Below are 57,671 nucleotides of genomic sequence, written 5' to 3' on the forward strand. Positions count from 1 at the left end.
TCTCCAGGCCTCTGTTGAGACAGGCTCTTCGTGTACCCTAACCAACAGGGTCAGACAGATAATCGGAAGCTCGGGGGGAGACGGGGACGACCCTGACGACGACCCCAGACGCTCACGGAAAAGACCGCGCCGGGGGAGATAATCATATGCTTTCAAATTTTCATAATATCATTTAGAAAAGGGAGCTGTAATATTGCGAGGGTCTGAATTAAAGCCCGCCGGTATTACAAAGAAACCTACGACGAATAAAACAGAGTCCGGCAGATCTGTCCCGACTAATTATTCCAATATGCATTGAGGAAAATATATCTAAACCCGGAATCCGCTATTTGTCCAGAGAGACGTAAATCTTGCCTCCGGAGTCGCTGAACTCCTTTGACTTTTGCTCCATGCCCTTTTTTACGGCCTCGGTATCGGAAAGGCCGTGCTCCCGGGCGTAATCCCTTACTTCCTGAGTGATTTTCATAGAGCAGAACTTGGGGCCGCACATCGAGCAGAAATGGGCAACCTTAGCCCCTTCCGCGGGCAGAGTCTCATCGTGGAATTCCTTAGCCGTATCGGGGTCGAGCGAGAGGTTGAACTGGTCGTTCCACCTGAACTCGAACCTCGCCTTGCTAAGGGCGTTGTCCCTTATCTGAGCGGCAGGGTGTCCCTTGGCAAGATCCGCCGCGTGGGCCGCGATCTTATATGAGATAACACCCTCCTTGACGTCCGTTTTGTTGGGTAGCCCAAGATGCTCCTTGGGCGTCACGTAACAAAGCATGGCGGTGCCGTACCATCCGATCATCGCGGCTCCTATAGCGGAGGTTATATGGTCGTAGCCGGGAGCTATGTCGGTGGTGAGGGGTCCGAGGGTATAGAAGGGGGCCTCTCTGCAGTACTCGAGCTGCTTGTCCATGTTTTCCTTTATCATATGCATGGGCACGTGTCCCGGCCCTTCTATCATTACCTGTACGTCATGCTTCCACGCCACGTCCGTAAGCTCGCCTATAGTTTTTAACTCCGCGAACTGGGGCTCGTCATTGGCATCCGCAATCGATCCGGGCCTGAGACCGTCACCGAGAGAGAACGCGACGTCGTATGCCTTCATTATCTCGCAGATCTCTTCGAAATTCGTATATAGGAAGCTCTCCCTGTGGTGCGCCAGACACCATTTGGCCATGATGGAGCCTCCCCTGGATACTATGCCGGTAAGCCTTCTTGCCGTAAGGGGTATATATCCGAGAAGCACCCCCGCGTGTATGGTGAAATAATCCACGCCCTGCTCGGCCTGCTCGACGAGCGTATCCCTGAATATATCCCACGTAAGCTCTTCAGCCTTCCCCTCGACCTTTTCCAGGGCCTGATAGATAGGCACGGTTCCAACGGGCACGGGGGAATTCCTTATTACCCATTCCCTCGTCTCGTGTATATTCTTTCCCGTCGAGAGGTCCATAATCGTGTCGGCCCCCCACCTGCAGGCCCACACGGCCTTTTCGACCTCCTCCTCTATACTGGAGGTCACGGCTGAATTCCCTATATTGGCGTTTATCTTGACAAGAAAATTTCTGCCTATCGCCATAGGCTCCGTTTCCGGATGGTTAATATTGCACGGTATAATCGCCCTTCCTTCGGCGACCTCTTTTCTTACGAACTCGGGCGTGATATGGGACCCGGGGATGTTCGCTCCGAAGCTCTCCCCCCTGTGATATACGGCCAGGTCGCCAAGGCTTTCCCTGAGCTCATCTATGCGCTGATTCTCCCTTATGGCTATGTATTCCATCTCCGGCGTTATGACGCCTTTCCTTGCGTAGTGCATCTGCGATACGTTTGAGCCCGGCTTTGCCCTGAGCGGTTTTCTCGTGTTGGTGAATTTGATGCTCCTGATTCTGGAATTACTTTCCTCGCCCCTCGCGAACCGGGAGGTGAAATCCCCAAGCTGCTCGACATCGCCGCGGGCCTGAATCCATTCATCTCTAAGCGGACGCAAACCTTTCAAAACATCTATTTCGGTATCCGGATCGGTATAGGGACCGCTGGTATCGTAAACTGTTACGGACAGGTTTTTCACCGACTCTCCCGCACCGCCGAACATGGGTGCCGAATCCTCGACCTCTATCTCCCTCATCGCGACTTCTATATCGTGAATCTTCCCCTTAAGGTAAATTTTTCTGGAATTGGGAAAAGGCTCGCGCGTAATGACTGCCGTGCCGGGAATTCTTTCCCGCTTGGTGGTTATTCCCATAGAATAGAAACTCCCTTTTAAAGATTAATCCGGCGTCTTTAATTCGACCCTAACAGATATTATAAAAGTAACGGACGGAAAGCGCAATGAAAGTCCTGATTTGTGAACGCCCTCTGGTGCTGTAAAATACTGTGCATGCGGGATTTAGTGCTGGGAATAGAGACATCTTGCGACGAAACGGCGGCGGCGGTTATAGAGGGAGGGAAAAAAGCCCTATCCAACGTGGTTGCTTCCCAGATCGACATTCACAAAGAATACGGGGGAGTCGTACCGGAAATCGCCTCGAGAAAACATGTGGAGCTGATTCTGCCCGTAATAAAAAAAGCCATTACCGAGGCGGGTATAGACGCCGGGGAGCTTGACGGCATCGCCGTTACGAACGGCCCCGGGCTAATCGGCTCCCTGATGGTCGGATTATCAACGGCCAAGGCAATGGCGTACGGGACGGGAAAGCCGCTCATCGGAGTGAACCACCTGGAGGCTCACCTTTCGGCCGTGCACCTGGAGAATGAAGTTGAGTTCCCCTATGTCGGGCTCGTTGTTTCGGGAGGGCATACCAGCCTTTACCTCGTAGAGGGCTATACGGATTTCAAGCTCCTCGGAAAGACGAGGGACGACGCCGCGGGGGAGGCTTTCGATAAGGCGGCGAAGCTCCTGGGGCTTGAGTACCCCGGAGGGGTGGCTATCGACAGACTCGCGAAGGACGGGGACAGGGAGGCGGTATCATTCCCGAGGCCGTTTAAAAACTCCTCCTCGTCTGACTTCAGCTTCAGCGGAGTAAAAACCTCTCTCGTCTATTACCTGAAAAAGCATCCCGAGCCGGATGAGCGGCAGATGAAAGACATATGCGCCGGTTATCAGGAAGCCATAGTGGAAACGCTAGTTGACAAGACTCTCTTAGCCGCTATGGAGTACGGCGTGAAAGCCGCGGTCCTCTCAGGGGGCGTCGCCTGCAATTCGAGGCTGAGGACATTGGCAAAGGAAAGGTTTCAGGAGGAGGGCATTTCACTATTTATACCGTCGCCCGTGTACTGTACGGATAACGCGGCAATGATAGGGTCGCTCGGCGGCTTTATGCTGAGGGAGGGGGAAACATCCACACTGGATTTGAACCCCTTCTCCACAAGCCGCCCGAAATATATAAGGGGCAAGGGAATGGTTCAGGATTCTCAAAAGTCGGGTTAATTAAATCTCGTAATCCACGACGGCCCTTTCGGAACGTATCTCGCCGACAAAATCGACTATCTTCATATGCTCGGGATGTTTTTGATATGCTTCGAGGCCTTCCCTGCTCTCGAACTCGGAATAAAGGACGACATCGAAAGCCGCCGGAGACGGGTTTAGATTGAGTCCCACCTCAATTGCCTTTACCTCTTCGATAACACCTTCGAGCGCTTCAAGCGACTCCTTCAGTTTCTTCGTGTTCTCCTCCCTGTCGGCTCCTCGGGCAAAATCCTTGAGCTTCCACATCACTATATGCTTAATCATCGCGTTCTCCCTTTGATCGATTGAGTCATGACAACCCTGTAATACGTTGCAGCCTCAGCAAAACTTTGATTTTCTACAACGAGTCAATAGAATTATACTACTGGACATAAATTTCATTACAACGTGAATTCCGGGGTAGATTTTATTAGTTATCAAAATAGAATAACCGTTCAACAGTTTCCGGCCGTAAGCAGAGCAACATCAACTGTATTCAGGGAGAATTTACAGTGGCTTTAATGGACAGCGAGGAATCCAGAAAGGGAAAGAAAACTTATGATCTCAAGATCATAAAATGGCTTTACAGCTTTACCGGCCCCTACCGCTTTTTTATGGCCCTCGCGCTGTTGTTTATGGTGCTCACGGCCCTGCTCGAGCTTTCGGTGCCCTATATCGCTAAAATCGCTGTCGATAAATACATATATCCCTCCTGGAGAATAGCCCGCTTCGAAGACAACGATACGGATATAAAGTTCGAACAAAACCTCAAAGAGAACTATGCGTCCCTGATCGTACCTCTCGGCGAAGATTCATACCTTGTCGATATGTCCGAACTGGACTCGACGGACAGACATAATCTAGAGAAGCTCGGCATGGTGACCGAGGAGAGATATCTGGTCATCGATCCGGACGAATTCGAAGGGGCGAAGTCCGGCAGGGTGACGGGAATAATTAACGCAAGCCCGGACGTATTTAAAAAGACCGGCAGCGTCTATTACGCAAGCTACGATTCCCTCGATCAGTTGAGCCGGAAAGACCTCCTGTTAATCAGGGGAGACGAGATAAGCGAAGTAATTAAACTTGCGGCGGTTTTATTCCTGTGTCTCGTCGGAATATTTATCTTCAGCTCCCTTTTCACCTACCTTCTTAACTATTCCGGCCACAAGATTATGCATAGGATGAGGACAGACGTATTTTCGCACATACTCAGCCTTCCCCAGAGCTTTTTCGATAAGAACCCCGTGGGACGACTGACAACAAGAGTTACGAACGACGTAAACGCCATAAACGAAATGTACACATCTGTAACGGTACAGTTCTTCAAGGATGTGCTCGTGGTTTTAGGCGTTTTTATAGTCATGTTTTATATGAATAAAAGTCTCACGTTATTCGTCGCTCTCTTCACGGTGCTCATGTTTCTCTTTGCCGTCATGTTCAGAATGAAGCTCAAGACGGTTTACAGGGACGTTAGGCGTTCCATCGCCAAGCTGAACGCTTTCGTTCAGGAAAGCGTAAGAGGGATTGTGCTCATAAAACTCTACAACAGAGAGATGGAGAACTTCGAGAAGTTCAAGGAAACGAACAGCGAGAACTTCAGGGCCAATATGGACCAGCTATGGGTATACGCTACATTCAGACCGTTTATAGAATTCACGAGCGTATTTACCGTAGCTTTTATTCTCTGGTACGGCGGGCTTAAAGTCATGAGGCTTGATCTTACGCTCGGAGCCCTCATCGCGTACCTATACTATGTGAGGATGCTGTTCAGGCCCATTATGGAGCTCGCTGAGAGATATAACATATTTCAGTCCGCCTCAGTGGCATCGGAAAACCTTTACGACCTTGTGACCGTTGTGCCGGAGCAGCGGGAGGGTATAAAAGAGTCTGATGTGCGGGGAAGACTCGAATTTAAAAACGTATGGTTTTCATACAACGACAAGGAATGGGTATTGAAGGACGTGTCGTTTAAGATCGAGCCGGGAGAGACCGTTGCGCTCGTGGGACTTACGGGATCCGGTAAAACGACAATAGTCAATCTGATTCTGAGGTTCTATGACGCTCAGAGGGGGCGAATACTTTTCGACGGGGTGGACATTAAGGACTTAAGCCCCGAATTTTTAAGGAGGAATATATCGGCGGTATTCCAGGACCTCTTCTTGTTCGCAAAGAATGTATCGGACTCCGATTCCGGCGGGCCCTCACGCGGTGTAAATATAGATGAGCTCACCGGTAACGGCAGTAACAAATCATCGGGGGAAAAGCAGCTTGTATCTCTCGGGCAGGCGTTTTCCAAAGACGCGAATTTCCTTATACTGGACGAGGCGACCTCCAACATAGACGCGAGGATCGAGAGGGAGGTTCAAAACGCGCTCAGAAACGAAACACACGAGAGGACTACGTTAATAATCGCTCACAGGCTTTCGAACGTAAGACACGCCGACAGGATAATGGTTATACATAAAGGGGGGATTTCGGAAATCGGCACACACGCGGGCCTGCTTAAGAAAAAAGGCATTTACTATAATCTCTACCAGCTGCAAAACGAGATACACCGCTTTTCTCTATTGGCGGATTAGCTCGCACAGGCCCGGAGAAAAATTCATAATGGATTTCATCTCCTTACCCGAACATGTAGATCGAATAACCGCCTATTTAAAAAGACGGGAAACTTTTAGCAAGTCCGACCTCAAAATCGCGGTCTCTCCCTACAGGATCTCTCCTCTCGGCGCGCACGTGGATCATCAGGGAGGCCCTGTGCTGGGCATGACTATAAACGCGCGCACCATTCTGGCGTTTATTCCGAATAGAGAGAAAAAGATACGACTCTACAGCATGAACTATCCGGGAGTAGTCGAATTTGGCATAGAAAATATAAAGACTCCGCGGAAAGACGATTGGGGAAGGTACGCCATGGGCGCGGCGAAGGTTCCGGGCGAATCTATGGATATCGAACGTGGATTTACAGGGGCTTTGAGCGGCGCACTGCCCGCGTGCGGGCTCAGCTCTTCGGCGTCGGTCGGACTCGCGTACCTGAGAGCGCTCGCAGAGGTTAACGGCCTGTCACTCTCCCGTGAAGAATACGTTGAGCTTGACCGGAGAATAGAGAACGACTACCTGAGACTTGAAAACGGAATACTCGATCAAGCCTCGATCGTTTACGGCAAAAAGGACAATCTTCTTCATATAGACACGCGTACAGGAGAAACGACGGCGCATCCGAAGCCGGAGGATTGCGGGGACTTTAAGATACTCATCGTTTATTCAGGTGTGCCCCGAGAGCTTACGTCCTCCGGCTTTAACACGCGCGTCGAGGAATGCAGAAAAGCAGCCGGGTTTCTGGGTATTATGGCCGGATTGAGGGCAGCCGGGATTCTATCCGATGTGCCCGAGAGAGTATTCGTTGAAAAATCCGGCAAACTTCCCGAGGATTTGAGAAAAAGGGCAGCGCACTATTTTACCGAAGCCGGGCGCGTGAAAAAGGGGATTGAGGCGTGGGACGGCGGGGATATAGAGGCATTCGGAAAATTGATGGACGAATCATGCGAAAGCTCGTTTATAAACTACGAAACCGGGAGTCCCGAGCTTGAAACTCTTCAGGAGATATTAAATTCGGCGGGGGGCGTTTACGGAAGCAGGCTGAACGGCGGGGGCTATGGAGGCTCGCTCACGGCTTTTGTAAGGAGGGATTTTTCGGAAGCTTCCGCCGAGAGCATTCTTGAACGATACAAAAGCAAATATCCCGAAAGCGGGGAAAGCGCCGCCGTATATTTTGCGGAAACTGACGACGGGCTAAGGCTGTTATGATCGCAATATTGCTCTGCGCGGGTTTTGCCACAAGGATGTATCCGCTTACGAAGAATTTTCCCAAGCCCCTGCTCGACGTAGGAGGCCGGCCGGCCCTGGATTATCTAATAGACCGGATTGCGGGTCTGAGAGATCTCGATTCAATATACGTTGTTACCAATAAACGTTTCTTCCATGACTTTTTATCCTGGGGAGAAAAAAAGGACGCCGAGATAACGGAGCGGGGAATAAGCCTCCACGTATATAATGACGGGGTCGAGAACCCGGAGGACCGCCTGGGGGCTGTGGGCGACCTGGGCTTCTTATTAGACAGAATTCGTGACAAGACGGGGGCCCTTGTTGCGGCGGGCGATAACATTTTCCGCTTCTCTCTTGAGCCCTACTGGGAGAAATTTCTCGACGACCGCAGAAGCTACGTATTCGCCGTACCGACGGATGACAGGGAGAGGATTAAAAGAACCGGCGTTCTTGAAATGGGCCCAGATAAACGAGTTTCGGCATTTCATGAAAAGCCGGCAAAGCCTCCCTCGAACCTGGCCTGTCCGGCGATTTATTTTCTCGCGCCCGAAGCGCTTGAGCTTACAGCCGGGTACCTCATCCGGCCTGACGCCGGGGATGAAATCGGTCTCTTCATCTCGTATCTGGTGCAGAGGGAAAAGGTGTACGCATTTTACAACCCCGGAGAAGCAGTCGATATAGGGACGATTGAATCCTATCAACATGCTAAGGAAATATTCGGCAAAGAGACCGCCGATAAAAGATCCGAGTAACAGAATATTTGTACCCCGAAAGTCGTGACCAGCCCGATTCGTCCCCCGCGAGTGTGAAATTTACAAATATTTAGGTAACCTAAATACAGGGTAAATAGATGTCAATTTTTGATCCTGTGTACAGACAAAACAATATCGGCGGGCAGATAACAAGGACATTGTTCCATATCGGTCAGGCCGTAAGGAATATTTTCTGGGATAAAAGCAGGCTCGAACACCTCACTCCCGCCCAGGTTAAGTCTCTATTATTCATAAATTATACGAGAAGCGATGCTATCACTATCGGCAACATCGCAAAGTATCTGACCTGCACACCCGCAACCACAAGCGGCGTAATAGATTCACTCGAGAAGAAAAATCTGATATTGAGAACCAGGGACCCCGAAGATAGAAGGAAGGTTCATATATCTTTGACTCCGGATGGCACGAGAGTGGTTGGCATGGTCGAAGATATAGGTAACGAAATTGAGGAGATAATAAGTGAATTCAAACCCAAAGAGCAAAAGGTTCTGGAAGAACTGCTGCTCAGAATCTCGGAAAAGCTTGTCGAAAGAGGGCTCATATTCACAGGGGATATCTGCACTGACTGCTGTTTCTTCCAAAGAGACAGGAACGTCGGAGAAATGAAACCTCATTATTGCGAAAATCTTCATATAGTGCTCGGCGAAGAGGATATTTGCAAGGAATGTCCGCATTATAAAAAACACTAATTGAAAAGTTAAAATTTTTTGTTATAATTACTTAGGAGTCCTAAATATTAGGGGCGCTAAATATTAGTAGCTGCTTGAGGGTATTTATAAATGAAGCTTAAACAATTAATCTATAGAGAAGAAAGTGATCATTTAAGCCCGGGTTTAAATTCATTTAATGAACCGGAGGAGGAATTTGATTCCGGGCCGGACAGAGACGAGTTCGCCGCTGATGAACCCACCGCTAAGTCAGGCAAGAAAAACGGCAGGAAAAATAAAGAGAATCCCGATCCTCATTACAGATTATTATTTGCATACTTTAAAGACCTGAATGAGGAGAAGCTTCTCACAAGACGTGACGAAGTTGTGCTCGCTGCAAAAATTAAGCTCTGTGAGCATAAGGCGGAGAGCATAGCCCGAATAACGAATTCAAAGTCCCGGAAAAGAGAGCCACTTTCCGGAAGAGACAGGGACATGCTGGACGCGCTTTTACGCTCGTTTAACGCGAAATCGCAAAAATATCAGGACAAGTTTATTAAATCCAATCTGAGACTTGTTATCGAACTGGCGAATAGATACACCGGAAGGGGTTTACCCCTGGGCGATCTGATTCAGGAGGGGAATATCGGACTGATGAAAGCGGTTATGAAATTCGATCATACAAAGGGCTTTAAATTCTCCACCTACGCTTCATGGTGGATCCACCAGTCGCTGTCAAGAGCGGTAATGGAGCAAACGCAGGTTATACACATACCGGTATATCTGCAGGAGCTGTCGGCAAAGATATATAGAGCCAAGGCTAAACTCGAGCTTAACAGCGACAAACCGGTTTATCCCCGGGAAATAGCGGAAGAAGCGGATCTTCCCTTGGACGCCGTAACCACCATACTGAAGGGAGGGGACATGACCGTACCGCTTGAACTCTCATCGGGAGGGGAAGACTCCAAGACGTACCTCGATATTACCTCGGACCCGAATGCCAAACGCGCCGAATACTATCTGGCAATGAAATCTATTACGGAAGGGGTCAGAGACTCTCTCGACGTTTTATCAGAGAGGGAGAGGGATATTGTGAAAATGAGATTCGGCATCGACTACGACGATGACCACAAGCTGGAGCAGATCGCGAACAAATACGGTCTGAGCAGGGAACGGATAAGGCAGATTGAAAAAGAAGCCCTGAATAAACTGGCGGATTCGGATAAGGGCAGGGTTTTAAGAGAGTTTTTGAATTAATATCATTCCAAGGGCACTACTCCTGACTTTCAAATATTTCTGTTTAAAATAAACGTACTCTAATCCACGACAGGGAGAAGGTGCAAGTGAGCGAAAATATCAAACGGATTTTAGACGCTAACGAGGAGTACTCCAAAGAGTACAATAAGAAAGCTATACCCGGTATCAAGCCCGCGAGGAGACTGGCAATACTTACTTGTATGGACACACGTATCGACCCCTTGAGATTCGCAGGCTTAAAAAAGGGCGACGCCCATATAATCAGAAACGCCGGAGGGAGGGCAAGCGATGACGCCATACGCTCTCTCGTTCTCTCCAGCAGGTTGCTTGGGACAAATGAGTGGCTTGTCGTACATCACACCGATTGCGGCCAGGAGAACTTCAGCAATGAAGAAGTGTGCAAACTCATGAGGGACACTTCCGACAGCGGGGAGGGAGATTTTATAAACTGGCTTACAATCTCTGATAGAACCCAAAGCGTTAAAGACGACGTGCGGCGTATCAGAAATCACCCTCTGGTTCCAGGGGATGTAACGATTTACGGATTTCTTTTTGAGGTCGAAACAGGGAGGCTCAAAGAAATCATAAGCGAATAAATTTTTGCCGAACATCTTGCCTAAAAGATTGGACCAGGAAAACACAATACAGAAATCAGAGTTATTACAGACCGTCTTTTACCGACCGGGGTCTGCATGAGTATTGACGGCATTGATTCGACAGGATTACCGAAAAAAGATGTCACTGCTCGATCGAAGCGCTTTTAAATTGTATGGAATCGGGAAACGGGAACCTTGTATTCTCTTCCTTGCCGTCGAGCTCCTGAACGTCTTCGGCCCCGAAGTCCCTGAGGCGCGAAATTACCTCAAGCACTACTGTTTCGGGAGTGGAGGCGCCTGAGCTGAGACCGACGACCATGTTTTCAGAGAACATATCCCTGTCCAGATCCCGGGCACCTTCGATCAAGTAAGCTTTTTTCACACCGCTCGCCTTCGCTACCTCGACCAATCGATTGGAATTCGAGCTTTCGGGCGAGCCCATTATAAATATTATATCCGCAAGCCTGGCAAGCGCCTTGACGGCGTCCTGCCTGTTCTGAGTAGCATAGCAAATGTCGAGCTTGGACGGACTTACTATATTCGGGAACCTCCGCTTGAGTACTTGAAGAATATCTCTTGTATCATTCACACTCAAAGTCGTCTGCGTGACGTACGCCACTTTGTCCGGGTCTGCAAGCGTGATACGTTCGGCTTCTTCAACCGATTCGACGACAACTACTTTTTCGGGAGCCTCGCCGCTCGTGCCTATGACTTCGACATGGTTTCTGTGACCGATTAAAATAATCGTGTACCCAATATCGGCGTAATGCTTGACCTCGTTATGCACCTTTGTAACGAGCGGGCACACTGCGTCGACTACCTCCAGACCGTCCCTCTGTGCTTCACTCCAGACCGCCGGACTCACGCCGTGGGCGCTGAATATAACCTTTGCCCCTTTGTCCTTTATCTCGCTCAGCTCCTCGACGAACTTAACTCCCTTCGCCTTGAGCGACTCGACAACACGCTTGTTGTGAACAATGGCGTGACGCACATAGATCGGGGGACCGTACATCTCAAGGGCGCGCTCCACAATATCGATTGCGCGGTCAACACCGGCACAAAATCCCCTCGGCTTGGCTACAATTACTCGCATATAAATACCTTTTTAAATAATAACTGTTTCCTCAGCATCTTCATAATATGGGCGGAAGACTACAGAGCATCAATGCTGGAAGCACGAGCGGCGATATTTAAGACCAATTAAATATGAAGGCCTTTCAATTTCCTTATCGAATTTTTCAAGTAATTCCGACACCTTATTCGCCCCTTTTATTCCCACGAACATAAAGTGATTGCCCTAAAGCTTGTTTCAAAAATGGTTCTGATTCACATCCCCAGCGCTTATTTAATATTAATCAATCTTGGTTTAAAATGAGTGAAGCGCGTAGAGTCGGATTAATTATCATAAACCCGCGAAGAGACCGATTCTACATTTCACAAGCGGAGGTTATCTATGAGACTGAAAGACAAAGTGGCTATTATTACAGGGGGGTCTTCGGGAATAGGGCGCGCGATAACCCTCGGATACGTAAAGGAGGGAGCCAAGGTAGCCATAGCCGCACTACACGAGGAACCGTGCAGGGAGGTCGTTAAGGAAATAGAGGACATGGGCGGCGAGGGCATATATTATACGCTCGACGTCTCGGACCTGGAAAAGCATGGGGAACTCATTGACAAAACTTTGGAAGCGTTCGGCAGGGTGGACATTCTTGTAAACGACGCCGGGTACGCGAGACGCGAGACTGTCTTCGACGTAACACCCGAGAACTGGGACAAAATGATGGATATTAACCTGAAAAGCGCTTTTTTTCTGTCTCAGAGCTTCGCCAATCAGCTCATCAAGCAGGGGTCTCCCGGAAGGATAATAAATATCGGCTCCGTGGCGGGGGCAATGGATATGCACCCGGTTTCAATCGCTTACCACGCCGCCAAGGGAGCGCTAATCAACGTGACAAGAGTAATGGCTGTAGATCTGGCCCATTACGGAATTACCGTAAACTGTATCGGTCCGGGCTCGACTATAACTCCGCTGTCCGCATCAGCAAATCCAGAGTACGACGAATACATGACGACGGGAATCCCCGAAGGAAGAAGGGGGAAACCGGAGGATATTGTACCGCCCGCCGTCATGTTCGCCACCGATGAGGCGGAATACATAACGGGACAGACCATTTTCGTCGAAGGCGGTGCGATGTCCGTTTATCTGGGGAAGGAAGAGCCGGATTTTAAGGCCTAGGGTTTCAATCGGGGTCGAGAATCAGGTCTGCTCTTTTTTTGTGTTGTTCGAGATAGGGTAAATAGCCGTCAAAATATATCTTCTTTTTCTCGAGCCATCCCCTGTGGTTTAAGTGTCTAGCCGCATGGTCCCTCGCTTCGGCCCTCTTGAGCGCAACCTCCCACGGGACATTAATGAACACTATTAAGTCGACAAATCCGGCTAATTCGTCATCGCAGGAAAATAACCCTTCGAGGATAAAATATTTGCAATTGCGGGCATCAATTTCGATCTCTGAGTCGATGCCGCCGGTGGAAAGATTATATAGGCCGGAAAGTCTAAATTGCCTCCCCTCTTTTACCGACCTAAGGGTTTCGTTGACCTTTTCAAGATCATACCATGCACGCAAATCTATTTTCCCATGCTCGATCCGTTCGTCCCACTCGGCTCTTTTCACGCAAACGAATAAATCCATAGTCATCAACATCGAATCACGGCCAAGGGCTTCATGCAGTTTCTCGGCTTCGTAGCTCTTGCCGCTACCTATTGTGCCGTCTAACGCGATCACGAGGGGGGACTCCGTTTCGGTATTACGTATGGCTTCGACTATCTCGGGAAATCTCATTGCCGGCTCCGGATTCATCAAATTTCATTTGTTGTAATTATAAATACAGTTTATGAAGATAACTCAATATTCGGCAAAAATTAAATTGAACAAATATATCTACAAAAATTTAACAATAAATGATAGGGTACGAATGTATATACAACATAATTAACTAGCCGGCTTCTATTAAAGGAGGACACCGTGGGTAAAAACGGCGCTTCCGAAAGCGGGATGAGGAATGTTATTGCTGGTTGTGTGGGCAATGTGCTTGAATGGTACGATTTTGCCCTCTACGGCTTTTTTGCGCCGATCATCGCCAAGCTGTTCTTCCCTTCGGATGACCAGATAAGCTCTCTTTTAGCTACATTCGGAGTATTTGCCGTCGGATTCTTCATGCGCCCTGTAGGCTCGGTTATTTTCGGCATATTGGGGGACAGGCTGGGGAGAAAAAGGGCGCTTGAAATCTCGGTCATCATGATGGCGGTACCCACAACCCTAATCGGGGTCCTTCCGACCCATGCGGAAGTAGGTATACTGGCACCGATTCTTATGACGCTTATAAGGCTGATACAGGGCGTATCAGTGGGCGGTGAATTCACGGGCTCTATATCCTTTGTTGTCGAACATGCTCCTTACCCGCCCGGACGGAGAGGCTTTTACAGCAGCTGGACCGTGTTCAGTCTCTTGGGCGGAATTCTCCTCGGCTCAGCCATAGCTTCCCTGGTCACGAATATACTCACGCAGGAGGAGGTTCACAGCTTCGGTTGGCGGCTTCCATTTTTCCTCGGAATCGTAATAGGTTTAATAGGGCTTTATTTGAGAAGCGGACTCGACGAATCACCCACATTCAAGCGTCTCAAAGAATCCGGACAGCTTTCGGAGAGGCCGATAAGGGACGCGGTACATAATCACTGGAAGGAGATACTGACTGTAGTCGGAGCGACTTGTGTTGGGTCGATCAATTTTTATCTGATTTTTGTTTACATGACTACGTTCCTTTCTACAGAGACCCACGTGCTTCTATCTTCCGCTCTCGATATTAACACGATAAGCATGGTTGCCTTGATGGTACTCACCCCTTTTATGGGGCTTTTATCGGACAAGATCGGGAGAAAGCCGCTTTTAATCGGCGGGTGTTTAATAATCGCAATATTTGCAATCCCCCTTTTCATAGTGCTAACCAAAGGCCACATAATATACGACATGCTCTCACAGCTTGTTTTCGCCCTCGGACTTTCAATGGTGTTCGGGCCTTTCGGGGCTATGATGGTCGAGCTTTTTCCCACGAAAGTTCGCATGAGCGCGGTCTCCATAGGATACAACGTAGGTTTTGCGGTGTTCGGAGGGACGGCTCCTTTTGTTGCTACATATCTTATAGAAGCGACCGGGAGCAAAATTTCCCCGAGCTATTATCTGGTTGCCGCGGCGCTTATTTCCATATTCGTATTCATAAGAATACGCGAATCTTTCCGTGACGAAGAGGTTTAAGATAGAAAGTACGTATTCGAGGAGATAATATGATTATCTGTCGTCTGAGCACATAAAAGCTGAGGATGTTGACACCGAAATTTTTAACGATGATCAGTATGGAGTGACAAATTTAATATACTTCTTCAGACCAACAATAATGGGTTTAATTGTTATTCAACTTTTAGAAGATACTTTCCCGTTGTTTCCTGACCATTCATATCCGATATCCTAAAGCCTATCTTATATTTACCGTGAGGGATATGAACGGACTCGGCATGCAATTCAGCGCCCTCTTTATTTTTCTTTATATATTGTTTTACTCTGCTGGTTACATTTATTTTTAAAAAATACTTCTCAGCCCAGACATCGAGTGAATTTAAATCCAATGTTGAATTATTCCCTTTGAAAAGCACAAATATATCTGCCGGGTCTATTGCAATAATTGTCGGTCCTTTATCTGTCTTAATGACATCCGGTTCTTCTATTATGATGCTCGGACCGGAAGATAAAGCCCGATGATCATTTCGTATATTTTCCTTTTCCCATTCCGAGTCCGCGAATCTAAGATTTTTAGCTTCATCATCCGTAAGCAGTACCAACGGTTTTTGACCGTAAGAGACTGTAGCGTTTAGACATATAAAGCCAATTATATTGAATACCGTTAGTATTAATAATGATTTGGAAATTGATCTGAAGATTACAATGCTCCCTCAAATTGTTTAAAGCGGGCTATCTTTAGATTCTACAATATATTTCTGATCTGTAACTGTCAAGCTTCTGAAATTATGACAAGACGAATATCATTTACTGAAAACATACATCAATCGGGTGATAGTTTCGTCAAGCCAGCCACAAGCATCTTTTTGGATTCCGGATATTTTAAAACAGCCCCAGCAGCTTTAGAGAAATAATAAAGATGGCCACGACCAGAACATAACGTATGATTTTCTCGCCTCCCCTGACCGAGAGGCGGGCGGCCCACCAGGCGCCCAGCGCGTTTCCGGCCGCGAGAACAAGCCCCAGAACCCAGCTCACGTTATCGGTCAATATGAATATCAGGAGCGCCGGGACGGTAAATATCATCGTGATGAATACCTTGTGCATATTTACGAAGACGAGATTCATCCTGAGCAAATGGTAGAGCGCGGCCATTATTAAAAACCCGACACCTACCTGTATAAACCCGCCGTAGAAACCTACAGCGAACATCACGGGGTAAACAAGCCAGGTCTTTCTCCCTTCCTCTGTAGTAATGTCATATTTAGTATGGGGAATAAACATCGATACGATCACCCCTATCATTACGATTCCGAGAATACGCTCGAACCACAGGTCTTCGATGCGTACAGCAACGAGCGCGCCCAGGACAGCCCCGGGAAGCGTCAGTGCGGCGAGCCTCAACCCGAGCCTGGTCCCTGAGATATTTTCTTTCCGGAAGGACAGGGTAGCGGAAACGCTTTGAATCAATATACCTATCCGGTTGGTCCCGTTTGCGGCTGCGCTGTCGAGCCCGATGAAGATGAGAGCGGGAAGTGTAAGGCTCGAACCTCCGCCCGCCATCACGTTAATCACTCCGGCAACAATACCGACACCGAAAAGAATCAGAAAATCCAGATATTCAGGCATGATCCCCTTACGTAAGCTCCCGACTCTCGTTCCGAATTATAATGCCGTGCAAATTCGGACTAATTATACTTCGTATTCGTGATTGACAATATACTCGCAAGCGTGTGATAATGACAAGTTGAATTTATCCGACTATGCTCGAAAGATTATTCAATCTAAAAGAACTAGGGACAAGCGCAGGGCGGGAAACGGTAGCGGGAATAACGACATTCATGACGATGTCGTACATTATATTCGTTCAGCCCGCGGTGCTCGGGGCGGCTGGGATGGACCCGGGCGCGGTAATGGTGGCGACCTGTGTGTCGAGTGCACTCGGAACTGTTCTGATGGCGCTTCTGGCAAATTACCCTATAGCCCAGGCCCCGGCGATGGGGCACAACTTCTATTTCTCGTACATAGTGGTTTTGACGCTGGGATATTCGTGGCAGCACGCGCTCGGCGCGGTTTTTATAGCGGGGCTGGTATTTATACTGCTTTCCACAGTCGGCCTGAGGGAAACCCTGATGAACGTGCTTCCCGGGTGCCTCAAAAACGGAATACCGGTCGGTATAGGGCTGCTAATCGCGCTTGTGGGATTTGAATGGTCGGGAATAGTAGTCGGGCACCCCGTGACATACGTAACCCTTGGCGACCTCAAATCCACTCCGACCCTGATATCCATACTCGGGATTGTAGTAATGGCCGTGTTATTTGCGCTCAGGATGAGAGGAGCGATATTGATCGGAATTGTGGCGGCGGCCGCGGCGGGGCTTCTGACAGGAATAATCGAATTTCAAGGGGTGCTGTCCGCCCCTCCTTCGATCGCTCCCACTTTTTTAAAGCTCAGCATCCCTAATATATTTAAAGACCCGCACCTGATAACTGTTATTTTCGTTTTTCTCTTTTTAGACCTGTTCGACAGCGTGGGCACCCTCATAGGCGTAAGCCAGCAGGGAGGCCTGATGAAAGAAGGTAAGCTGCCCAAGGCGAGACAGGCTCTATTGTCGGACGCGATCGCCACGAGCGGAGGAGCGCTCCTCGGCACATCCACCGTCACAAGCTACATAGAGAGCGCTTCGGGGATTTCGGCGGGCGGAAGGACGGGGCTTACGGGAATCGTGGTCGCCGTACTGTTCCTGCTCGCAATATTTTTCAGTCCGCTCGTACGGATGATAGGCGCCGGTTACGAGGCGGGCGGAGGCTTGACGCTTTATCCGGTCATAGCCCCTGCCTTGATTATCGTGGGAAGCATGATGTTCAAAAATATCGTCAATATCGAGTGGGACGATTATACGGAGGGAATCCCGGCGTTTCTCACCCTCGTAATCATGCCGCTTGCGTTCAGCATAACCGAAGGCATCTCTTTCGGAGTAATCTCGTACGTACTCTTAAAAGTAGTGAGCGGAAAGGGTAAAAGGGTGCACTGGCTCCTGTACCTTTTCGCGGTTCTCTTTATAGCTAGGTATATATGGCTTGAGTGAATCCCCGGCGCGGTAATTCCGGAGCCGGCGACGGACGGAATCAGGGGCACCGCTTAAATGCGCCGCCGTGATCAGGGGTTCTTATTGCCAATATTTCAAGCAACTTGTAAACTATTCACACCAGAACATGAATTCCAATAATTCCATTACTATCGCGCTCGTTCAAACCAAAGTTTCCGAAGACATTCGGTCAAACGTGGCGAAAACCGTTAAGATGATAGAGCGGGCGGCCAGGAAAGGCGCCCGGATTGTCGCCCTGCAGGAGCTGTTCCAGACCCCCTATTTCCCTCAGTGGGAAAACAAGAATAAGGACGACTACGCGGAAAGCCAGAGGGGCTTCACCGTGAGCGAAATGAGAAAAGCGGCTAAAAAATACGGCGTGGCAATAGTGGTTCCGTTCTACGAGAAAAGGAACGGCAAATATTTCAACACGGCGGCGGTTATCGACAAGAACGGAAAGCTCCTGGGCCGGTACAATAAAGTCCATATCCCTCACGACCCGGGCTTTTATGAAAAGGAGTATTTTGAGGAGGGACAATCGGGTTACAAGGTTTTTCAGGTGGATAACGTGAAGTTCGCCGTGCTCATCTGCTTCGATCAGTGGTTTCCCGAAGCCGCCCGCATGGCCCGCCTGAAAGGGGCCCGGATAATCTTTTATCCGACCGCCATAGGCAATATCGTCGACTACGAAGAAAAAGGGGACTGGCATGACGCCTGGGAAACCGTACAAAGGGGCCACGCGATCGCGAACAGCGTGTACGTGGCCGCAATAAACCGCGTCGGCCGGGAAGGCGGGATAGAATTCTGGGGACAGTCGTTTATCTCCGATCCGTTCGGTAAGGTCATAAAGCGCGCTTCAGCCACCGGAGAAGAAACGGTAATCATGAAACTCGATCTGGAACTAAACGACTTTTATTCCGAAGGGTGGGGCTTTTTACGCAACAGGAGGCCCGATACCTACGATACGATCATTTCAGACAAACCGACTGAAAAATCCGGAAAGCTCCGTAACGTCACCCATTACGGGGACATGAAAAAGGCTTTGAATAAAAAATAATCCGCCCGTCATGAATAATCAGAAGAATCCGCCTTACAGGATGCCCGCCGAGTGGGAGCCTCACTCTGCTGTATGGCTTGCCTGGCCTTACGATGAAGATACCTTTCCGGACAGGATTGGAAAAGCCGAATCCGCGTTCGTGGAAATCATAAGCACCGTCCATAGGAGCGAGCCCGTTGAACTACTCGTGCTGAATCAGAAAATGAGGAGGAAATGCGAAGGAATGCTCAATAGTGCCGGCGTGGATATGACAAAGGTGAGCTTCCATATAACGGATTACGCCGATGTCTGGCTCAGGGATACGGGACCCGTTTTTGTTAAAGATCACACAGGCAAACTCATAATTACTAAATGGGAATTCAACGCCTGGGGAAATAAATTCCCCGAATTGCTCATAGACGGCGCTCTGCCGGAGAAAATCGGCGAATGGAAAAGCTTGCCCGTAGAAAAGCCCGACGCCGTGTTCGAGGGAGGCGCGGTTGACGTCAACGGCGAGGGGATGTGTCTGACCACGGAGCAGTGCCTGTTAAATGAAAACCGTAACCCCGGAAAAACAAAACCGGACATAGAAAGATATTTGAAGGAATACCTGGGAGTCCGGAAAACGATCTGGCTCAAGGAGGGGCTCGTTAACGACCACACGGACGGTCACATTGACGAGCTTGCCCGCTTTTGTGCGCCTAATAAAATCGTTTGCGGTTATGAAGACGATGAAGACGACGAAAATTACGGAATTCTTCAGGCCAACTATAAAACCCTGTCGGAGGCGGCTGATATGAACGGCAAGCCATTTGAAATCGTAAGGCTCCCGATGCCTCACGTGCGATACGACGAGGGGAGAAAGGCGCCCGCTTCCTATACGAATTTCTACATAAGCAACACCGTCGTCCTCGTGCCTGTTTTTAATGACATAAATGACGAGGAGGCATTAAGAATTCTCGGCGACTGCTTCCCCGGACGGAAGGTGGTGGGCATTGACTGCGGCGATATTATTTACGGTGGCGGGGCGATTCATTGCGTAACCCAGCAGCAGCCGAAATAATTTTTGACTTCATTCCAAACAGCTATAAAATATTTTCGTTTTCCAACCGCTAGAACTTGAGACAAAGGAATTCGCGGAATACAAATTAATCCCATACCGGCTCCGATACGGGATGGGAGGGGAGGATTCCTTAAATGGCAAAACCGACAAAAAAACAACTGCTCAGGGAAGCCGTCAAGCACATCGATATTAAGAAGATCGACGGCAAGCAGATTATCGACGCCTACCGGGGGATGTCTTTCTCTTCAAGAGACACCGCAAGGGCGGCAGACATATTCAATATGAACATCAGGGACAGGAACGCATCCGTATGGCTGACACTGGCCGGGTCCACTTCCGCGGGCGGCTGTATGCAGGTCTACGTGGATATGGTAGAGAATAATATGGTTGACGTTATTGTGGCCACGGGAGCTTCTATTGTGGATATGGACTTTTTCGAGGCACTCGGATTCAGGCATTACGCAGGCACGCCGTTTATCGACGACGGAATGCTGAGGTCACTCTACATCGACCGCATATATGACACGTTCATCGATGAGGATCAGCTACAGGTCTGCGACGGAACTATCGCGAAAATCGCCGATTCTCTTGAACCCAGGCCGTATTCCTCCCGCGAATTCATCCGTGAGATGGGCAGGTGGCTCACCAAAAACGTGAAAAAGAAGAACTCCCTGGTCCAGGCCGCTTACGAAAACGACGTGCCTGTTTTCTGCCCCGCATTTACCGACTCATCGGCGGGCTTCGGCCTGGTTTACCATCAATGGCACAATCCCGACTCGCACGTTTCTATAGACAGCGCAAAGGATTTTCTGGAGCTGACCAGGATCAAAATCGCGTCCAAAGAAAGCGGCCTATTTATGGTCGGCGGGGGAGTGCCGAAGAACTTCGCCCAGGATACAGTGGTCGCGGCGGAGATTCTGGGGAAAGACGTGCCGGTCCATAAATACGCCGTGCAAATCACCGTGGCGGATGTCCGCGACGGCGCATGCAGCTCATCCACCCTGAAGGAAGCGTCCTCCTGGGGCAAGGTAAGCACCGTCTATGAACAGATGGTTTATGCCGAGGCCACTACGGTCGTGCCTTTAATCGTCGCTAACGCCTACCAGACCGGGCACTGGAAAAAGAGAAAGAAGAGAAATTTTGCCAGGATTTTCCAGGACGGCCAGTAGACGTATGTATGAGTGGGCGGATTTTTCCAGCCGAGAGCGCAAAAAATACTTTAAAGAAATAGGAGCGGAATTTTTACGTGCGTAATAAAATCCCGGGGGCGTTAACCCAGAAGCCAAGGAGCAGCCGCCCTGTCAACATACCATTCGAGCACCCCTTTATCGGGATGAACCATTGAAGCTGGATATGGAATGGGCTCAGAACCCCTCTCCAATATATCTCTGAGTACAGGCTCTTTCCCGGCGCCGGCTACGAGAAAGGACACCCTTTCTGCGTTGTTTATGACGGGGAAAGTAATGCTTATCCTCTTTTGTCCCGTCTCGGGATGGGTCGCCACGACACAAACTCTGTCCTTTTCCAGGAGAGCAGGCGCACCGGGGAATAAGGAAGCGGTGTGCCCGTCTTCGCCCATTCCGAGAAATATCCAGTCGAAGCTGGGAAAACCGTTTCCATTCGACGGAATATATTTCTCTATCTCTTCTTCGTAGCGTTCTGCCTCTTCCTCCGGCGGATTTTCACCCAAAACCCGGTGGATATTTGACCCGGGTATCTCTATATGAGAGAGGAGAGCGTCGTTCGTCATTTTAAAGTTACTCTGACTGTCGTCAGGAGGGACGCAGCGCTCGTCGCCCCAGAAGAAAACGACCTTGTCCCATGGTAGTTCATTACCGTACGGCGGTCGGGCGAGAACCTCAAAAAAGGCCTTGGGCGTATGACCGCCCGACAGTGCTACGGTTAGTGACTCGCCGGAGGCGGCTTTTTTCTCAAGAGCGCTTTTAAAATCCGCGGCCAGCCGCCCCGCTAATTCGGATATGTCATTGAACAGGTAAATTTCCTTCTTCATGTCGACTCCCTCGAGACAGAAAAAATCTGCGCGGTATTCACCTTGTTACAGCTCGCAAAATTCCCCTTCCGTAGCCAGGTTTTTGCAAGGATATCTCCAGTCCTCATCGGGAGAATTAAACAGGCTCCCGGCTTCGTTCGGACCCCACGTGCCCGCGGGGTAGCCGTACATTTTTATGTCCCGGTTGTTTTCCCACTCTTTTATTATCGGATCGACAAATTTCCAGCACGCCTCTACAGCGTCCGCGCGGGCATAGTGCGTCGCGTCGCCGAGAATACAGTCGAGTATCAGGCGCTCATAGGCTTCGGGAATGTAGTTATCGGCAAGACTCGAGTAATGAAAATCCATCCCGACTTCCTTGATGTCGAACCCCGTGCCCGGTTTCTTCATTCCGAATCTGAGAAGTACTCCCTCATCGGGCTGAATTCTAATAATCAGCCGATTGGGAGCGGCCTCGCACAGCTCCTCTTTGGTGAAAAGATGGTGGGGGGTTCTCTTGAAGTCGATGACTACTTCGCTCACGCGAGTAGGGAGACATTTCCCCGTACGGAGGTAAAACGGCACATCACCCCACCGCCAGTTATCTATATATAATTTCAAAGCTACGAAAGTTTCGGTCATGGAATCGGGGGCGACATCCTTTTCCTGCCTGTATCCCAGAACCTTCCTGCCCTTGATTTTTGATTCGGTGTATTGTCCCCTCACAGCGTACTTTTCCACATCCCCGGGCTCGACGGGACGAAGGGACTGAAAGATTTTGACGGTTTCGTTCCTGACATGGGTCGCGTCGAAAAACGCCGGGGGCTCTATGGTAATCGTTCCAAGAACCTGGAGCAGGTGATTCTGTATCATGTCCCTCATCGCTCCGTAGTGGTCGTAGTAACCTCCACGCTCCTCGACCCCGATCGATTCGGCGGCTGTAATCTCGACGCGGTTTATATAATTCCTGTTCCATAGAGGCTCGAATATGCCGTTTGCGAACCTGAGGGCGAATATGTCCTGCACAGTCTCCTTGCCGAGATAATGGTCTATCCTGTAGATTTGATTCTCATCGAATATCTTTTGAAGGTCGTTATTCAGAGCCTTTGCCGAAGCGAGGTCGCGGCCGAACGGCTTTTCTATTATTATCCTCTTCCATCCGGAGTCCTTTCCCTCCTTTTGCAGCCCTTTTTTCCCGAGGTTTTTGGCAATCGAGGTATAAAGGCTCGGGGAGGTGGAGAGATAATAGATGTAATTACCCCCCGTTTTTACCGACTTGTCGATTTTCGCCAGCCTCTCCTTGAGGTCGTCATAATGGCTTGCATCCGTAGCGTCCATCGCCTGGTAGTAAAGATGTTTTGAGAAGGGCTCGAGATCTTTTTGGTCGGACTTCTTAATGCCGGCGTACTCTATGATGTCCTCTACAATCTTCTTGCGAAACGCGCTGTCCGAATAAGGGGACCTGCTCGTGCCCAGCACCGCGAATTTATCCGGGAGCAGGCCCTGCCGGAACAGAGCGTAAAGCGCCGGCATAAGTTTTCTCTTAGTCAAATCCCCGGACGCTCCGAAAATAACAATTACACAATTGTTTTCGTTTGCCATTATTTATTCCTCTTATTCAAAAATCTATTTTAATCACAGCCCGGCATAATAAGTAATTCCCGGCTTCAGGGGAAACATTTAATACAGTACAGCCTCCTGCTAGTCTTTCTTTTTAACGGCGTGCCCGCCGAACTGATTGCGGAGCGCGGCTATCGTCTTCATGGAGAAAGAGTCCGAATCCCTCGACTGCAATCTCGCTATCAGAGAGGCGGTTATTATGGGCGCGGGCACGTTCTGGTTGATCGCCGCCTCGACGGTCCAGCGACCCTCGCCGCTGTCCCAAACATAGGGATCGAGGTCTTCGAGAGTGGGATCCGCCTTGAATACCCGCTCCGCGAGCTCGAGCAGCCAGGAGCGTATAACGCTTCCGTACTGCCATACCTTGCTTATGGCTCTCAGATCCAGATCGAACTGTGAGCTTTCAAGAACCGCAAAACCTTCGGCGTATGCCTGAAGCATGCCGTATTCAATTCCGTTGTGAACCATCTTTACATAATGCCCCGAACCCTCGGAGCCGCAGTAAAGGTATCCGTTTTTAGGAGCGAGCGTCTTGAATATAGGCTCTGCGTATTCACATATCTTTTTATCCCCTCCGTACATGAGACAATACCCTTCTTTCAGGCCCCACACGCCTCCGCTGACTCCGCAATCCACAAAATGGATGCCGCTTGGCTTGAGCGACTTGGCCCGCTTCATAGAGTCCTGCCATTCCGAGTTTCCGCCGTCTATTATTACGTCGCCTTTCTTGAGGAGCTTTTTCAGGTCGCGAATATTCTGGTCGACCGGCTTGCCGGCGGGAACCATGAGCCAGATCACTTTGGGCTTGGGTAATTTCTTGACCATGTCGGCAAGAGAGGCTGCGGGAATCGCGCCCTTCTTTGCGGCCTCGTCTATAGGCCCCTGAGTTATGTTCCATACAACTACTTCATGGCCGTCCCGAAGAAGACGCTCCGTCATGTTGCCGCCCATCTTCCCCAATCCTATCATTCCTATTTTCATTTCGTCCTCCTGAAAAATTTATTTTATAGTTCTGTGCATTCGGTTGCTAATTTCTAATCCTATCATCAATAGATTTCACTGTACACTGGCGAGTAATGCTTTTACGTTCTCTTTTACAGTGCCTCCGGAGTTATAAACGCTCGAGCCCGCGACGAGTACCGTGGCCCCGGCCCTTACAATCTCGGGCGCCGTCCCGGTATCCACCCCCCCGTCTATACCGATCGGAACATCGAGCCCTCTTTCGTCGAGCATTTCACGGAGGGTGCGGATTTTATCCAGCTGGCTGCGTATGAACTTCTGCCCCCCGAAGCCCGGATTTACGCCCATGACCTGAACAAAATCGGCAAGCTCCAGCACATCCTCAAGGGTGCAGGCAGGGGTCGCCGGGTTTAAAGTAACCCCCGATTCGATTCCAAGCTCTCTTATGGACTCGAGAACACGGTGCAGGTGAAAGCATACTTCCTGATGCACGATTATACGGTCGGCTCCCGACTCGGCGAATGTACTTATATACTTTTCAGGCTCGACGATCATAAGGTGGACATCCAGTTTTAATTTAGAAATATTCCTTATAGCGCTCACCACGCCGGGCCCGAAATTGATGTTCGGGACAAACCTCCCGTCCATCACGTCTATTTGAATCCAGGATACGCCAGCGTCCTCAGCCTGCTTTACGGCATCGCCCAGCTTTGTAAAATCCGCGGATAAAATTGAAGGTTCAACTGTTACCATGGTCTTTCACTCACCTTTGGCTCCGGTTTTTAGAGAATTCTACGAGTCATTTCGTTTCTGATAACGGATACCGTGAGGCGTAGCCACGATAACCTCGCTTGCGGTTCCTATAAATATTCCGTATTCGACTATTCCCGCTTTCTGTCCCAGCTTGAGGGTTAAGTCGTCCAGATTAGAGATCGGCCCGAAATGGGCGTCGATTATATAGTTATTCTGATCCGTCGTATAGGGGGCGCCTTTATCCTCCATACGAAGCTGAGGCTCGGCCCCGAGCGATTTGAGGAAACTGGCGACCGGCTTCCACGCGAACGGAATCACCTCTACCGGAACCGGCCAATGTGTTCCGAGCCTAGGCGAGAGCTTGCTCTCATCCACGATCATGATATTCCGCCTGCTCGACTGAGCAAGCACCTTTTCCCTGAGCAGCGCCCCCCCGCCTCCCTTGATAAGGTTGAGCTGGGGGTCCACCTCGTCCGCGCCGTCCAGGGTGAGATCGAGCTCCTGACGCTCATCGAACGTCGTAACCGGGATGCCGTATTCCCTTGCCCTTTTCTCCGTTTCAATCGAGCTCGGTATCCCTACTATATTTTTTAACCGGCCGTCGCTTATCCTCCGACCGATTTCCTCAAGGGCGAACTTTGTAGTGCTGCCGGTTCCGAGCCCGAGCACCATCCCGCTCTCGACAAAATCCACGGCGCTTATTCCCGCTTCCTTTTTAAGCCTGTCCTGAAGCTTTATCTGGTCTTTACCGGGGGTTTCGCTCAACCTGTTTTCTCCTCCGATGAATTTAGTTCATGTATAAATGCTTTTGCCGTTCCGAGAAGCTCGGGAGGCGAGTCCACTATTCTCAATCTGGCGTTTGGGGGGATCTGATGCACCGACTCCCTCGTGAAGTCCGTCGTAACGGCAATACAGTTCATAGAGGCGGCCATGGCGGCCTTGACCCCGGAAGACGAGTCCTCTATCACGAGACTGCCGGAATGAGGCACACCGAGCTCATCGGCAAGGAGATTATAGATTTCGGGATCGGGCTTCGTATGCTCTACGTCCTGAGTAGTCGCTATAAAATCGAATTCGGACCTTATACCGAGCACGTCGAGAACCCTGTACGCCTCACGCCTGTGGGACATCGTCCCCAAACCGGTCGGATAACCTTCTCCGCGAGCCCACTTGAGAAGTCCCAAATTATAAGGACACTGGTGCTCCTTTAAAATCCGAGGGTCTGAAATCATGGCGTAATAACTATCCATCCTGATATCGACGAAAGCCTGCCACGGACTATCTACATTAAATTCTTCCATTCTTTTGCTCGCGGGCTCTTCGAGATTAAACCTTTTCAAAAGCCCGAGGGCAACCTCCTTCCGCGAGAGACCGACAAAGTCTTTAAACGCTTCCACGACCTCATCTTCGGTCAATGAATTGTCAAGCTCAACCGCGGCCTTCGCGTAGGATTTTGCTTTTAGAGCCTCGGTTTGCACGAGTGTGCCGTCAAGATCGAATATAATGGCTTTTATCACTTTTATTCCGGTTATAAGATTTCAGTCAATCTATTTATTCCGCCTATTACATCCTCGCCCAGATGAAAAGTTATGACCTTCCGTTTTCTGTCGAGGAGCGCCTGGCGGTCCCCAAGCGCGGCGGCGTCCTTAAGCACGCCGAAGCTTATCGAGGAGGCTTTCTTGCCGGGCTCATCAGGTATGGGCGCGTCCTTGGGCATATCGGAGGTAAACTGAATGAATAAGCCGTGCCCGGCGTCGCCCTTGTGAAGCTGTCCTGTGGAATGCAGAAACCTGGGTCCGAACCCTACCGTTGTCGCCATCCGGTACTGCCTCTGGATCCTGGTGCGCAGCTTCTGAAGCGCGTCGTATGTTTCGTCAGAAGGCTTCACATAAGCCTGGAAGGTAACGTAGCTCCTTCCCTTGGACTCGTTCCTGCCTTTCTTCGCAAACGACAGGAACTTTTTAAGGGCGTCCTCAAGGCTCCCGGTCTTGAAATCGGAATAGACAGTGATGCCGTCCTCCTCCAGGGTCGGCTTTATTCGGGGGAGCTTACCCTTCTTTTGATATTCGGCTATCATCTTTCGGGCCAGCACCTTCGCGGCCTCGACGTTGGGCTGGTTAAACGGATGTATTCCTATTATCATTCCGGCAACGGCAATCGCCATCTCCCACCTGAAGAATTCCCCGCCGATATCGTATATGTCCTTCAGGTTAATACGAACCACTGGGTGTCCCGCCTCTTCAAGGGCCTTTACCTCCGCATCGTAGGTGTTGTCATGAGCAAGCCTCATATACACGAACAGTCTGTCGTTCGCGTAATATTCGGGCGGCGCGAGGGGCTCCCGGTCAACGGGAAGAATCCCCTTTCCGTTCTTGCCGGTGCTTTCTGCGATAAGCTGTTCCACCCATGAGCCGAAGCTGTCTATGGGAGGGGAGGCGACAAGGGTTACCTTATCGCGGCCCGCCTTGGTCAGCTCGCCGAGGATCGCGCCGAGCCAGGCGCCCGAGTGATCGCCCTCGACAGGGCAGTTGCAGCTTTCGTTGTTATGAAGCATCCTGATAGCGCGGCCGAGGAGTGTCTCCAGATCGACTCCCTGAAATGCCGCAGGCGGAATGCCGACAAACGAAAGCGCGGAATAGCGGCCTCCTATATTGGGGTCATTGAGGAACGTCTTTCTGAATTTAAGCTCCTTCGCGATCTTCTCAAGGTTGCTGCCGGGATCAGTTATGGCTACGAAATGACGTCCGACCTCTTTTTTGCCGACTTCCTTCAACACCTCGTTATAGAAATATTTCATAAAAGACAGCGTCTCGGCTGTACCCCCGGATTTGGTTGAAATTATGAAGAGGGTTTTTGACAAATCGAGGCGATTTTTCTGCTCTAAAACGGCGCCCGGATCCGTGCTGTCAAGGACCGCCACGTCGAGATAGCCGTCTTTTACGCCGTAGGTCTCGCGTATGACCTCGGGGGCAAGACTGGAGCCGCCCATGCCGCACAGGAGCGCATCCGTATAACCGTCGGCCCTGACTTCGTCTACCACCGAGTTTATACCCGGAAGGGCGTCCATCATTACTTCAGGTATATGAAGCCAGCCCAGACGGTTGCTTATTTCCGTAGGATTGTCTTCCCAGACGAGATAATCGAAATTCCATATCTTCTGTATGATTTTTTTATCGCGTATCTTTTGAATCGTCTTGTCCACGGCGGGCTGAAACTCCCCGAGTGAAGCGGAATAAGGCTGCTTCTCCGATCGGATATCTTCCCTTTTTTCCTTAATGCTTTCCATCAAGTCCTCAAAGCTCTCGGCGAATTTCCTAACGCCTTCCTTCAGGAGAGTGTCCGTAATTTCTTTCAAATCGACTCCCTGTCTGCCGAGCTTTTTGACATCGTCTTTGGCTTTTTTCAACCCTTTTGTCAATGTGACCGCAACCTTGCCGTGGTCCTTGAAGTTCTTATAGGTCGCCGGAGGGACAGTGTTTACGGTGTCCGGCCCTATCAGCTCATCTACATACATCGTGTCCGGATAGGCGGGGTTTTTGGTGCTCGTGCTCGCCCAGAGAACCCTCTGAGGCCTGGCTCCCAGGTCGGCGAGCTTCTTCCAGCGGGGGCCTTTGAATGTTTTTCTGAATTCTTCGTATGCAAGCTTAGCGTTGGCAATGGCTATCCTGCCCTGAAGCCCGGTTTTTCCTACTTTTTCCAGTTCCGCATCAACCGCGGTATCCACCCTGCTTACGAAAAAGGAGGCGACTGAAGCGACCCTGTTGACCATATGCCCTTTGAATACCGAAGGCCCTTCGGAGGCAAGTCTTTCAAGCCCCTTTATATACGCCTCTGCGACCGCCATGTACTGCTCCAGGCTGAACATAAGAGTTACGTTCACATTGATGCCGGAGCCGATAAGCTCGGTTATAGCCGGGATACCCGCTGATGTAGCGGGGACCTTGATCATGACGTTCGGTCGTCCCAGAGTCACGAAATACCTCTTCGCATCCTTAATGGTATTCCTGGTATCGTTCGCAAGTGTGGGGCTTACCTCGAGACTTATATAACCGTCTCCGCCGCTCGTTTTGTCGTAAAGAGGCCTGAATTCATCCGCGGCCATGGCGATATCCTTTAACGCCAGGGCTTCGTAAATTTCATTCACCGATTTATTTTGCTCCACCAGGGCTTTTATATCCTCGTCGTAGTCGGAACTGCCCGCAATCGCTTTTTCGAGTATGGAGGGGTTTGAGGTTTCACCTCTCAGCCCTTCATCGATCAGAGCCTTGAGCTCCCCTGAGGTAAGAAAGGACCTTCTGATGTAGTCATACCAGATAGACTGGCCGAGCTTGGTCAAATCTTTGATTCTGGACATCTTGCTCTCCTTTATAAAAGTATTATCGGACTTACGTCAATCAGGATCATATTTTATGATTTTCTTGGGCCCTTCTTTTTGATCCGGTCCATAACGAGCCTGGCCTCTTTGACCACGCAATCCACGGTTAACCCGAATTCGGGCAGCAAATCAGAGATAGGAGCGGATTCACCGAAGGTACGCATTCCCACAACGCCTCCCTCAACGTGTCTGATACCGACATAGCGCCCCCAGCCGTGAGTAGAGCCAGCTTCAACCGCTACACGCGCCCTGACCGAGCTCGGAAGCACTTTCTCCTGATATTTCACATCCTGAAGCTCGAAAAGCTTCCAGCAGGGCATACTGACGACCCTGGCCTTGATCTTCCGCCGGGTGAGTTTCTCGTACGCCCCTAGACAAAGATGAACTTCAGAGCCCGTCCCTATGAGAATAACATCCGGCTTTCCCTTGCAGTCCGCCAATATGTAGGCGCCTTTCAGCGCCCCCTCGGCCGGGGCGTATTTCTTTCGGTCGATAGTAGGAATATTCTGCCTGGTAAGAATCAAGGCAACGGGCCGGTTTTTCACTTCCATCACGTACCTCCATAGCATACTGAGCTCGTTGGCGTCGGCAGGTCTTATGACGTCGAGATTCGGTATCGCTCTCAGTGAAGCGAGGTGTTCTATAGGCTGATGGGTCGGCCCGTCTTCCCCGAGACCTATGCTGTCGTGGGTAAATATAAAAATAACGGGGTTCTGCATAAGACAGGCGAGCCTGAGAGGAGCTCTCATATAGTCGGAGAAGACGAAATAGCAGGCAGTATAGGGTCTCAGCTTACTGAGAGCCATGCCGTTTGCCACGGCCGCCATAGCGTTCTCTCTAATCCCGAAATGGAAATTCCTGCCGTCATACATTCCCTTTTCGAAGCTGCCGGCTCCGTCAATGTAGGTTTTGGTTGAAGATCCCACGTCGGCGGCGCCTCCGATAAGCCAGGGGTATTCCGGAACGATAGAATTCAATATCTTGTGGTTTGCCGTGCGCGTGGCGGGACCTTTGGGGTCCGTGGGGAACACCGGGAGGCACTTTTCCCACCCCTCGGGCATTTCGCGATTTTCCATATGACGAAACTGCTTCGCAAGCTCTGGGTATTCCTTTTCGTATGCCAGGAATTTCTTGTTCCACTCGTCTTCCAAAACCTCCCCCTTCCTCAGAACGCGCTTACGGTACTCCTTGACCTCTTCGGGCACATAGAATTTCTTGTCGGGATCCCACCCGTAGTTAATTTTGGTTTTACGAATCTCGTCTTCACCGAGCGGCTCCCCGTGAGCGGCCGATGTATCCTGTTTGTTCGGACTGCCGTAACCGATATGGCTGTCAACGATGATGAGAGAAGGCTGTTCAGTCTCCTTTAAAGCTCTATCTATGGCTTCTTCGAGAAGCTCCAAATCGTTTGCGTCACCGACCCGCTGAACGTGCCAGTTGTAACCCATAAATCGGGCGGCGACGTCTTCACTGAAGGCAAGAGCCGTGTGCCCTTCTATAGTTATGTGATTGTTATCATAAAACCATATAAGATTGCTAAGACCCAGATGGCCCGCGAGTGAGGCGGCTTCGCCTGATATACCCTCCATCATACAACCATCGCCGGCGATCGCGAAAACGCTGTAGTCTATAATCTCATGGCCGGGTTTATTGAAGTAAGAAGCGATCCACCTTTCGGCTACCGCCATTCCCACCGATGTGGCGACCCCCTGCCCGAGCGGACCCGTGGTCGTCTCAATACCCGGAGCCAGTCCGTATTCGGGATGTCCGGCGCATTTACTGTGCAGCTGACGGAATGTTTTGATGTCGTTCAGTGAAAGATCATAGCCCGTTATATGGAGGAGGCTGTAGAGCAGCATGGAAGCATGTCCGTTGGAAAGCACAAAACGGTCACGATTGGGCCAGTCGGGATTTTTAGGATTGAGCTTCATGAATCTGTCCCAAATTGTGAAAGCGACCGGGGCCAGGGACATCGGGGTCCCCGGATGTCCGGAATTGGCTTTTTGCACCGCATCCATGGACAGAGTCCTTATAGTGTTAATAATCAATTGCTCAAGTTCCGGCTTTTTCTTTTTCGGTATTGCTTCCATTATGCTTCTCCTTAAAATTATTTTCGAGGCGATATGTTAATTCAGTATTAAGACGGCGAAAATTCTAAAAAGTTACGTCCTGTATTATTATTTTTTTTGATAACCTGCACCGGATATTCGACATGAGTATCGGTTTTTCATGCAGATTGAATACCCTCTCCGGATAGAATATCTATTTACATCCGCAGACAGCTTAAACGCCCCTTGTCCCATACATCTGCTTTAAACAGTCACCACTGATGAGTTTGTAATTATGCTCTCTTTGCTCAGGAAGCATACTGAATACGTCCTCGCCGCCGCTGTAGTTATAGAGAGTATCAAGGTCGTCTTTTAGCTTACATTTAACCAAGTGTCGGAGTGCTTCCATATGGAACAAATTTCAACCTCGATTAACTGGAATTTAAATCACCGGATTATCAATTATATCCCCAATGCCATTATCACATAAGGATAGTTTTTTTTCAAGAATAAGCCCGCCTTTAAAGCTCGGAGGCGAGCGCCGCGCCGACAATACCAGCGTCATTATGCATTTCAGCGGGAACGATTTCGGCTTTAATCTTAATGTACTTAAAAAACTTATCCGACTTTTTACTGACTCCCCCGCCGACTATAACGAGATCGGGCGAAATCAGCATTTCCATATGCTTCAAGTACTTATTGACCCTTTTCCCCCATTTCTTCCAGCTAAGGTCTTCCTTTTCTCTGTGTATCGCCGCTGCGCGTTTTTCAGCGTCTCCGCCGTCAATCTCTACATGGCCGAACTCGGTATTTCGAACCAGATGTCCGTCTACGAACAAAGCGGAGCCTATACCGGTCCCGAGCGTTACCATAAGCACGACACCGCCGCCCGGCTTGTTGTAATCCCTCCCGGCCCCGAACTTCATCTCGGCAAGCCCCGCTGAATCGGCATCGTTAATCACATGAACTTTACATTGAGAAATTTTTTCAATCTCTTCCTTTATATTCACTCCTATCCATTTCTTGGAAAGATTCGCCGCGGTATATACGCCGCCGTTTTTAATCACGCCGGGAAAGCCGCACCCAACCTCCCCTTCCCATTTCCAGTGCTTAATCATATCGTGCATAGCTCCGAGCATATTTTCGGGATTTGACGGTTGCGGAGTATCGACCCGGTATCTCTCCTCAATCAATTCACCTTTACCGATATCCACCGGGGCCGATTTAATTCCAGTCCCTCCGATATCGATTCCCAGTACCGGGGGCCTAGCCTTCCTTCGCCTTGTAGCCATATTGTATTCCTCTGTCCATATAGAGTTTTTTTTCTAATTCTACACCAATTCAGCGGTAGAAATAAAATTTTCGAATCCTAGCCGACGGCGGGCTTAGGTAGTAATCAAGCTCTATGCTATACTCACTTTTATAAAAAATCACATACGAACAAGCACATACGGAGATTCTTAGTCTATAAGCATGAGCAAAGCAGCTTTAATTACTGGTGGAGGGGTAAGGATCGGAAAAGCGATTTCTCTGGCGCTGGCCGATATGGGATACGACATCGCGCTGCACTTCAACAGCTCGGACACAGAAGCGAAAGAAACTGCCGGAGAGATAGAATCGCGGGGCGTGAGATGCGAATTATTTCAAGCCGACCTGTCCGTCGTTAAAAACGCGAGGACTTTAATTCCGAGTGTATTTGAAGTTTTCCCGAAATGCTCGATTCTTGTAAACAACGCAGCTATTTTTGAAAATATGCTTTTTTTCGATGTTACCGAAGAAGAGTTTGACAGGGAATTCAATATAAATTTTAAATCGCCGTTCTTCCTCGCGCAGGACTTCAGCGGGCAGGCCGCGGCAGAATTGATCGTGAATATGCTTGATATGCGTGTTTCACAAATCGAGACCGAGCATTTCGTTTATAACCTGAGCAAAAAAACGCTCCGGGATTTCACGCTCATGGCCGCAAAAGCGCTTGGACCGAAAATACGCGTAAACGGAATCTGTCCCGGACCTACCCTGCCGCCTCCGGAGGAAGACGAGGAGTACCTGACGCGAATTTCAAAAGGGACGCCGCTCGGGAAACCGGGAAATCCCGATTACGTAATCTCCGCGTTAAAATATATTCTGGATAACCCGTACGTAACCGGGGAATGTCTCTTTGTTGACGGAGGGCAGCATTTAGTTTAGCGGAGCGTCGCCATGATAATTAGAATAGAGAATCTCAGATTGAGGACAGTCGTGGGGATATTCGACTGGGAGAAGGAAGTTAAGCAGGACGTTGTTATAAATGTCGAGATAGAGTTCGACGGCGCTGAGGCGATGAAGAAGGACGATATCCAGCACACAATCGATTACAAATCAACTACAAAAAGAATCATTTCCGAGGTTGAGGGAAAAGATTACAATCTCATAGAAAAGATTGCGGGCGACGTTATGGAAATTATTATGCAAGACAAGAAGGTTCAGAAGGCGACAGTCAAAATCGACAAGCCGGGAGCGCTGAGGTTCGCAGACTCGGTTTCAGTCACACACACGGAGTCCAGGTGACCCGCACCGGATTTTAAGGATGAAATTCAATCGAGCGGTTATAGGAGTGGGATCGAATATCGACCCTGAGGAAAACATTAAGAAGGCCAAAGAAGCGATTGCTTCGGAATTCAAGCTGATCGGCGCGTCTTCATTCATCAGGACCGAACCGGTCGAATTTAAGAACCAGCCGATGTTCGTAAACGGGGCCGTGCTTATAGAGACCGTCATCGATTACGCAGAATTAAAGGCCAGGCTCATCGACCTCGAAATTAAGTTAGGAAGAGTTAGAACCGGTAACAAAAACGGCCCGAGGATTATAGACCTCGATATTCTGGTATGGAATGGAGATATTGTTGACAGGGATGTTTACGAAAGGGAGTTTCTCGCGGAATCCGTCAAGGAATTACTGCCGGAACTGGATTTACGTTAAGCTTACAGGGCTGAAGTCTATTTAATCACAAAAATAGAGTCCGGATTTAATAGACAGTCTTAAGAGTTAAGCCGGAGCGTGAGATTGTTTACCCGTACACACCGCCCGCAGTGTATTATTTAAAGTAAACGCAGTAGTGAAGCAAACGGCCATCAAAGAAATTCTTTTCCAGTTTGTATTCACGGCCGAGCGACTCAAGCTCATCGAAGTTAAAATTTTTCGGGAGCCTGAATACAACGGAATCTGTCAATGAGAAGGCCATCGCCAGGAGGCCTTTACCGTCAGGCTCGAAATCCGACAACGAGAACGATTTCTTCCTGTTATAATCGGTCCCGCCCCATGGAGGGTCGAGAAATACCGTATCGGGTTTTAATGTGGGAAGTATATTCATGCAGTCTCCGTAAATGAATTCTATCCTCTCCCGTACCCCGAAAACGCCGGCATTGTATTCCGCCATGCGGAGTTTTTCCCGGTCTTTCTCAACAGCAATAACGTCCTTACCAACCCTTGCGAATCCGATTGCGCTTCCGCCTACGCCGCAGAAGACGTCCGCAACCAAATTCCCCGGCGTCCTCTCCGCTATACCGAGCGCAATTGACTCAAGCGCAAGGGAAAAGAGCCCTTCCTCGTCGAACCGCATGCTTCTCTCCCGCTCCGTGAGCCTGTCCCAATAGCGCTGGAGTCGGGGGCCGAGGGGGCAAATAGCTCGGTCCCCGTTATTCATTCCGTTGCCCCTCACGGAACCAGGCTGAAATTTTTGTTTCAGCTTTTTTACTGTAGGGCGTAAATCCTTTCTCAATATTGTCCTTTTCTTCGCTGTCCATGTCGGTGAAGTATTTCCATACGAATACACCCGCAAGATAAGGCTTGTCCCTGAACACAACCGACGTTGCCTCGAATGCCAGAGCCTGCTCCTCCTGACTGGCAACACCGTCATCGCTCCACTCCCAGGGTTTTATGGCAGTGCCCTCGACCGATTTATATCCTATCTCGGTAAAGATGATCTTCTTACCGTACTTCTCCGATAGCTCTTTTATCTCGGGCTCGTGTCTTTTCCAGCCCCTGACAAGCTCGCTAAGAGCCGGGGCCGCTTTACCCGTCAAAGGGAAATAGGCGTCTATTCCTATGTAATCCAGAGAATCCCAGAACTCTATATTTTTCGCATTCATTCCCTCGGCCGCGTATGTGAGCCTTCCGCCGTAAACTTTTCTGACTTCTTCGATAAGCTTCCTCCACTCTCCCGTATATTTCGATACCTCCACAAGCTCCGTTCCGACAACCAGTATCTCTACACCGGTTTTTTCCGCAAGCATGGCCTGACCGATTATAAACTTTCTGTAGTTAAAGAACCATTCTTCTCTCTTATCCGAATCCGTGAAATCTATTTTGCTCCTCCAGTTGTCAGCGTCAAAATTCCAGCCTCCGATCCAGATATGCGGCTTTAACATCACTTTGAACCCGCTCCCATGGAGATTCCGTATTTCATCGATCAGATAGCGGTCCGCCATCGTGGGGTCGCCGTCTACTATTAACCCGGTCTCGGCGCGGTCTCTCATATACGCAAATGTGTTTAACTGCACGGTGTCGTAGCCGATGCCTTTAAGATGTGAGTGTATATTGCGTGAACTCCCGGAGCCGTAGCCGCTGCCGATTCTGTGTATATGGGCAAGAACAGCGCCTTTATATTCGAGGGAAGCTCGCTCCGATCCACCCGTTTTATCCCCTACCCTGGAGCTAAGGGAAACAAATAGAAAGGATGCCGATATCAATATTACTATGAGACCCACAGTGAGGATTTTATATTTATTCCTTTCCATTGTCAGTCCGAATAATAGTAACTCAAGAACAGGCTTATGAATTCCTTAAATTTTCCAATACCGAATTCATATGATCGTAATGCGATCCCTTCCAATATATCTTCCTGCAATCGGAGCACCTGAAAAATTCGTCATAATAAAGAATTGTCCCGGGCTCGAGCCGCTCCAGAATATCCTGCTTAGGGACAGGCTCTATTACACCGTTACAGTCCAGGCACCTGTTAAAGGGAGCTACGTCAGACCAGAGGTCAAACCTTCCCAGCACCTCGATTAACTGTTTCCCCGGGTCTGGAGACCTTACCCAATAACCGTGGGCTATAATTCTGTGCCGGAGCAGACGACGGTCGCGGGTCAGCACAATGCGGTTTTCCCCACACCCCAGCCGCGCCACCTCATGATCGTCGTAGTCGTTCCTGAAAACGGTATCAAATCCCGCCATGCGCAGCAGTCTCGCGAGCTTTCCCAGATTAACATCCGCGATAAATACCGGCGCCGGTTTATCCCTGAGCTTAACGCGGGGTGAGATCTTCACATGACTTGAAACCGGATAAACGAATACTTCGTCCCCGTCCTTCAAATGGTAGCCGAAGCCCACGGATTTTCCGTTCACCGTTACCAGATCGACCTCGGTATGGGGGACCCCGATCGCCTCTATGGAGTCTTTAATCGAGGGCCTGCCGTCAAACTCGTAGTGAACCGTGGCGCCCTTAACAGAGGCGGGCAAGAAATCCTGTAACTCGTCATGTAACTTGAAAAGCGCCTCGTACTCACTCATGAACCATTCGCGGAATAAAAAAATAATTTTCCCTACATGAATAATATATCAAAGTTATGCGAATAAAGTTATACGAATATGGTCGCGAGGTATTCCGTGAGGTCGCTTTCGCTCGCGGGCTGATTTCTGAAAGCGATGTAGCCGTCGGGGCGTATAAGATAGAGGCAGGCGTTTACGGCGCCGAAGTCGCGGTGCATAACCAAATCCTTGTCCCCCCATACCGAAGAAAGCTCTCTGAAATCGGGCGGAACCCCTTTTGAGCCCAAAATTAAATGCGTCTCGATAAGGCCTTTGAATCCGGCATCAACGGTGCTGTGTATTTTCCTCAGCTCGTCAAACTCCATATCCTCGGGATCGGCGCCGGTGAAAAGCAATAGCTCGTGCTCGGCGCCCCTGAGCAGGTCGTAAAGCCGGACGCTCTCTTTTTGATCCAGGCTAAGGAGGGGGTAATCCTTCACGCGCTCTCCCGCGGTAAGGTCGTGGCGGTAATCATGGAATCCCTCAATCGCGTCCGGCTGATACCACCTCTCAGCGACTATAGGGCTGCCTTTGTAATGAACCTCGATTTGGGAGAGGGTGTTGAGGACTTTTTTCTGAACAGCGTCAAGCCCCGATAAAACACCTATCATCTTATTTCGGATCGTAGATAAAACCGGGTTATGGATACCGACCATTCGTGTCGCCATGTCCGTAAGCCCCACAACCCCCTCCCCCACACGGCGCCTCTCAATATTGTAGCTCTCAGTGAGGCTCTCCGGCGATTTGCCCTTTAGCACGAGCGCGAGCTTCCAGGCCAGATTACAGGCGTCCTGGATACCGGTATTCATTCCCTGACCGCCAAGCGGGCTGTGAATATGGGCCGCGTCCCCGGAGAGGAAAATCCGGCCTTCGGCGTACTTGTCCACCATACGGTGATGGAGCCTAAAATACGCAAGCCAGTTGGGGTCAGTTACGCTTTTGTAGTCTATCCCCCTTTCGTTCATGAGTCTCCTCACGTCCTCTATGGTCGGCTCTGGCATGTCCTCTTCTATAGGGGAGTCCGGAAGCTCGAACATCAGTCTCCCCCTGTCACTGTAGAGCGGGAAATACGCGGTAACCCCGGCAGGATGTATGAATATCGACAGATGGTGGAGAGGATACGTCCAGTCAAGATTACAGTCCGCAAGGAGCCAGTAGTTCGGATAAGGGGCGCCCTTGAAATCGAAATTAAGAATATGTCTAGTTGAGCTGTGCGCCCCGTCGCACCCCGATACGTAAGCGCACTCAATAATTTCCTCAGAACCGTCTTTTAATCTGATACGCGCGGCAGGTTTGTCGTCTGCGCTCTCTATGGATACGAGCTCTTTCTCGCGCTCTATCTCTATTCCGTATGAGCGCAGGCGTCCGGTCAGTATCCTCTCCGTATCGCTTTGCGCGAGAATGAGGAAAAACGGGTATTTACTCTCGAGCGTATCGAATACAACGCTGGCAAGGGGTTTGCCTTGATCGTACATATCGAAGCCATTAGATATATTCCCCTGCCCGAGCACCGCATCCGCAATACCCATATTATCGAACAGCTCGAGCGTGCGGGCGTGTATCCCGAAAGCCTTTGATTTATCCGAAGGGACCGGAGCTTTGTCAATTATTCTCGGTGTAATTCCGTGCCTTGCGAGCTCACAAGCCATGGTCAACCCCGTAGGTCCCGCACCCACAACCAGAACATCAGTACTCGATTTTACGGAATCCGCCATTCGTATCTCCTTTATAAACTGAAAGTGTGTTTATGCCGACAGGTTATTAAATTATCACGTCGCGTACAAATACCGCGCCCTCTCAATAAGTTTTCCGGACCTGGGGAACATCCAGAAACTTAAAACAAGCGAAATGACCGCGAAGGGCAGTATATTAGCGGGATCGCCGCTCAGGAAAGCAAGCACGAAACCGATAATAACCATGATTTCGTTTAGAAACAGACTTATAAACGTGATCTTCTGAAGCTCGTACATTAAAGAGAAGACCTTGAGCTCGAATTCCGTTAGGGATTCGAGCTGGCCGAGCTTCACCGAATCAATGGATTTCGTTCTCGCGTTTTGGGCAAGGCGCGCCGGGTCGATATTGCGGCTCAGGATTTTCGTGATGCTTTTGTCCGACATAGAGTATCGGCGATAAAAAATCGAACATATCGCAACCGCAAGCGCCGCTACGTAAAGAGCCGTTCCCAACCCCCGGCTCCGGGAGATATCATCGGTCCCTCCGCTACCTACGAGTATGTACGCTATCACGGCGTAAAATACGATCGAGCCCGTTATGGCGAACCATATAACCTGTTGAACGATTATAAGGGGCCTAATCAGTTTTTTTAATTCGGTTGATATCATAGGAGCGGGCTTTATATTGAACTTGTCCAATTATACATCTAAATGCCGCCGGGTGAGAAATCATACGCCCGGATTTCTACGGTGAAAATCAGGGGGCCGCTGAATCCGGCTCGCTTTGGGCCTGCCCGACGAACTGCTTCAAAGGGCCGCGGGGGTCTATTAACCCCTCAAGCTCACTAAACGGTACATTAACAAAATAGGGTCCTTCGGCATAGGAGCCCACTGTATAAGGGGCGAAGGCAAACACCAAACCCGCCGGGGATAGCGCGAAAACCCCCAGTTCTTCCTCCTTGAAACTCCTAACCTCGCCACCTATGACCCAGCCCGCTTTCTGTTTTCTGAGGTCATTAATACACAACCCGGATAAGGTATCAATGAATTTTGAGTTGGGCAGGAAGAGGTCGGATAATTTCAACTGAACGGCCCTGCCGTCCTTGATCCAGTAATTCTTCGACGCAAAATAGGTGTTTCCGTGCGCCCCTCCGGAATATGAGAAGACCTCTCCAGACAGACTTAGCAGATCAGCGGAATAGTACTCGATTCTGTAATCATAACTCTGCTGCCAGCCCGCAGCCGAGCTTTGGGTCATGAAGGATTCCTGCGCCTCCCCGACAAATTTATTCTGCGCGGAAAGCATGTCCTTCCGGAGGCCGTCGGATATATCGCGAAAAGCCTGAGAAGGGGACAAAAAGTATGGCACAGAAAAAGATGCCTCGATCAACGTCCCCTGACGGAGGGTCGAGAAAATGAAATCCGCAACCTTCTTGAGCTTAAAACCGAGAGAAGTCAGTCCGTTGGCCTTTGTCCATTCCCCCGAAAGGGTACCGAAGCCCGCGCCGTCAGAGGCGAGTTTTCCATCGAATGTTCCCGTTTTTTCGCCCTTTTCATCCTGCTCGACAATCGTAAAAGTCATGTTGTCTCTATTGAGTTTTCCATTCAGGGAAATAGGAATGCCGTTTTTATCGTAAATATATAGTCCCGTGATATCCTCCGATTCCACTATTAACTCCATCTGTATAGCGAGATTGTCCCCTATTGTGCCGACATAGTAATACCGCGCTTCCGAATCGCTCGGATCCTCTGCCGAGACAGTCGGAGATAAAAGGTAAAAAAACGGAGCAGCCAGGACGAGAGCCGCCGATAATTTAACAATCGAGATTATTTTCACTTAACTATAATCCTTCGTTTCCGATAATGAAGCCGAATTTCTTTTCAACTAAATATTATCACAAATTATTGCGGAATTTCAGAAACTGTCACACCGTAAAGTGACAATAAACCGCAAATCATGACTATATTTGTCATAATATTCAGTTAATAAGACCGCTAATCAATTCACAAAATCCTCGTATTTTGAATTATATCAACGGGTTATGTCGATGACGAACAATTGGCACGCATGTTGCTAAAATGTTGAATGACAGGTTATAAAAAGTCAGGTGAATCGGATTTGTGACGAGAACATCAAAAAATATAGATTATTGCAATAAAGCCATAACATATTCCCCATCCTCTAGGGGGTGAATCCTTGAAGAAATTCAGGGGTTCACCCTCGTATTTTAAAACACCCCTGTGTATGTCAAAGAGCCGGAGCTTTAAACCGGCCCCCGGATACGAGAGATAAAACATCAATCATTTCGCCGTGTATTCTTCCGTTTGAAGATAGGATCTCTTTTACATAGATACTGAATTTGCCGCCCGTAAAATCGGTGATTTTACCACCGGCCTCCTCTACAATCAAAACGCCGGCTGCAGTGTCCCAGGGATTAAGCCCAAGCTCCCAAAAGCCGTCGAACCTGCCGCACGCTACATAACAAAGATCAAGCGCGGCAGAACCGTCTCTCCTGACCGCCCTCGCCCTTCTTATAAAATTGGCAAAATGCTTAAGATTATCCTCAACCATCTTGTTATTCTCATGCACAAAACCCGTAGCCAGGTGACTGTGCCCTAGGTCTTGAGAATCGGAGACCCTGATACCGTCCCTGTTTAACCGGGCGCCGCCGCCTCGCTCCGCCGTGAACAGCTCATCCTTAACAGGATCGTATACCAGTCCGGCCTCTACCATACCCCCGACCTCTAGCGCAATGGAGATTGAGAAAAACGGATACGCGTGCGCGTAATTTGTAGTCCCGTCGAGAGGGTCGATAATCCAGACATGATCGGAGTTCCTGGAATGCCGGCCCGATTCCTCGGCGAAAATGTCGTGCGAGGGGAAGCTGCGCTTAATGCGGTCTATAATGGTTCTCTCGGATAATTTATCTACTTCGGTGACGAGGTTATTTTTGCCTTTAAACTCTATTTCACCAATTTTTCCAAGCTTTTCTATGAGTATCTCGCCCGCTTCTCTGGCCGCCGCCTCTGCAATATCTAAATAGCTCACCTGTAACCCCTTAAACGCATTCTGCAACCGGATTTGTCCCGGATTCAGTCAATTTTACAATTGAAGCCTGTTTATTATGGATATTAACGCCTGATTCGCCTCCGTCCGGGTCACGCTTATTTACGGCTCAATACATCCGCCGACTTGCAGCAATTTCTTTTACACCGGGGAAAACTCCCTACTCCTGCGACGCTTCGGGAATTATAATCCATCCCAGAACGTAAACGAGAATCGCAGTGCCCGCCGTAAAGAGCGCAATTAAAGCGAATATGAGTCTTATAAGAGTAGAATCGATAGAAAACATCTCCCCGAGGCCGCCGCATATGCCGGCTATCATTCTATCGGTTCTCGAACGGTAAAGTTTTTTCACATCTTCAGCCATTATTCACCCCCGTATTCAGATATAAAGCAGTATACCAGCTATCCGCCCGATATAATTATCTCTCAACGCTTTATTAAAAAGTCAGTCCAGTGTCCGGATTGCCTTAAGCCCTTCATAGTAGGATGCCGAAAGTTCCGGTCCGGCTGCAAGCAGGTGTCTCATGTATTCTCTTGTAGGACTCAATCCATCATATACCCGGTCAGGACGAGCCATATAGGTTACAATTAACTCCTCTCCTTCCATGCCCCGGTCAACTTTCAGATACTTCCTTTCGTATTCGTTCGGATATCCCTCAAAGATGTCGAGTTTGTAAATCCCGCGCCATGTTATTTTATATAATATCCCTTCTACAGATCCCTTTTCATCCGGGACAATATTCGCGGCGCCCGCTCCCGGCTTTCCTGAAGATATTTTATTAAAGGCCAATGTAAAACCTCTAAGCACAAGGGGTTCTCTTGATCTGAAGTCAGCGCCCCTCTTTTTCATCCTCTCGGGATTCATGTTGGAGCCGTAAGCGAAATAATTAACGAGACCGTTTATATCACGATTTTTCATACTAACTTGTTTTAACATCCCCCGAATTCTTTTTTCAACAAATGGACGGATATAAAATACTACAGTTCAACAGGAAGACCAAGCAGTACAAAAAACAATTAAAAATAGAGCGGCAAAACGATTTAGGGTATTATTCACTTTGAATTTTTACTTCACTGAAGAACAGCCATAAAAATGATAACGGGAGAAATAATATGCACGAATCATTGAAACCGGGCTTGACTTTCGAGTTTGACTTTGAGGTTCCTGAATCCAAAACCGTACCCTACATATACCCCGAGTCCGCGGAATTTCAAATTATGCCGAAGGTGTTTTCGACAGGATTTATGGTGGGTCTCATTGAGTGGGCATGCGTAAGGTTCGTCAACGACCACATAGACTGGCCGAAGGAACAAACCGTAGGGGTAGATGTAAAGCTGAATCATACAGCCGCGACTCCGCCCGGATTGACTGTTAATGTAAAAGGAGAGCTGGTCGAAGTGGACGGACGTAAGTTGACCTTCTCGATAGTAGCTCACGACGGGATAGATGTCATATCCGAAGGAACTCATCAAAGATTTATTGTAGATGCGGAAAGATTCGCAGCCGGGGTGGAGAAAAAAGCGAAATCGCAGTAAGCAGGCAATTTAGCCCCTGATACCGGATTGAGTAATAGATACGGGCAAGAACGTGAATAAAAGAAACGAATTATCTTCCATTAAGGCACTTACATTCGATGTATTCGGTACTGTGGTGGATTGGCGGTCAACGATTATCCGGGAGTGTAAGCTCCTCGGCAATTCGAAGGGGATTGAAGCGGACTGGGACCGGTTCGCAGACGCCTGGCGTGCAGGTTACGCCCCCGCCATGAACCTTGTGCGCACCGGGGAGCTCCGCTGGACGACGATCGACTCACTTCACCGTATGGTGCTCGAGCGCCTGCTTGAGGAATTCAATATTCGGGGACTGAGCGAATCCGAGAAAGATCACTTAAACCGGGCGTGGCATAGACTCGAACCGTGGGAGGACTCGATTGCCGGGCTCAATAAACTGCGGAAGCTCTACATAGTGGCGACGCTGTCCAACGGAAATATGTCTCTACTGGTTAATATGGCAAAGCACGCTGACCTGCCCTGGGATTGTATCTTGTCCTCGGAGCTGGCAGGGCGCTACAAACCGGACAGGGAAGTGTATCTGAAGGCCGCGGAGCTGCTTGGGCTAAGGCTGGAACAAGTAATGATGGTGGCCGCGCACAGGGACGACCTCAAGGCTGCAAAGGCCCTGGGCTTTAAAACCGCCTACGTTTCAAGGCCTCTTGAATTCGGCCCCGGGGGAAAGACGGATGAAACAACAGACATGCCGTTTGACATAACCGCGCGGGACTTTAACGAGCTTGCCCTAAAGATGGGTGCGTAGCGTAGTACCCGTATCAGCTCTCTATCTAATTTACAAAAAAGTTCGTAGCAAAAAATTCTGTATATTGTGTTACACGAGACTAAATAGTTAAAGCAGCGTCTAATCTATTCAAAGGTTTGAATCCTGTAAAGTCCCGCGTATATGCCGTCTTTGGCTATCAGCTCTTCGTGGCTTCCGTACTCGACGAGCCTTCCTCTCTCGAATACCGCTATAGAATCGAATCCGCTTATAGACGGGACTCTACTCGAAATCGCAAGCAGCGTCCTCCCCTTCATCTCCCTTCTCAGGTTTCTCAACACCAGACTCTCGGTTCTCAAATCAAGCGATGAAAACACGTCGTCAAGTATAAGCACGCTTGGATTTAATAGTATCGCTCTTGCGAGAGCAAGCCTCTGCCTCTGTCCGCCGGAAAGGCTGAGCCCCCTCTCCCCCACCCTTGCGTCGAAACCGCCCGGAAAGTCGAGTATCTCGTCATATATCTCGGCTACCCTGGCCGCGTTTTCGACATCGGAATCCGTAATTTCGGGATTCATAAAGGATATGTTGTCCCTCACGGTTCCGCTGAAAACGGTGGTCTCCTGAGGGACGTATATGACCCCCTCCCTGAGGCTCTCTTTTTTGATATCCCTCACGTCCACACCGTCTATAAACATGGTGTTTTCGGGCGGCTCCTCAACCCTGGTAAGAAGCTGGAAGAGAGTGGTTTTCCCCGAGCCCGTAGCACCCGTAACTCCTATGGCTTTACCCGAAGGAATGCTCAGAGACACATCCTTTAACGCCCTTTTCCCGTTGTACGAGTAGCTTAGATTCCTTAATTCGATACTGCCACTTATATCGAGCTCTACCGTGCCTGACTCGTGTACGGACTGGGGCATTACCTGAAGGATGTTATTTATCCTGTTCAAAGAGGCGTTTCCTCTCTTTATTATGTCGACCGCCCACCCCATTGCCATCATGGGCCATGTGAGCATGGTCAGATATACGAGTATGGCGGCAAAGTCGCCCAGAGTGATATCGAGCGTAATAGTTTTTATGCCGCCAAACCAGAGAAAAATCGCGGTTGCGGTACCTGCCAGAAAAGTTATTACCGGCTGATACACCCCCCAAATTTTAATAAGATGAAGGTTCTTGTCGAGGTAATCCGAGCTCGATTTACGAAAGTCATTCGTTTCCGCGTCTTCTCTTACGAAGGCCTTTACTACCTTTATGCCCGATATGGATGCCCGAGCGCTTTCAGTGAGCGTCGAGAACGAGTCCTGGACCTTCTGGAACCTCTTTTCGATCATTTTGCCGAATTTATATATGATTAAGCCGAGTATCGGGAATGGGATAAAGGCATACAGAGTGAGCTCCGGAGAAATATATAACATCGCGGCGAAGATGAATATCAGGAGAAAAATGCCGTCATAGGCAACAAGAACCCCCAGACCGCACGCGAATTTAAGGGTCTCGATGTCATTTACGGTATGAGCCATAAGGTCTCCTACCTTTCTCTGTGAAAAGAAATCGAAATGAAGGCTCTGAAGGTGGGAAAAGAACTCGTTCCTGAGAGACTGTTCAATCTTCCGTGCAGCGCCCATAATGAAATACCGCCAGAAGAATCTGAATACGGACATGGCTACCGCAATGACGAGCATGTAGAGCCCGTACTTCGAGAGGGCCCTGAAATCAGCGCCCTCAAGCGTGAGTGTATCAATAACCCTTTCTATGATTAGAGGAATCGAGAGCTGGCAAACATCCACCAGAGAAAGCGCCAGCAATCCCGCGAGAAAGGAATATTTAAACTTTCGCAACAACGAAAATAGCGTTTTCTTCTTATTCATGGGAATAAAATTGTTGGGACCAACATTATTAAGTCACAGGATTATTGAATGGAATAGTATACCTGAACGCAGGGTGAGGCCTTTTTCCGAAACCTCGATTTTGAGGTTATTCGGGCACAGGTAGAGAACCGATTAACTCAAGAATCGGACGCTTGAATTTTAAACCGCTTCATGCGAGCAAACCCACTGCCTGATACAACCCGTATGGCCAGGGAATATTCATTCATTACATTACAGGTCTAGCAGAAAATCAGACCAGGTGCGTTAAGGCGCGGATTTAACCCCTTTGCCCATTTTGTTTGTATATAAAACCTCGCCGTCAGGAGAGTACTGAGCCGTAAACCACCTTATATCGTCGGGCTCATCCCCTCCGAAGTTTATTCTGGCTATTATGGACGTTAACTGATTCTGATCGTCATATTTGTCTTTTACGATTATCGATCCCGGCGGCAGCGGTTTTACTTTGTCTTCGAGCGCCTTGTAAGCCTTATCGTTCAGATACGTTTTATAGTAACTGCCGGATTTAGCACCATTTTTCGATACCTCGGGTCCCGCGAACTCCTTCCAGTGCATCCGGTAATTCTCGGTCTGAATCAGCTTCCAGAGCTCGGCCGCAATCTCGGGCGGAGCTTTTTCACCCCACTCCCTCAACTGCTCTTCATGCATTTCCTCGGTCTTATCAACCACATCTTCTACCGCCTCGTCCACTTCCCCGGCTCCCCGGGAAATATCTTCTTTTACCTCCTCCGTAGTTGATGCCTTATTTTCAGTTCCTGAATTTTGTTCGGAATTGTTACAGCCCGCGTAGATGAAACAAGTCCCTATGAGCAAAACCGCAAGTAAATATGAAGTTCTCATTTTCTCCTCCAATCTCATTTTGAGTGATTATTCTATCATCACGACAGATGATAATGCAAGAACGGTTACATCAATTATGCAGACGTATTAGCTCGAATTACCCGAGATTCGGCTGAATAAACGCAGTTATTTCCATAAAACATTCATTATCAATCGCGGGGTGAAAAAATATCCTAATTTGCAAGTTTTCAGAAAAATAACTTGACAAAGTTTTTGATATCTACTAATATGTCATGACTGACTAGTCAGTTCAATGCAACGGTGATGGGTCGAAAAATGGCTAAGCCACATAAATCAATTAACAAACAGGTATCAGCGGGCAAAAGGCAGCTGAGAAAGACAGGGCGCACGGAAGAAATTATAAAGGCTGCGGCCAGTCTCTTTTCCAACAAAAGCTATCACGATGTAACGATGGACCAGATAGCCGCCGAAGTAGGCGTCGCGAAAGGCACAATTTATCTGTATTTTGACTCGAAAGAAAATCTTTATCTGGAGATTCTGGAGGATACCTACGAAGAGATCGAATCCATTCTGGAGAAAGAGATAGCCAAGAGCGACTCCGCACCGCAAAAGCTTAAAAAGATACTCATGCTGATTTTCAAGTTCTATCTACAGAACATGGACGTGCTGCGCATCTTAAGCAGGGATGAAACCCACCTCATACGCGAGCACTACGAATTTACAGAGCACTGGAGACTGAGAAGAATAAAGCTCTATCAAAAAATTTTGGAAAAAGGTATAAAGGAAGGATCGTTCCGGGCCGCCAACACAGAGCTTACCGCTCTAATAATTTTCGGTTTGGTCAGGTCCGTAATGTTTTTCTACCATACCGAAAAAAGTGCAGGGGAGATAGCAGAAGAGGTATTCTCGATGATTTCCCAGGGAATCCTGGTCCCTGGTGCGGAGAATGCCTGAGGGGAGAGGTTTTATGAGTATAGATTTACAAATCATTCATCAATTAAGGAGGTATTTCAAATGGCAGTTTCATATCCATTCAGTACAAAGATAAGCCATTTCGTTCCACCTAAGCAATGGGCCAGCATGCGAGTCGCCCGGGAGCTGGAGAAAAAGACCGGGCAGAGGGTTATCCATTTCGAAAAAGGGGATTATCAAGGTCCTGATTTCGATACACCGGAGCACATACTTGAGGCTACAGAGGACGCGCTCAGAGCGGGATATGTCAGATACGACCCGGGTCCGGGCCTCTCGGAGCTCAGGGAAGCCATAGCCGAAGAAGTAACGAGCAGGGGCAGAAAAACAAAACCCGAAGAGGTAATAGTAACTGCAGGAGCAAAACACGCGCTCACTATGACACTGCTGACATTCCTAGAAGAAGGGGATGAAGTGATATTCCCTAATCCCGGCTATCCGCCCGACGAAGTATGGGCAAAATATGTCAGAGCAAACATAAAACACACCCCGCTTACAAAGCCCGATTGGCAGTTCGATATAGAGAAGCTGGAAGGCATGATCACACCCAAAACAAAACTGCTGATCATTAACACTCCTCAAAGACCGAACGGACACCTCGTGGAAAATCCCGAGGAGATTGCGGAGCTTTGTTTTAAATATCCTAACCTGATGGTTATATCGGACGAGATATTTTCCCATGTAACTTTCGACAAACCGCACAAGACGATATCCGCGGTTCCGGGAATGGAGGATAAAACGATTGTAATCGACACGTTCTCCAAGACATACGCCATGACCGGGTGGAGAATCGGCTGGGCTGTGGCCCCCGTGCCGGTTATAGACAAGCTGTCTATTTTCCTTCAGGACTCTATCACAAACGTTGCGGCCTTTATTCAGAAAGCGGCCTACGCCGCTATATCCGGGCCTCAGGACTGGACCGTTCAAAAAACACAGCTCCTTAAAGAAAAGCGCAACAGAATGGTAGAAGGGCTTAATTCGGTACCCGGTATAAAATGCGATTATCCCGACGGAGCCTTTTATGCCTTTGCCGATATTACGGGAACCGGTCTTACATCCCAGGAATTCACGGACCAGCTCGTAGAGAAGGTCGGTGTGGCAGTGGTCGCGGGCACCGCGTTCGGCAGCCAGGGAGAAGGTTTCGTAAGGGTTACATACGCGTGCGCCGACGAAGATATAGACGAAGGAATAAGAAGGATGAAAGACGCCGATCTCAAAAAATCGGCCTAGCTTTGGGAAACCGGAGACAAGCTTTTATCCTCTGCCGTTATGAAAAAAAGGCCGGAGGATAAAAGCTTGAATCCGTCTCTGTATATAAAATAAAATTCCAGTATCCATAAAATTTTTATTGCAAATTGCGTCTGAATTGATAAAACTAAGTTATTAGTGATGCTAAAGAATATCGTAAAAAAACGAAATCTATTATTAAGGCCGCTCCTGGCACTCTTGATTTTTGCTCTGTCGGGCTCGCTTGTTTTTTCATGCTACAAGGCCCCGGTCACCGGGAGGTCCCAGTTCATACTTCTTTCTCAGTCAGAAGAGAATCAGCTGGGTCTTGCGGCATTTCAGGAAGTGCTCAAAGAAGAGGAAGTATCGAATAACCCGAAATATAACAACGCAGTAACAAGAGTTGGCCAAAGAATTGCGCGAGTATCCGATACGCCCGCGTATAATTGGGATTTCAAGGTGCTGGATGACGACGAGCAGATAAACGCATTCGCGCTTCCGGGCGGTAAGGTAGGAGTATATACGGGCATACTGCCGGTCGCCCAGACGGACGCGGGGCTGGCAACGGTCATGGCCCATGAAGTAGCCCACGTCGCCGCTCGCCACGGCGGAGAGAGGGTATCCGCCGACGTGCTGGCTCAAATAGGTGCAGTCGGCCTGAGCGCGGCTCTCGGAGGGAGCGACCCCTGGGTCTCAACCGCAATCATGCAGGCCTACGGCGTAGGCGTAAATGTGGGCGGTATGCTGCCCTTCAGCAGATCCCAGGAGGCCGAGGCGGACCGTATCGGCCTTGTATATATGGCGAAGGCCGGATACGACCCGAGGGAGGCCATAGCTTTCTGGCAGAGAATGGACGCGGCTGTCAAAGGGAAACCCCGGCCCCCTGAATTTCTTTCCACCCATCCGGGCTACGGAACGAGGATAGGCAATCTGCAAAGGTCGCTTCCTGAAGCGCTGCCCTACTATGAGAGTTCCGACAAGGCCCCGAACAATAAAATCACGAATTGAGTAAGGGTCGTGAGTAACGGACAGTCAAAACCGGGAATTCATATTCCTGCCGCCGGAGAGCCGGGCTTCGCCGAGTAATAAATTAAATGACAAAATCCGAACGTATTAATAAGCTCTACGATGCGTTATATAAAAGCTACGGCCCTCAGGGCTGGTGGCCCGGAGAAAGCAAGCTTGAGTACGTGCTCGGAGCCATACTCACTCAGAGTGCGTCCTGGAAAAACGTTGAGAAGGCGTTAGATAATCTAAAAATGGCGAATCTTATATCCGTCGAGAAACTAAACATGATTACGGCGGATGAGCTTGCTCCCCTCATCAGGCCTTCGGGGTACTATAATCAGAAGGCATTAAAAATAAAGAACTTTATCAATTTCCTTATTCGGCATTACTCGGGCAGTCTCGATCGAATGCTCAGGGAAGAGAGATCCGTTCTCAGAGACAAGCTGCTCGGAATAAAGGGCATAGGGCCCGAAACCGCCGACAGCATAATGCTGTACGCTGGAGACATTCCGGTATTCGTGATAGACGCATACACCTACAGGGTAATGTCGAGGCACGGACTCGTGCCCGAGGAAACTAACTACGGTGAAATGCAGGATATAATAATGGGTTCACTGACCGAGGACGCGGGCATTTTTAACGAATACCATGCCCTGCTGGTAAAAGTGGGGAAAGAACACTGCAAAAAGCGCGCCCCTCAATGTAAGGGATGCCCGCTCGAGTACGACCCTCATGCGGTTTGAAAAATACAGCGGCGCATTACCGCGTTAGACCGCACGGACTTTTAAACGAGATTTTATGGATTTAATCTGCAAATGAGCGCGGCAGTTAATTGAGCCCTGTTTTGGCGACATCGACTACGGCTTTGAAGCTTTCCGGCTCCCTTATCGCCATTTCCGACAGGGTTTTTCTGTCGAGCTCGACACCGGCTTTCTTCAACGATCCCATAAACTTGCTGTAAGAAAGACCGTGAGGTCTCACAGCCGCGTTTATTCTCGCAATCCAGAGACGTCTGAAATCCCTTTTCCTCTGTCTTCTGTCCCTGTAAGCGAAAGCAAGGGCGCGGATTACGGTTTCCTTTGCCCTTCTGATATTATTCTTTCTTCTGCCCCAGTAACCCTTAGCCTGCTTCAGCAGTCTCTTTCTTCTCTTCCGGGACGCTACCCCTCTTTTTATTCTCATTTCAAACTCCCTTCGATCATAGGATCGTCAAATTCAATCTTTATGCGAACTAACTTACCTTATTAAGAATTATTTATACGGAACGTATGTTTTAATTCTCTTCGCTGCGGCGCCTTCGAGAAAATCAGGTGATTTTAGTCTTCTGACTCGCTTCCTGTTCTTCTTTATGTTTAAGTGGCTTCCGCCTCCGCGGTTCCTTTTCACTTTTCCGCCGGCTGTTACCCTGAATCTCTTCGCGGCGCTTCTGTTTGTTTTAACTTTCAGTTTTGGCACTTTCTTTCCCACCTCCTGAGCTTTTCTTAGGCGACAGAACCATTATCAGGTTTTTACCCTCGAGCCTGGGAGCCATATCGACGCCGCCTACATCCGCCACTCTTTCAACTATCTTGTTTGCGAGCATCCTGCCTATCTCCGGGTGAACTATTTCCCTTCCTCTGAAGAATATCCTTATTTTCGCCTTGTTTTCGTCCTCGAGAAATTCCCTGATGCGGTTTATCTTAACGTCGAGATCGTGCTCGCCGATATTCGGGCGGAACTTAACTTCTTTCACAGTCTGTGTCTTCTGCTTTTTGGCATTGGCCTGTTTCTTTAACTCATACTTATATTTGCCGTAATCCATCAACCTGCAAACAGGGGGATTGGCATTCGGGGCAACCTCTACAAGATCGACTCCCCTTTCTTCAGATATATTAAGCGCCTCACGAATCGGAACCACCCCGAGCTGTTCACCGCCCACGTCGACAAGCCTGACTTCCCGCGCTCTGATCCTCTGGTTTATCCGAACTTCCGGTTCTCTGCTTCTGGACCCTTTAGACTTTCTTATCTCTGTTCTACCTCCCTCCAAGTTTGAGGATCAAGTTCATTTTCTATATGGCTTACAAACTCCTCGACCTTCATCGGAGAAATATTCTCGCCTCCCAGCTTTCTCGGAGCCACAGTTCCCGACTCCATCTCCTTTTTGCCTACAACAAGGAGGTAGGGAATCTTCTCAAGCTGCGCTTCTCTGACCTTTAATCCGAGCTTCTCGTTTCTTATGTCTTTTTCTGCTCTTATATCTCTACCTCTCAAGACTTTATATATCTCTTCCGCATACGGCGCTTGCTCGTCCCCTATGGTAGCAATACGCACCTGAACGGGACTCAGCCATACCGGAAAGGCCCCGCCGTAATGCTCTATGAGTACGCCGAAAAACCTCTCCATAGACCCGAATATGGCCCGGTGAATCATTATAGTTCTATGGCGGCTGTTATCCTCACCGATAAAACTCATATCGAACCTATCGGGAAGGTTAAAATCTACCTGAACTGTCGAGCACTGCCAAGCTCTGCCTAAAACATCTTTTATCTTGATATCGATTTTTGGACCGTAGAAGGCGCCGCCGCCCTCATCAATCTCGTAATCAATTCCCTTGGCCTCAAGAGCGTTCTTTAACGCGGCCGTCGCCCTGTCCCAGCCTTCCTCGGTACCGACAAATTTCTCGGGCATGGTAGAGAGATAGATCTCGTAATCGTCAAAACCGAATGTTTTCAGGAATAGAACGGTCAGATCAAGAACTCCGATCACCTCTTCTTCAATCTGATCGGGCCTGCAGAATATATGCGCGTCGTCCTGTGAGAATCCCCTTACCCTTAGAAGGCCGTGCAGCACCCCCGAGCGCTCGTAACGGTAAACCGTTCCTATCTCCGCCCACCTGAGCGGCAGGTCCCTGTAGCTTCTTATCGCCGTCTTGTAGATCATTATATGAAAGGGGCAATTCATGGGTTTTATCTGATATTCGGTATTGTCGACTTCCATGCGGGGGTACATGTTCTCATTGTAGAAATCGAGGTGTCCGCTGGTTTTCCACAGGTCTATTTTTGCTATGTGAGGGGTGTAGAGCAGCTCGTAACCGTAACGCTCGTGCTGTTCGCGCCAGAAATCCTCGATCACACGCCTTATTCTCGAGCCTTTGGGGTGCCAGAGAACAAGCCCGGCGCCCGTCTCGTCCTGAATAGAGAAGAGATCGAGCTCCCTGCCCAGTTTGCGATGGTCCCGTTTTTTAGCCTCCTCAAGCTTGTTAAGATACTGTTTTAATTCCTTATTATTCCAGAAAGCGGTGCCGTATATACGCTGGAGCATGGGGTTCCTTTCGTCCCCTCTCCAGTAAGCGCCCGCAGTGCTGAGGAGCTTAAAGGCCTTGACATGAGCCGTGGACGGCGCGTGAGGGCCCCTGCAGAGGTCATGCCACTCTCCCTGCTCGTAGATGGTAATCTCCTCACCTGACGGAAGGTCCTTTATTATCTCGACTTTGTAGTTTTCCCCCTCATTCTCAAATACACCGATCGCGCTTTCTCTGGAGACCTTTTTCCTGACGAGCGGTTTTTTCTCCCCGACTATCTCTTTCATCCTCATTTCTATTTTTTCCAGATCTTCAGGGGTAAAACCGCGGGAATATTCAAAGTCGTAATAAAATCCGTTCTCTATAACAGGTCCTATTGTTACCTTGGCTTCGGGGAACAGGGACTGAACGGCTTCGGCCATTATATGGGCCGCTGTATGCCTTATGAGCGCGAGACCCTCTTCGGAACCCGTTTTAACTGGATATACAGAGGAATCAGTCTTGATCTCAAACCAGAAATCTACAAGCTCCCCGTTTACCTTCGCGCCAACGGTACTGTTCTCCATACCTAAAGAATTTATGATTTCCCCGACGGCGGTGCCTTTGGGAAAGGTTTTCTCCGCTCCGTCGGGAAGGCTGATCTGTACTTCTTCCATGTTATCCAATATCGCGTGGTGAGCACGGCAGGATTTGAACCTGCGACCTCTTGCGTGTCAAGCAAGCGCTCTCCCCCTGAGCTACGCGCTCAAAAATTTCCCAGAACCCTTAATTTTCTTATATAAAACAGGAGCTGTCAAGACTCGCGTTGCTTTGATTTTGTTGCTCTGGATTTAAATTGTTGGTAAGATAACGCTGTACTCAGCTGGGGCGTCGTCTAATTGGCAGGACTCAGGCCTTTGGAGCCTGCTGTGGAGGTTCGAGTCCTCCCGCCCCAGCCACATTATTCAGCGCAGATTATTTCGGAGCAGCACACCAAGCAGAAATCGTCAAGTGAATTCAGCCTTTTCTTCTCACCGACGGACCATCATCGTAATTGCCGATGGTTATGTGCCCGGGGTATTATATATCAGGATCTTTGTGCGTTTAATCGTTTATTTCGTAAAAACTTTTTCCTTATTCATATATTTATCAAGGTGCTCTAATGTCATCCGGAAGTCAGGATAAACTCAACCCCTCTCAGTCAGAGGCCGTTAAACATGCGGGCGGCCCACTGCTCGTTCTCGCGGGCGCGGGTTCGGGAAAAACAAAAATTATCACCGAAAGAATCGCCTATCTGATCAATAATCAACAAGTAAGCCCCTCCAATATACTGACCGTAACATTTACTAATAAAGCTGCGAACGAGATGAAGCAAAGGGTGAGCCGGCTGATCGATAACCGGTCCGTAAACTTGTGGATAGGAACCTTTCACAGCATATGCGTCAAAATTTTAAAGAGAGAAATAGAGAATCTCGATGGTTTCAAAAATAATTTCATAATCTACGACGAGAGCGATCAAATAAAGCTGATAAAGGAATGCATGGCCAGGCTGAATATCGGTGAGCGCGCATTCGAACCGAGGTCGGTAAGGTCAAAGATAGACGGCGCGAAGAACAGGGGAGTGAGCCCGGGAGAGCTTGGCGCGAATATATACGACGACAGAATCTCGAAGATATACGACCTCTACGAACAGGAATTAAGAAAGCTGAACGCTCTTGACTTCGGAGACCTGCTTTATGTTACGGTAAACCTGTTCGAGAAAAAGCCGGAAGTTCTGAGCAAATATCAGGGGCTTTTCAAGCATGTCCTGGTCGACGAATACCAGGACACGAACCATATGCAGTACAAATTGGTGGAGCTGCTTTCGAGGAGGCATAAAAATATTTTTGTCGTCGGGGACGACAATCAGTCGATATACGGCTGGAGGGGCGCCGACATAACGAACATATTAAACTTCGAGAGAGATTATCCGGACGCCAGAATAGTAAAACTCGAAAAGAACTACAGGTCTACAAAAACCATCCTACAGGCCGCAAATCAGCTGATTCTAAAGAATAGACGCAGACACGACAAGAACCTTTGGACAGAGAACCCGGAGGGAGAACAGCTGGTTTATTACGAAGCGAGGGACGAGCGGGATGAGGCAAAATACGTGGTCTCACAGATAGTGTCCGAAATTTCAAAGTCGGGATATTCATACAAGGACATAGCCGTATTTTTCAGGACGAACAACCAGTCGAGACTCTTAGAGGAAGAGTTCCTCCGGCGGAACGTCCCCTATACGATAGTAGGCGGAATCGGCTTTTACCAGAGAGCCGAAATTAAAGACGTGATGGCGTTTCTCAAGGTGATCGCGAACCCGCTTGACAATATAAGCCTTAGGAGGATTATAAACGTCCCGCCCCGGGGTATCGGAAAGGGGACAGTCGATAAATTAGAGGAAATTTCCAGAGAAGAAGGCGTCTCGTTATTCGACTCCATGCGGACAGCTCTCAGAAACGAAGCTCTGCCTAAAAGAGCGTCCGCAAACCTCGAAAGATTCCTGAAACTAATGGATGAGCTGATTGGATTCGGCGAGAAGCGCGAAATAGGAAAGCTCCTGGATTTCGTGCTTCAGAAAACTGGCTATCTGGAAATTCTGGAAAGGGAAGAGGAGAGAAGGGAGAACGTGGGAGAAATACTGAACCTGGCCGCGGAATTCGAAAATGAAGAAGAGGACGCCTCTCTCCATAACTTTCTGGACTGGGTTTCGCTCGCAAGCGACGTAGACAGGTTTAACGATAAAGACGACAGGGTAGCGCTTATGACTCTCCACTCCGCAAAGGGACTCGAATTTCCCGTGACTTTTATAATCGGGATGGAAGAGAACCTCATTCCTCATTTTAATTCAGCTAAAAACGGAGAAATAGAAGAGGAGAGGAGGCTTTTCTACGTGGGCCTCACGCGCGCCAAGGAAAAAGTGTATCTTACAAGCGCCTCAAAAAGGAGGGTCTTCGGAAAAGAGGAGAGACCGGCGCCTTCCCGGTTTATTAGCGAAATTCCAAACGATCTTTTAATCTGGAATAACTATTACTCAGGACTGTATAAGGAAGTCGGTAAACGAGCATACCACCAACAAAAGCTGATAAAATCCGAGGCGGGGGTTACTCAAAAATCCACCAATGCCAAAAACGGCGGAAGATACAGGATCGGGCAAATTATAGATCATCCGTCATTCGGGCAGGGGGTAGTAAAGAGAGTCGAGGGTACGGGCGGGAGTGCGAAAGTCACGATCTCCTTTCCCGGTTATGGAATAAAAAAGATTATAGCAAGTTATCTGGAAGGGTGATTAATACTAAGCGGTCCTCTCTTGGTCTTTTTTGAATCGGAAGTACTGAGAGGCCTGAGAACAACTCTTATTATTCTGAAGAAACTGCAAGATAAAAAAAGATTTCTCGCGCCGCTCGAAATGACACCTCCGCCTTAATCCTCCCCCATCAAGGGGGAGGAAATTACCGGTACAAGGAAAGAGGGGGTGGAAGAATTGATGAAGGGGGGCATCCTTCGACTAGGCTCAGGATGAAGAGGTAAGAAAAAAACCAAATCCCCCTTTTGTTTGATTTCAAAAATGCAGTGCCATGGCCAGTGAGCTTCAGTGTTTTTAACCAAGAGCATCCGATACCTCTGATTTGTCGGTATCATTCCCCTTTTTCTAAGGGGGAAATATTATATATTATGATGAGAGGCGCTAAAATATTCGCCCCCCGCATGTTTTTTATCTTAAGAAGAGCAGCTTATCACGAGGCTACGCGCCCACTCGGGAGCGGGTTCCGAGTACCGTTCCAACTCCGGCTGCTCGCTGAATGGATTCTTGAGTAAATTATGAAGGAGCGCGATTTCCGTGTAATCCCGCTCCTGCTCTGCTTTTCTTATCGCCTGCTCAGCAAGATAATTTCGGAGAATGTATTTCGGATTAACTGAATCCATCATCTTCTTTCGCTCGGCGTCACTGCTATTCTCCGCTCTCAAACGCTTTTTATAAGACGCGCTCCATTTTTCAAATCGCGCCTCGTTTTTAAATATCCCGGCAGTATCTTTAACGCCTCCGAAGCCCTCTGCTGAAAACCCGCTGAGACTCCTGAAAAAATTCGTATAGTCTGCTCTGCCCTCCTCAAGCAAATTAAGCAGCTCCTGTATCAATTCGCCGTCCTCAGGC

The 57,671-nt window shown here is 49.1% G+C and carries 54 protein-coding genes and 2 tRNA genes (1 of these 56 running past the window's edge); 24 read left to right on the top strand and 32 right to left on the bottom strand.

The window, feature by feature from the left end; all coding sequences use genetic code 11:
* Positions 1 to 325: 325 nt before the first annotated feature.
* Positions 326 to 2,224, bottom strand: a complete 1,899-nt coding sequence (gene thiC / locus RIG61_02995) for a phosphomethylpyrimidine synthase ThiC (protein ID MEQ9618123.1) — start codon at positions 2,222 to 2,224, stop codon at positions 326 to 328.
* 135 nt (positions 2,225 to 2,359) lie between these two features.
* Between thiC and tsaD the strand changes: the two genes are divergently transcribed.
* On the top strand, positions 2,360 to 3,409 hold the full coding sequence (gene tsaD / locus RIG61_03000; GenBank protein ID MEQ9618124.1) for a tRNA (adenosine(37)-N6)-threonylcarbamoyltransferase complex transferase subunit TsaD: 1,050 nt from the start codon (positions 2,360 to 2,362) through the stop codon (positions 3,407 to 3,409).
* Here the strand turns inward: tsaD and RIG61_03005 are convergent, their stop codons facing one another.
* Positions 3,410 to 3,712: a Dabb family protein gene (locus tag RIG61_03005; protein ID MEQ9618125.1), complete on the bottom strand. Its 303-nt coding sequence runs from the start codon at positions 3,710 to 3,712 to the stop codon at positions 3,410 to 3,412. It abuts the gene before it with no gap.
* A 236-nt stretch (positions 3,713 to 3,948) separates the two neighbouring features.
* On the opposite strand from RIG61_03005, the gene RIG61_03010 reads away from it, so the two are divergent.
* The 6 genes from RIG61_03010 to RIG61_03035 all read left to right on the top strand — a co-directional run bounded on the left by RIG61_03010 (position 3,949) and on the right by RIG61_03035 (position 10,525).
* Entirely contained in the window at positions 3,949 to 6,006 is a 2,058-nt protein-coding gene (locus RIG61_03010; protein ID MEQ9618126.1) for an ABC transporter ATP-binding protein, read from the top strand.
* Positions 6,007 to 6,034: 28 nt separating this feature from the next.
* Complete coding sequence (locus RIG61_03015; GenBank protein MEQ9618127.1) at positions 6,035 to 7,234, top strand: galactokinase family protein; 1,200 nt, start codon at positions 6,035 to 6,037, stop codon at positions 7,232 to 7,234.
* Positions 7,231 to 8,004 (top strand): nucleotidyltransferase family protein, encoded by a 774-nt coding sequence (locus tag RIG61_03020; protein MEQ9618128.1) that lies wholly within the window; start codon positions 7,231 to 7,233, stop codon positions 8,002 to 8,004. Before RIG61_03015 ends, RIG61_03020 begins: the two co-directional genes overlap by 4 nt.
* 98 nt (positions 8,005 to 8,102) lie before the next feature.
* On the top strand, positions 8,103 to 8,714 hold the full coding sequence (locus RIG61_03025) for a MarR family transcriptional regulator (GenBank protein ID MEQ9618129.1): 612 nt from the start codon (positions 8,103 to 8,105) through the stop codon (positions 8,712 to 8,714).
* A 90-nt stretch (positions 8,715 to 8,804) separates the two neighbouring features.
* Positions 8,805 to 9,929, top strand: coding sequence for a sigma-70 family RNA polymerase sigma factor (locus RIG61_03030; protein MEQ9618130.1), 1,125 nt, complete (start codon positions 8,805 to 8,807; stop codon positions 9,927 to 9,929).
* 86 nt (positions 9,930 to 10,015) lie between these two features.
* Positions 10,016 to 10,525 carry a carbonic anhydrase gene (locus RIG61_03035; GenBank protein ID MEQ9618131.1) on the top strand — a complete coding sequence of 170 codons (510 nt, stop codon included), beginning with the start codon at positions 10,016 to 10,018 and terminating at the stop codon, positions 10,523 to 10,525.
* Between the two features lie 142 nt (positions 10,526 to 10,667).
* Here RIG61_03035 and ispH read toward each other — a convergent pair whose 3' ends face one another.
* Positions 10,668 to 11,618, bottom strand: coding sequence for a 4-hydroxy-3-methylbut-2-enyl diphosphate reductase (gene ispH, locus RIG61_03040; protein MEQ9618132.1), 951 nt, complete (start codon positions 11,616 to 11,618; stop codon positions 10,668 to 10,670).
* 360 nt (positions 11,619 to 11,978) lie between these two features.
* On the opposite strand from ispH, the gene RIG61_03045 reads away from it, so the two are divergent.
* The gene (locus tag RIG61_03045) at positions 11,979 to 12,761 is read left to right on the top strand and encodes a glucose 1-dehydrogenase (protein MEQ9618133.1); all 783 of its coding nucleotides are present in this window, start codon (positions 11,979 to 11,981) and stop codon (positions 12,759 to 12,761) included.
* 4 nt (positions 12,762 to 12,765) lie between these two features.
* On the opposite strand, the gene RIG61_03050 is transcribed toward RIG61_03045, so the two are convergent.
* Positions 12,766 to 13,365 (bottom strand): hypothetical protein, encoded by a 600-nt coding sequence (locus RIG61_03050; GenBank protein ID MEQ9618134.1) that lies wholly within the window; start codon positions 13,363 to 13,365, stop codon positions 12,766 to 12,768.
* 183 nt (positions 13,366 to 13,548) lie between these two features.
* Here RIG61_03050 and RIG61_03055 point away from each other — a divergent pair, with 183 nt between their 5' ends.
* On the top strand, positions 13,549 to 14,835 hold the full coding sequence (locus RIG61_03055; GenBank protein ID MEQ9618135.1) for an MFS transporter: 1,287 nt from the start codon (positions 13,549 to 13,551) through the stop codon (positions 14,833 to 14,835).
* Between the two features lie 152 nt (positions 14,836 to 14,987).
* Here the strand turns inward: RIG61_03055 and RIG61_03060 are convergent, their stop codons facing one another.
* Both RIG61_03060 and RIG61_03065 read right to left on the bottom strand, forming a co-directional pair.
* Positions 14,988 to 15,416 (bottom strand): hypothetical protein, encoded by a 429-nt coding sequence (locus RIG61_03060; GenBank protein ID MEQ9618136.1) that lies wholly within the window; start codon positions 15,414 to 15,416, stop codon positions 14,988 to 14,990.
* 280 nt (positions 15,417 to 15,696) lie between these two features.
* Complete coding sequence (locus tag RIG61_03065) at positions 15,697 to 16,443, bottom strand: sulfite exporter TauE/SafE family protein (GenBank protein MEQ9618137.1); 747 nt, start codon at positions 16,441 to 16,443, stop codon at positions 15,697 to 15,699.
* Between the two features lie 134 nt (positions 16,444 to 16,577).
* Here RIG61_03065 and RIG61_03070 point away from each other — a divergent pair, with 134 nt between their 5' ends.
* The 4 genes from RIG61_03070 to RIG61_03085 all read left to right on the top strand — a co-directional run bounded on the left by RIG61_03070 (position 16,578) and on the right by RIG61_03085 (position 21,171).
* Positions 16,578 to 17,903, top strand: coding sequence for an NCS2 family permease (locus RIG61_03070; GenBank protein MEQ9618138.1), 1,326 nt, complete (start codon positions 16,578 to 16,580; stop codon positions 17,901 to 17,903).
* 127 nt (positions 17,904 to 18,030) lie between these two features.
* Positions 18,031 to 18,960 (top strand): carbon-nitrogen hydrolase, encoded by a 930-nt coding sequence (locus RIG61_03075; protein MEQ9618139.1) that lies wholly within the window; start codon positions 18,031 to 18,033, stop codon positions 18,958 to 18,960.
* 10 nt (positions 18,961 to 18,970) lie between these two features.
* Positions 18,971 to 20,002 carry an agmatine deiminase family protein gene (locus RIG61_03080; GenBank protein ID MEQ9618140.1) on the top strand — a complete coding sequence of 344 codons (1,032 nt, stop codon included), beginning with the start codon at positions 18,971 to 18,973 and terminating at the stop codon, positions 20,000 to 20,002.
* Positions 20,003 to 20,136: 134 nt separating this feature from the next.
* Positions 20,137 to 21,171: a deoxyhypusine synthase gene (locus tag RIG61_03085; protein ID MEQ9618141.1), complete on the top strand. Its 1,035-nt coding sequence runs from the start codon at positions 20,137 to 20,139 to the stop codon at positions 21,169 to 21,171.
* 101 nt (positions 21,172 to 21,272) lie between these two features.
* Here the strand turns inward: RIG61_03085 and pgl are convergent, their stop codons facing one another.
* From pgl to RIG61_03130, 9 genes are all read right to left on the bottom strand, one after another.
* Positions 21,273 to 22,013: a 6-phosphogluconolactonase gene (pgl, locus tag RIG61_03090; protein MEQ9618142.1), complete on the bottom strand. Its 741-nt coding sequence runs from the start codon at positions 22,011 to 22,013 to the stop codon at positions 21,273 to 21,275.
* A 45-nt stretch (positions 22,014 to 22,058) separates the two neighbouring features.
* Positions 22,059 to 23,594, bottom strand: a complete 1,536-nt coding sequence (gene zwf / locus RIG61_03095) for a glucose-6-phosphate dehydrogenase (GenBank protein MEQ9618143.1) — start codon at positions 23,592 to 23,594, stop codon at positions 22,059 to 22,061.
* A gap of 99 nt (positions 23,595 to 23,693) precedes the next feature.
* On the bottom strand, positions 23,694 to 24,593 hold the full coding sequence (gnd, locus tag RIG61_03100; protein ID MEQ9618144.1) for a decarboxylating 6-phosphogluconate dehydrogenase: 900 nt from the start codon (positions 24,591 to 24,593) through the stop codon (positions 23,694 to 23,696).
* A 75-nt stretch (positions 24,594 to 24,668) separates the two neighbouring features.
* Positions 24,669 to 25,325, bottom strand: coding sequence for a ribulose-phosphate 3-epimerase (gene rpe / locus RIG61_03105; GenBank protein ID MEQ9618145.1), 657 nt, complete (start codon positions 25,323 to 25,325; stop codon positions 24,669 to 24,671).
* A gap of 39 nt (positions 25,326 to 25,364) precedes the next feature.
* Positions 25,365 to 26,063: a ribose-5-phosphate isomerase RpiA gene (gene rpiA / locus RIG61_03110; GenBank protein ID MEQ9618146.1), complete on the bottom strand. Its 699-nt coding sequence runs from the start codon at positions 26,061 to 26,063 to the stop codon at positions 25,365 to 25,367.
* A 23-nt stretch (positions 26,064 to 26,086) separates the two neighbouring features.
* Positions 26,087 to 26,842: an HAD family phosphatase gene (locus RIG61_03115; GenBank protein MEQ9618147.1), complete on the bottom strand. Its 756-nt coding sequence runs from the start codon at positions 26,840 to 26,842 to the stop codon at positions 26,087 to 26,089.
* An 11-nt stretch (positions 26,843 to 26,853) separates the two neighbouring features.
* Entirely contained in the window at positions 26,854 to 29,679 is a 2,826-nt protein-coding gene (locus tag RIG61_03120) for a bifunctional transaldolase/phosoglucose isomerase (protein ID MEQ9618148.1), read from the bottom strand.
* Between the two features lie 53 nt (positions 29,680 to 29,732).
* On the bottom strand, positions 29,733 to 31,790 hold the full coding sequence (gene tkt / locus RIG61_03125) for a transketolase (protein MEQ9618149.1): 2,058 nt from the start codon (positions 31,788 to 31,790) through the stop codon (positions 29,733 to 29,735).
* Positions 31,791 to 32,269: 479 nt separating this feature from the next.
* Positions 32,270 to 33,040 (bottom strand): ROK family protein, encoded by a 771-nt coding sequence (locus RIG61_03130; protein ID MEQ9618150.1) that lies wholly within the window; start codon positions 33,038 to 33,040, stop codon positions 32,270 to 32,272.
* Positions 33,041 to 33,221: 181 nt separating this feature from the next.
* Between RIG61_03130 and RIG61_03135 the strand changes: the two genes are divergently transcribed.
* Genes RIG61_03135 through folK form a run of 3 tightly spaced genes read left to right on the top strand, consistent with a single transcriptional unit; the run spans position 33,222 to position 34,707 of the window.
* Positions 33,222 to 33,935: an SDR family oxidoreductase gene (locus tag RIG61_03135; GenBank protein ID MEQ9618151.1), complete on the top strand. Its 714-nt coding sequence runs from the start codon at positions 33,222 to 33,224 to the stop codon at positions 33,933 to 33,935.
* Positions 33,936 to 33,947: 12 nt separating this feature from the next.
* Positions 33,948 to 34,295, top strand: coding sequence for a dihydroneopterin aldolase (gene folB / locus RIG61_03140; protein MEQ9618152.1), 348 nt, complete (start codon positions 33,948 to 33,950; stop codon positions 34,293 to 34,295).
* Positions 34,296 to 34,314: 19 nt separating this feature from the next.
* Positions 34,315 to 34,707, top strand: a complete 393-nt coding sequence (gene folK / locus RIG61_03145; protein MEQ9618153.1) for a 2-amino-4-hydroxy-6-hydroxymethyldihydropteridine diphosphokinase — start codon at positions 34,315 to 34,317, stop codon at positions 34,705 to 34,707.
* A 115-nt stretch (positions 34,708 to 34,822) separates the two neighbouring features.
* Here folK and RIG61_03150 read toward each other — a convergent pair whose 3' ends face one another.
* The 9 genes from RIG61_03150 to RIG61_03190 form a co-directional block, all read right to left on the bottom strand.
* A complete protein-coding gene (locus RIG61_03150; GenBank protein ID MEQ9618154.1) occupies positions 34,823 to 35,431 on the bottom strand; it encodes an RsmD family RNA methyltransferase in 609 nt (202 codons plus the stop codon).
* Entirely contained in the window at positions 35,424 to 36,524 is a 1,101-nt protein-coding gene (locus RIG61_03155) for a hypothetical protein (protein ID MEQ9618155.1), read from the bottom strand. The genes RIG61_03150 and RIG61_03155 overlap by 8 nt, the downstream gene beginning before the upstream one ends.
* Positions 36,525 to 36,558: 34 nt before the next feature.
* Positions 36,559 to 37,299, bottom strand: a complete 741-nt coding sequence (locus tag RIG61_03160; protein MEQ9618156.1) for a Mut7-C RNAse domain-containing protein — start codon at positions 37,297 to 37,299, stop codon at positions 36,559 to 36,561.
* Between the two features lie 68 nt (positions 37,300 to 37,367).
* On the bottom strand, positions 37,368 to 39,032 hold the full coding sequence (locus tag RIG61_03165; protein ID MEQ9618157.1) for an FAD-dependent monooxygenase: 1,665 nt from the start codon (positions 39,030 to 39,032) through the stop codon (positions 37,368 to 37,370).
* A gap of 54 nt (positions 39,033 to 39,086) precedes the next feature.
* A complete protein-coding gene (locus RIG61_03170) occupies positions 39,087 to 39,689 on the bottom strand; it encodes a hypothetical protein (GenBank protein ID MEQ9618158.1) in 603 nt (200 codons plus the stop codon).
* Positions 39,690 to 39,747: 58 nt separating this feature from the next.
* Positions 39,748 to 40,827, bottom strand: a complete 1,080-nt coding sequence (locus RIG61_03175) for a DUF3298 domain-containing protein (GenBank protein MEQ9618159.1) — start codon at positions 40,825 to 40,827, stop codon at positions 39,748 to 39,750.
* Between the two features lie 411 nt (positions 40,828 to 41,238).
* Positions 41,239 to 42,039, bottom strand: a complete 801-nt coding sequence (locus RIG61_03180) for an inositol monophosphatase family protein (GenBank protein ID MEQ9618160.1) — start codon at positions 42,037 to 42,039, stop codon at positions 41,239 to 41,241.
* A 178-nt stretch (positions 42,040 to 42,217) separates the two neighbouring features.
* Positions 42,218 to 42,421, bottom strand: a complete 204-nt coding sequence (locus tag RIG61_03185; GenBank protein MEQ9618161.1) for a PspC domain-containing protein — start codon at positions 42,419 to 42,421, stop codon at positions 42,218 to 42,220.
* Positions 42,422 to 42,502: 81 nt separating this feature from the next.
* Positions 42,503 to 42,994 carry a gamma-glutamylcyclotransferase family protein gene (locus RIG61_03190; GenBank protein ID MEQ9618162.1) on the bottom strand — a complete coding sequence of 164 codons (492 nt, stop codon included), beginning with the start codon at positions 42,992 to 42,994 and terminating at the stop codon, positions 42,503 to 42,505.
* A 176-nt stretch (positions 42,995 to 43,170) separates the two neighbouring features.
* Here RIG61_03190 and RIG61_03195 point away from each other — a divergent pair, with 176 nt between their 5' ends.
* Both RIG61_03195 and RIG61_03200 read left to right on the top strand, forming a co-directional pair.
* Positions 43,171 to 43,593: a thioesterase family protein gene (locus tag RIG61_03195; GenBank protein ID MEQ9618163.1), complete on the top strand. Its 423-nt coding sequence runs from the start codon at positions 43,171 to 43,173 to the stop codon at positions 43,591 to 43,593.
* 52 nt (positions 43,594 to 43,645) lie between these two features.
* On the top strand, positions 43,646 to 44,371 hold the full coding sequence (locus RIG61_03200) for a haloacid dehalogenase type II (protein MEQ9618164.1): 726 nt from the start codon (positions 43,646 to 43,648) through the stop codon (positions 44,369 to 44,371).
* Between the two features lie 104 nt (positions 44,372 to 44,475).
* Here RIG61_03200 and RIG61_03205 read toward each other — a convergent pair whose 3' ends face one another.
* Together RIG61_03205 and RIG61_03210 are read right to left on the bottom strand one after the other, a co-directional pair.
* Complete coding sequence (locus tag RIG61_03205; GenBank protein ID MEQ9618165.1) at positions 44,476 to 46,194, bottom strand: ABC transporter ATP-binding protein; 1,719 nt, start codon at positions 46,192 to 46,194, stop codon at positions 44,476 to 44,478.
* Between the two features lie 264 nt (positions 46,195 to 46,458).
* On the bottom strand, positions 46,459 to 47,052 hold the full coding sequence (locus tag RIG61_03210) for a hypothetical protein (GenBank protein MEQ9618166.1): 594 nt from the start codon (positions 47,050 to 47,052) through the stop codon (positions 46,459 to 46,461).
* Positions 47,053 to 47,328: 276 nt separating this feature from the next.
* Here RIG61_03210 and RIG61_03215 point away from each other — a divergent pair, with 276 nt between their 5' ends.
* From RIG61_03215 to RIG61_03230, 4 genes are all read left to right on the top strand, one after another.
* Complete coding sequence (locus RIG61_03215) at positions 47,329 to 47,967, top strand: TetR/AcrR family transcriptional regulator (GenBank protein MEQ9618167.1); 639 nt, start codon at positions 47,329 to 47,331, stop codon at positions 47,965 to 47,967.
* Positions 47,968 to 48,027: 60 nt separating this feature from the next.
* Complete coding sequence (locus RIG61_03220) at positions 48,028 to 49,212, top strand: aminotransferase class I/II-fold pyridoxal phosphate-dependent enzyme (protein MEQ9618168.1); 1,185 nt, start codon at positions 48,028 to 48,030, stop codon at positions 49,210 to 49,212.
* 159 nt (positions 49,213 to 49,371) lie between these two features.
* Positions 49,372 to 50,217 (top strand): M48 family metallopeptidase, encoded by an 846-nt coding sequence (locus RIG61_03225; protein ID MEQ9618169.1) that lies wholly within the window; start codon positions 49,372 to 49,374, stop codon positions 50,215 to 50,217.
* A gap of 86 nt (positions 50,218 to 50,303) precedes the next feature.
* Entirely contained in the window at positions 50,304 to 50,960 is a 657-nt protein-coding gene (locus RIG61_03230; protein MEQ9618170.1) for an endonuclease III domain-containing protein, read from the top strand.
* 85 nt (positions 50,961 to 51,045) lie between these two features.
* Here the strand turns inward: RIG61_03230 and rplT are convergent, their stop codons facing one another.
* The 5 genes from rplT to RIG61_03255 form a co-directional block, all read right to left on the bottom strand.
* Positions 51,046 to 51,399, bottom strand: a complete 354-nt coding sequence (gene rplT, locus RIG61_03235; GenBank protein MEQ9618171.1) for a 50S ribosomal protein L20 — start codon at positions 51,397 to 51,399, stop codon at positions 51,046 to 51,048.
* Between the two features lie 69 nt (positions 51,400 to 51,468).
* Positions 51,469 to 51,672 carry a 50S ribosomal protein L35 gene (rpmI, locus tag RIG61_03240; GenBank protein ID MEQ9618172.1) on the bottom strand — a complete coding sequence of 68 codons (204 nt, stop codon included), beginning with the start codon at positions 51,670 to 51,672 and terminating at the stop codon, positions 51,469 to 51,471.
* Positions 51,653 to 52,243 carry a translation initiation factor IF-3 gene (gene infC / locus RIG61_03245; protein ID MEQ9618173.1) on the bottom strand — a complete coding sequence of 197 codons (591 nt, stop codon included), beginning with the start codon at positions 52,241 to 52,243 and terminating at the stop codon, positions 51,653 to 51,655. The genes rpmI and infC overlap by 20 nt, the downstream gene beginning before the upstream one ends.
* Positions 52,219 to 54,153 carry a threonine--tRNA ligase gene (gene thrS, locus RIG61_03250; protein MEQ9618174.1) on the bottom strand — a complete coding sequence of 645 codons (1,935 nt, stop codon included), beginning with the start codon at positions 54,151 to 54,153 and terminating at the stop codon, positions 52,219 to 52,221. Before thrS ends, infC begins: the two co-directional genes overlap by 25 nt.
* Before the next feature lie 16 nt (positions 54,154 to 54,169).
* A tRNA-Val gene (locus tag RIG61_03255) sits at positions 54,170 to 54,244 on the bottom strand.
* A gap of 116 nt (positions 54,245 to 54,360) precedes the next feature.
* Between RIG61_03255 and RIG61_03260 the strand changes: the two genes are divergently transcribed.
* Positions 54,361 to 54,435, top strand: a tRNA-Gln gene (locus tag RIG61_03260).
* A gap of 203 nt (positions 54,436 to 54,638) precedes the next feature.
* Positions 54,639 to 56,804 (top strand): UvrD-helicase domain-containing protein, encoded by a 2,166-nt coding sequence (locus RIG61_03265; protein ID MEQ9618175.1) that lies wholly within the window; start codon positions 54,639 to 54,641, stop codon positions 56,802 to 56,804.
* Positions 56,805 to 57,235: 431 nt separating this feature from the next.
* Here RIG61_03265 and RIG61_03270 read toward each other — a convergent pair whose 3' ends face one another.
* Positions 57,236 to 57,671, bottom strand: the final stretch of a protein-coding gene (locus RIG61_03270; protein MEQ9618176.1) for a YdiU family protein. 1,034 nt of this gene lie beyond the right edge of the window; 436 of the gene's 1,470 nt are visible here — the last part of the coding sequence; the start codon falls outside the window, past its right edge; it ends in the stop codon at positions 57,236 to 57,238.

The organism is Deltaproteobacteria bacterium (genome assembly GCA_040223695.1).
Taxonomy (GTDB): domain Bacteria; phylum Desulfobacterota_D; class UBA1144; order Nemesobacterales; family UBA2774; genus JAVKFU01.

What these genes read in the sequence shown, in the direction of transcription:
- thiC (MEQ9618123.1), bottom strand. Translation starts at nt 2,224, where the DNA reads ATGGGAATAACCACCAAGCGGGAAAGAATTCCCGGCACGGCAGTCATT.
- tsaD (MEQ9618124.1), top strand. Translation starts at nt 2,360, where the DNA reads ATGCGGGATTTAGTGCTGGGAATAGAGACATCTTGCGACGAAACGGCG.
- RIG61_03005 (MEQ9618125.1), bottom strand. Translation starts at nt 3,712, where the DNA reads ATGATTAAGCATATAGTGATGTGGAAGCTCAAGGATTTTGCCCGAGGA.
- RIG61_03010 (MEQ9618126.1), top strand. Translation starts at nt 3,949, where the DNA reads ATGGACAGCGAGGAATCCAGAAAGGGAAAGAAAACTTATGATCTCAAG.
- RIG61_03015 (MEQ9618127.1), top strand. Translation starts at nt 6,035, where the DNA reads ATGGATTTCATCTCCTTACCCGAACATGTAGATCGAATAACCGCCTAT.
- RIG61_03020 (MEQ9618128.1), top strand. Translation starts at nt 7,231, where the DNA reads ATGATCGCAATATTGCTCTGCGCGGGTTTTGCCACAAGGATGTATCCG.
- RIG61_03025 (MEQ9618129.1), top strand. Translation starts at nt 8,103, where the DNA reads ATGTCAATTTTTGATCCTGTGTACAGACAAAACAATATCGGCGGGCAG.
- RIG61_03030 (MEQ9618130.1), top strand. Translation starts at nt 8,805, where the DNA reads ATGAAGCTTAAACAATTAATCTATAGAGAAGAAAGTGATCATTTAAGC.
- ispH (MEQ9618132.1), bottom strand. Translation starts at nt 11,618, where the DNA reads ATGCGAGTAATTGTAGCCAAGCCGAGGGGATTTTGTGCCGGTGTTGAC.
- RIG61_03045 (MEQ9618133.1), top strand. Translation starts at nt 11,979, where the DNA reads ATGAGACTGAAAGACAAAGTGGCTATTATTACAGGGGGGTCTTCGGGA.
- RIG61_03050 (MEQ9618134.1), bottom strand. Translation starts at nt 13,365, where the DNA reads ATGAGATTTCCCGAGATAGTCGAAGCCATACGTAATACCGAAACGGAG.
- RIG61_03065 (MEQ9618137.1), bottom strand. Translation starts at nt 16,443, where the DNA reads ATGCCTGAATATCTGGATTTTCTGATTCTTTTCGGTGTCGGTATTGTT.
- RIG61_03070 (MEQ9618138.1), top strand. Translation starts at nt 16,578, where the DNA reads ATGCTCGAAAGATTATTCAATCTAAAAGAACTAGGGACAAGCGCAGGG.
- RIG61_03075 (MEQ9618139.1), top strand. Translation starts at nt 18,031, where the DNA reads ATGAATTCCAATAATTCCATTACTATCGCGCTCGTTCAAACCAAAGTT.
- RIG61_03080 (MEQ9618140.1), top strand. Translation starts at nt 18,971, where the DNA reads ATGAATAATCAGAAGAATCCGCCTTACAGGATGCCCGCCGAGTGGGAG.
- RIG61_03085 (MEQ9618141.1), top strand. Translation starts at nt 20,137, where the DNA reads ATGGCAAAACCGACAAAAAAACAACTGCTCAGGGAAGCCGTCAAGCAC.
- pgl (MEQ9618142.1), bottom strand. Translation starts at nt 22,013, where the DNA reads ATGAAGAAGGAAATTTACCTGTTCAATGACATATCCGAATTAGCGGGG.
- zwf (MEQ9618143.1), bottom strand. Translation starts at nt 23,594, where the DNA reads ATGGCAAACGAAAACAATTGTGTAATTGTTATTTTCGGAGCGTCCGGG.
- gnd (MEQ9618144.1), bottom strand. Translation starts at nt 24,593, where the DNA reads ATGAAAATAGGAATGATAGGATTGGGGAAGATGGGCGGCAACATGACG.
- rpe (MEQ9618145.1), bottom strand. Translation starts at nt 25,325, where the DNA reads ATGGTAACAGTTGAACCTTCAATTTTATCCGCGGATTTTACAAAGCTG.
- RIG61_03120 (MEQ9618148.1), bottom strand. Translation starts at nt 29,679, where the DNA reads ATGTCCAGAATCAAAGATTTGACCAAGCTCGGCCAGTCTATCTGGTAT.
- tkt (MEQ9618149.1), bottom strand. Translation starts at nt 31,790, where the DNA reads ATGGAAGCAATACCGAAAAAGAAAAAGCCGGAACTTGAGCAATTGATT.
- RIG61_03130 (MEQ9618150.1), bottom strand. Translation starts at nt 33,040, where the DNA reads ATGGCTACAAGGCGAAGGAAGGCTAGGCCCCCGGTACTGGGAATCGAT.
- RIG61_03135 (MEQ9618151.1), top strand. Translation starts at nt 33,222, where the DNA reads ATGAGCAAAGCAGCTTTAATTACTGGTGGAGGGGTAAGGATCGGAAAA.
- folB (MEQ9618152.1), top strand. Translation starts at nt 33,948, where the DNA reads ATGATAATTAGAATAGAGAATCTCAGATTGAGGACAGTCGTGGGGATA.
- folK (MEQ9618153.1), top strand. Translation starts at nt 34,315, where the DNA reads ATGAAATTCAATCGAGCGGTTATAGGAGTGGGATCGAATATCGACCCT.
- RIG61_03150 (MEQ9618154.1), bottom strand. Translation starts at nt 35,431, where the DNA reads ATGAATAACGGGGACCGAGCTATTTGCCCCCTCGGCCCCCGACTCCAG.
- RIG61_03155 (MEQ9618155.1), bottom strand. Translation starts at nt 36,524, where the DNA reads ATGGAAAGGAATAAATATAAAATCCTCACTGTGGGTCTCATAGTAATA.
- RIG61_03160 (MEQ9618156.1), bottom strand. Translation starts at nt 37,299, where the DNA reads ATGAGTGAGTACGAGGCGCTTTTCAAGTTACATGACGAGTTACAGGAT.
- RIG61_03165 (MEQ9618157.1), bottom strand. Translation starts at nt 39,032, where the DNA reads ATGGCGGATTCCGTAAAATCGAGTACTGATGTTCTGGTTGTGGGTGCG.
- RIG61_03185 (MEQ9618161.1), bottom strand. Translation starts at nt 42,421, where the DNA reads ATGGCTGAAGATGTGAAAAAACTTTACCGTTCGAGAACCGATAGAATG.
- RIG61_03190 (MEQ9618162.1), bottom strand. Translation starts at nt 42,994, where the DNA reads ATGTTAAAACAAGTTAGTATGAAAAATCGTGATATAAACGGTCTCGTT.
- RIG61_03195 (MEQ9618163.1), top strand. Translation starts at nt 43,171, where the DNA reads ATGCACGAATCATTGAAACCGGGCTTGACTTTCGAGTTTGACTTTGAG.
- RIG61_03205 (MEQ9618165.1), bottom strand. Translation starts at nt 46,194, where the DNA reads ATGAATAAGAAGAAAACGCTATTTTCGTTGTTGCGAAAGTTTAAATAT.
- RIG61_03210 (MEQ9618166.1), bottom strand. Translation starts at nt 47,052, where the DNA reads ATGAGAACTTCATATTTACTTGCGGTTTTGCTCATAGGGACTTGTTTC.
- RIG61_03215 (MEQ9618167.1), top strand. Translation starts at nt 47,329, where the DNA reads ATGGCTAAGCCACATAAATCAATTAACAAACAGGTATCAGCGGGCAAA.
- RIG61_03220 (MEQ9618168.1), top strand. Translation starts at nt 48,028, where the DNA reads ATGGCAGTTTCATATCCATTCAGTACAAAGATAAGCCATTTCGTTCCA.
- RIG61_03225 (MEQ9618169.1), top strand. Translation starts at nt 49,372, where the DNA reads ATGCTAAAGAATATCGTAAAAAAACGAAATCTATTATTAAGGCCGCTC.
- RIG61_03230 (MEQ9618170.1), top strand. Translation starts at nt 50,304, where the DNA reads ATGACAAAATCCGAACGTATTAATAAGCTCTACGATGCGTTATATAAA.
- rplT (MEQ9618171.1), bottom strand. Translation starts at nt 51,399, where the DNA reads ATGAGAATAAAAAGAGGGGTAGCGTCCCGGAAGAGAAGAAAGAGACTG.
- thrS (MEQ9618174.1), bottom strand. Translation starts at nt 54,153, where the DNA reads ATGGAAGAAGTACAGATCAGCCTTCCCGACGGAGCGGAGAAAACCTTT.
- RIG61_03265 (MEQ9618175.1), top strand. Translation starts at nt 54,639, where the DNA reads ATGTCATCCGGAAGTCAGGATAAACTCAACCCCTCTCAGTCAGAGGCC.